We start from the raw sequence: 57,671 nt of genomic DNA on the forward strand, positions 1-57,671 counted from the left end.
TCGTTTCTAAGGCAGCTGGCGATGATGTAAACATTATCTTCGGTACTTCAATTAATCCAAACTTAGGTGATGAAGTTGTTGTAACAGTTATTGCTACTGGTATTGATTCTGAAGCCGAAGAAGCTGCATCAAAGCAGTTACCAGGACGCAGTCACCAAATTAAGGCTCAACCTAAGAAGGCTGCTGAACCAGAAGCTAATAAGACAGTTCAACCTGAAACTGAAACTCAACCAGTTGATCGACCACAAACTGTTCACCCAGCTTCTGAAACAGAAGAAAAGCATGAAGCTCCAAAGCAAACTATGGTAGATCCTACTAGTGTTTGGGGTTTGAACGATAATCAAGATAATCAAAGAAGAAATGCCAAGCCTGCTGAACCAATGAAGGATCAAGAAAGTTTTGATGCTTTTGGTAATGATGGTCAAGACAGTATTTCTCAAATTGAAACTAGTGCTCAAGATGACGATGATGATAACAGTGATATCCCATTCTTTAAGCATCGTGGCGAAAACTAGTAGTCGGAGGTAAATAACGATGGCTTTTGATAAATTAGGCAGATTCTTTGGAATTTCAAATGATGATGAATTGGAAAATGATGAAGAATATGTTGCTCAGAGTAACGAAAACAACGAAGATGTACCTCTAAATTCTGTAAGCCGTGATAATGTAGTATCAATTAAATCCGGTTTAAATTCATCTAAGAGCAAAATCGTATTGTACGAACCTAGAGTTTATTCAGATGCTAAAGATGTTGCACAAAACTTGCTTAACAATAAAGCAGTGGTGATCAATTTTAGTAGAATGGAAGACGACTCAGCTCGTAGAATCGTTGATTTCATTACAGGCACGGTTTATGCCTTGAATGGTGAAATCCAACGCATCGGTGATCGAATCTTTTTGGCTACGCCACCAAAGTTTGTCACTGATGGAAAAATTAGTGATTTAGTGGATAAGAAAGATAATTTAAGTTAATGTTCAACGTAATACATACAATTTATTTAATTCTTACTTGGATATTATGGCTCTACAGTCTTTTTATCGTAATCGACGCAATTATGAGTTGGTTGCCAATGTTGCGCAACTCAGCTGTGGGGCGCTTCTTAGATAAAGTTGTTAATCCATATCTAGACTTATTTAGAAGAGGTCCACTTGCTAGATTAGCTTATTCAACGGGGATTGATGTTTCTCCAATAATTGCGTTATTCATTTTGTATTTCGTACAAAATTATGTCTTGATTTGGATTTTTAATCTTTTATTGAGGCTAGTAGGTTAATGGAACGTAGACAAGCAAGTAAGTTTTACCCACATTTTAATCAAGAAGAAAGACCAGTAATTGACTATTTTACTGGTCTTTTTAATCAGTTGATTTTTAAACATGAATCAATTTTAACGGATTTTCTAGATCCAGCTAAAAGAGATATTTTGAAAACAATTGTTGGTAATGATGCCTTTATCCAAGAGTATGGTGGTTATTCTGACGCAGAAAAGAAGAGGGTATTTTTAAGCGAGGAATGGGTTAATCTTCGTCCAGACGATTACCAAATTCAGCCCTATGAAATAGATTACCCTCAGAAATTTATTCAAATTAATCACAGTGCCATCTTAGGTACTTTAGCTAATTCAGGCATTGATACTGATACTTTTGGTGATATCATTACTGATGGAAATGGCAAGTGGCAGTTTTTTGCTAAAAAAGAACTAGCTGATTTCTTTGAAGAACAAATCGATCGAATAGGAAGAGCACAAGTAAAATTAAAACCAATTACGTTTAAAGAGGTTTTAGTGCCCGAAGATGATTCTAGTGAAAAAACTGAAATTGTTGCTTCTATGAGAATCGATGCTGTTTTGTCTGGGATCAGCAAACAAAGCCGCGGCCAAATCCAAAAGATGATTAATAGTCAATTAGTCAAATTAAATTGGCATGACGTAATAGATTCTAATATAATGGTAAAAGAAAATGATGTCTTAAGCCTAAGACATTTTGGTCGAATTTTAATTGAGGATGTTTCGGCTACAAGAAAAGGTAAGTATAAGGTGGTGCTCAAACTTTGGCAGACAAAAAAACGCAATTGACTCCAATGGATATTCATAATAAGGAGTTTAAGTCTAGGGGGCGTAATGGTTATGATCGCTACGAAGTAGACAGCTTCTTAGATGAAATCGTTGATAATTATGGGGATGCGCTTGATCAAATCGTTGATTTAAAGAATGAGGTTGTATCTTTAAACTCTAAGATAAAAGATCTACAAGCTCAAGTTGATGAATACAATGACAAGAAGAAATCAATCAATAAGTCTCTTATTTCTGCTCAACAAAATGCAGATGAAATGAAAGAAAGAGCAGAGGCAGAAGCTAGACGCATTGTTGAAGATGCTAAAAAGCAAGCTGAGACTGATACAAATTATCAAAAGCAACAACAAGAAGTTATTTCAAGCGATTATAAGCGCTTGAAAGAGCAAATTGGTGAATTCCGTAATCGGATGCAATCAATGTTACAAGATGAAATTGATAATTTGAGTGATGAACGTTGGCAACATGCATTGGATGAATATTTCCATACACAACGTTTCTATCCAGGTGGCGGTGCTGAACCTCTTCCAGCTGGTCCAGAATCACAAGAAGAAGAGTTTGCTCGTGAAGCCGCATTAGACGATGATGACGACGAAGATATTGACAACTACGATGAAAATGACGTAAACTCTTCTCAAGACCCTGATGATTTGAGTTTAGAAACGCCAGATGATCCTGACGACGATGACAATGATTCAGCTCCTAAGCCAATGACAGGGGACAGTCCGAGTCATGAGACAGTTAATATTAAGCCCGACGATGCAGCAAGCAAGTTAGGTTCAACGATTGTATTTCCGGACGATTATAAAAAATAGCTAATTAGATTGACAGTAAAACTTGATGGCAAATCAGCGAGTTAGTGGTGGTGCGAGACTAACATAAGAGCCGGATAGTTGATCAGCTGCCTATTGATCTAAACGTATTTTGCACGTTACGCAAAATTAAGTGGAACTCATTTTGAGTTCAATTTAGGTGGTACCACGGTTAACCTCGTCCTAATTTGGGACGAGGTTTTCTTTTTTAGAAAGGATTAATGTTAATGAGAATTAAGGATACGCTTAATTTAGGTAAAACTAAATTTAAGATGCGTGGTAATTTACCCGTTCGTGAAGCTCAATGGCAAAAAGAATGGGAAGAAAATGATTTATATGAACAAAGATTAAAGTTAAACGAAGGTCACCCTCGTTTCGATTTACATGATGGCCCTCCATTTGCTAACGGTAATATTCACATGGGCCACGCTTTGAACAAGATTTCAAAGGATATCATTGTTCGTTACAAGAACATGAATGGTTATTATGCACCATACGTTCCAGGTTGGGATACTCATGGTCTTCCAGTTGAACAACAATTGGCCAAAAAAGGTGTAGATCGTAAGACAATGGATCGTGCTAAGTATCGTGAACTTTGTCGTCAATATGCTGAAGAACAAATTCAAAAGCAAATGACTGACTTTAAGCGTTTGGGAGTAATGGCAGATTGGGATCACCCATACATTACTTTGCAACACGATTTCGAAGCACAAGAAATTCGTGTCTTCGGTGAAATGTACAAGAAGGGTTACATTTACAAGGGTAAGAAGCCAGTTTACTGGTCATGGTCAAGTGAATCAACTTTGGCAGAAGCAGAAGTTGAATACAAGGACGTTGAAGCAAACTCAATTTTTGTTGCTTTCCCAGTTACTGACGGTAAGGGTATTATCGACCCTAAGGATACTTACTTCGTAATTTGGACTACTACTCCTTGGACTATTCCAGCTAACGAAGCTATTTGTGTTAACCCTAAATTTGATTACTCAGTTGTTCAAGTAGGCGACAAGAGATACGTTGTAGCTAGTGGCTTACTTGACAAGGTTGCTGAAGAAATCGGTTGGGATGACTACAAGGTCGTTCAAACTGTAAAGGGTGCCGACATGGAATACATGAAGGCTAAGCACCCAATCTACGATAAGGAAAGTCTTGTAATTGAAGGTTTCCACGTAACTTTGGATGATGGTACTGGTTTAGTTCATACTGCACCTGGTTTTGGTGAAGATGACTTTAACGTGGGTCAAAAGTACAATTTACCAATCTTCAGCCCAGTAGATGCACATGGTTGCTACACTGATGAAGTACCTGAACTTAAGGGCATGTTCTACCAAGACGTAGATAAATTGATGATCCAAAAGCTTAAGGACGCTGGTGCACTTCTTAAACTTAAGGTCTTCACTCACTCATACCCACACGATTGGCGTACTAAGAAACCAGTTATCTTTAGAGCAACTACACAATGGTTTGCTTCAATTGCTCCATTTAGAGATCAAATTCTTGATCAAATTGATAAGGCTGAATTCATCCCTTCATGGGGTAAGACACGTCTGTACAACATGATTAAGGACCGTGGTGACTGGGTAATTTCACGTCAACGTGCTTGGGGTGTGCCACTTCCAATCTTCTACGCTGAAGATGGTACTCCAGTTGTTACTCCAGAAACTATTGAACATATTGCCAAGATCTTTGAAAAAGAAGGATCAAACGCTTGGTACACTCACACTGCTAAGGAATTATTGCCAGACGGCTTTACTTCAGAACACTCACCAAATGGTGAATTTACTAAGGAAAAGGATATCCTTGATGTTTGGTTTGACTCTGGTTCATCATGGTCAGGCGTAATGGAAAAACGTGATGGCTTGCACTTCCCAGCAGACCTTTATCTTGAAGGTAGTGACCAATACCGTGGTTGGTTCAACTCAAGTTTGATTACTTCAGTTGCTGTAACTGGTAAGGCTCCTTACAAAGAAGTATTGTCACAAGGTTTCGTATTGGATGACAAGGGTCACAAGATGTCCAAGTCACTTGGCAATGTCATTTCACCAAACGACGTAATTAAACGTATGGGTGCCGAAATCATCAGACTTTGGGTTGCTCAAGCTGACACTACTTCTGACGTTGCAGTTTCAATGGGTATTTTGCAACAATCAGCAGAAAGCTACAGAAAGATCAGAAACACTTTCCGTTACATGCTTGCTAACACAAGTGATTTTGATCCAAAGGAAAGCCGTATTGCTTATGATGATCTTCGTTCAGTTGACCAATACATGGAAGTTAAATTGAATGACTTAGTAAAGGGCTGCTTGGCAGCATATGACAAGTTTGACTTTACTACAGTATTCAAGAAGGTCTTCAACTTCATTTCAAACGACCTTTCAGCATTCTACCTTGATTTTGCCAAGGATGTTCTTTATATCGAAGGTCAAGACAGTCATGCACGTCGTTCAATGCAAACTGTTATCTACGATGCAGCAGTTAAGTTGGACAAGGTTTTAACTCCAATTTTGCCACACACTATGGAAGAAATTTGGGGCTTCTTGAAGGAACCAGAAGACTACGTACAACTTGCTAATATGCCTAAGGTTGAAGGTTATGCAAATCATGATGAACTCCTTGAAAACTGGGGTAAATTCATGAACCTTCGCAATGATGTATTAAAGGCATTGGAAGATGCAAGAAACAAGAAGTTGATTGGTAAATCATTCGAAGCAGCTGTAACTATTTATCCAGATAAGGAAACTAAGGCTATGCTTGATGATTTAGATGCTGACTTCAGACAAATCTTGATCGTATCTAAGTTAACCATCGCTGATGGTGAAGCACCTGAAGATGCTGAAAAATTGAATAATGCAAGTATTGTAGTTGAACATGCTGAAGGCGAAGTTTGTCCTCGTTGTAGAATGATCAGAACTGATATTGGTGAAGATCCTAAGTTGCCAAAACTTTGTGGTCGTTGTGCTAAGATTGTAGAAGCTGATTATCCAGAAGCTGTTCAAGAAGGATTAGAAGAATAATGCGTTTAGGTACTGTTAAACAATTCGATGATGGCAGCAGCTACGGCTTTATTGAAGATGACAAGAATCATAAATCATATTTTGTCTTTTATAAGGCCATTAAAGAAGAAGGCTATAAAACCTTAAAAGTAGGCGATAGAGTTAAGTATCAATTAGCTCAAGGTAAAAACGGCCTGCAATGCGTTAATGTTTATTTAGCCTAAAAGGAGACACGAGACTTAGTGGATTTAAAAGAAACAGAAATCTCATCGCAGCAAATTTTTCAAGGACGAATCTTAGATTTATCAGTTCGCACAATTAAGCTACCTGATGGCGAAACTGCAACAAGAGAAATAATTAAACACCGTCCAGCATCTGGCGTGATCGCAATTAACGATGAACAAAAGATGCTTTTGGTAAAGCAATGGCGTGAAGCAATTAAACAAATTACGCTCGAAATTCCAGCAGGTTTAATTGATCCTACAGATGCCAGTCCTCTTGATGCAATGAAACGTGAATTAAATGAAGAAGGCGGCTATAAGGCAGATTATTGGGAAAAGGTAAGTGAATTTTACTCAAGCCCAGGCTTCTGTGATGAAAAGATGTATCTTTTCTACTGTGATACTTTGACTAAGCTTACTGACAAACGTTCATTGGATGAAGATGAATTCTTGACCGCTGATTGGTACAGCTTAGACGAATTGAAGAATTTGTTATCTGAAGGAAAAATCGTTGATGCCAAGACTATTTATGCAATTACTGTTTGGGAAAACATGTTGTTGCGTAATACTCAAAGCGAGAATAAAGAATAATGACAGAGAAACGTTCTGATTATCGTAAACGGCAGAAAAAAGGTTTAATAGATAAAGTCAAGTCAGCTTTTTCAAATAATGATTCAGAAGAAGTTGATGTTAATCCCGATTTCACCAAGGATAAAAACGAGGTTGAAAATCTACGTCGTCCCTTGACTAGGGATGGACAAGAGTTTTATCAACGCGATGAAACTATTGATAAAGAGACAGTACGTGAAAATAAGTCTTTAAAACTGAAAAAAAGATTGAATCGTGCTATTCTGTTAGTAATCGTATTGATAGTTTTAGTGCTACTTGCGCTATTTCATTTATAATTTGGAAATGAGGAATAAGATGAAGATTGCAATTATCGTCCCAATGGCTGAAGAAGCTGAATTTTATCGTAATCATTTCCATTCAGAAAATAAAGAAATGTTCGGATCTACTGAATTCGAACATTTTTCTGTTAATGGCAATGATGTATATTTAGGTTTGAGTGGTATTGGTAAAGTCCAAGCAGCCATGAATCTTTCTAGTTTGTTAACTAGTGTTGATATTGATGTAATATTTATGACTGGTTCAGCTGGTGCCCTTAAAGAAGATGTTCATCAAGAAGATCTTGTTTTGCCTAATGCATTTGCATATTATGATGCGCATAATACCGCAGCTGGTGACTATGTAGAAGGTCAAATTCCACAACAACCAGCTCGATTTGTACTTGATTCACCAGAACGTGCAGCATTTGCAAATTACTTGAAAAAGCAAAATGTTGCCTTTCGCGAAGGCTTAGTAGTAACTGGTGACTCATTTATTGCATCAAGTAAGCAAAAAGAAGAAATTAAAAAGAACTTCCCAGACGCTTTATGTGTTGAAATGGAAGGTGCGGCCTTTGCACAAGTTGTTCATGCCTTTAATAAGCCATTGGTTGCTATGCGTGCAATTTCCGATAATGGTGATGGATCAGCTAACGAAGATTTTGATACTTTCGTCAAGAAAGTGGGAGCTAAGGCCGCTAAGTTAATTAGTGATTATGTAGAAAAGATGAATTAGAGTATGCGTGAAATTTATTTAGATAATGCCGCCACAACCCCTATGTCTCCTAAGGTAATTAATGTTATTACTGATGAAATGAAGAATGATTTTGGTAATGCATCAAGTACTTATGAATTGGGACGTAAGGCCAGAAACGTGATTGACAAGGCTCGTCACCAAATTGCGGAAAGCATTAATGCTAAAGACGGAGAAATTATTTTTACTTCAGGTGGTTCCGAAAGTAATAACACTGCAATTTTTGGAACAGCTTATAGTCGTAAAAATATTGGTAAAAAAATCATTACCACTAAAATTGAACACCCATCAGTTCTAAATCCGATGAAACGTCTTGAGCAAGAAGGCTACAACATTGTCTATTTAGATGTTGATGAAACTGGTCATATTTCTTTGGATCAACTAAAAAAGGAATTGACTCCAGATACGATTCTAGTTTCAACTATGGCTGTTAATAACGAAGTTGGTTCAATTATGCCTTTAAAGGAAATTGGCGAATTGGTTAAAGACAGCAATGCTTACTTCCATGTTGATAATGTCCAAGGAATGGGCACAATTGATATCGATGTTAAGGCCATGCATATTGATTTATTATCAGTATCGGCTCATAAAATTAATGGACCTAAGTTTTTAGGTTTCTTGTACGAAAATGCCGATATTAATATTCCTAATTTAGTTCTAGGCGGCGAACAGGAAACTAAACGTCGTGCGGGAACAGAAAATGTGCCTGGAATTGCTGGTTTTGGTGAAGCTGTTAAGGAATTATCAGAAATTGGTCATGAGAGCCTGCAAGAAAAATATGCTCATTTTCAAGATATTATTTTAAAGGCCTTGGACGATAATGACATTGACTATGGAATCAATGGTGGATATGGAGCCGGCTATTCTCATCACGTATTGAATTTGTGGCTTAAGGGAGTTTCTACCACCTCGATGCAAACCAATCTTGATTTGAATGGCTACGCTGTTTCAGGTGGTTCTGCATGTACCGCGGGCTCATTGGAGCCTTCACATGTTTTAATTGCATGTTTTGGTGCAGATTCTCCACGCATAAATGAATCGATTAGAATCTCATTTGGGCGTTATAATACAGAGGAAGAAGTTAAATCTTTTGCGCAAGAATTAGTAAAAATTGCTAAAAGAATTCAATCAAAAAATAAATAGTTGCTTTTACAAAGAAAGCAACTTATTATAAATAAGTGAGGAAAATTATGGCAAATACAGTTGTGATTAATGGTGATAAACGTAAATTTACTTTAAGTTCTGATTTGAAGCTTTATGCTTTAATTGATGCAGGCTTTGTAAAGACACCAAAGGGTAACTTCAATTATGAACATCCCCTTTACAATGATTCACCTTATAATGCACCTACTAAGTTGAAGATGACTATTAATAAGGATTTGTCACATTTAACTATGGTCGTTACTGATCGCAGTGGTTTGCAAAAAGTTAATATTTTTAAGAATAAGCAATTAGCGCCTACTGTTGAACTTTTAAACTACATTTTAAAAGATCTTGAAGAGCGTAATATTTTGCTAGAGGTAAAGGATTGATTGAATAATGGTTGACAATAGTAAGATTAGAGTAGTTGTTGGTATGAGTGGCGGTGTTGATTCATCAGTTTCAGCACTTTTACTCAATCAACAAGGCTACGACGTTGTCGGCGTATTTATGAAGAACTGGGATGACACCGATGATGCGGGTGTTTGTACCGCTACAGAAGACTACGAAGATGTAAAAAAGGTAGCTGACAAGATCGGTATTCCTTATTATTCAATTAATTTTGAAAAGGAATATTGGCACCGTGTGTTCGAGTACTTCTTAAATGAATACAAGAAGGGCAGAACTCCTAACCCAGATGTAATGTGCAACAGCCAGATTAAGTTCAAGTCATTCTTGGAATTCGCAATGGATTTGGATGCAGATTATATTGCAATGGGTCACTACGCAAAGACCGTGAAGGATGCAAATGGCGTAACTCACATGATGCGTCCAAAGGACGGTAACAAGGATCAGACCTACTTCTTGAGTCAATTAAATCAAGATCAAATTAAAAAGGTCATCTTCCCATTAGCTAACTTAACTAAGCCTCAAGTAAGAGAGATTGCTTTGGCAAATGGTTTAGCTACAGCTAAGAAGAAGGATTCTACTGGTATTTGCTTTATCGGTGAAAGAAACTTTAGAAAGTTCTTGAGCGAATTTTTGCCAGCTAAGTCAGGTAAAATGGTTACCCCAGACGGTAAAGTTGTCGGTGAACACGCTGGCTTAATGTACTACACTATTGGTCAAAGACAAGGTTTGGGCTTAGGTTCAACCAAGGAATCAACTGATCCATGGTTTGTAGTTGGTAAGGACTTAAAGAAGAATGAATTGATCGTTGAACAAGGTTACGACAGTCCACTTCTTTATGCTAGTCGCTTGAAGGCAAGTGATATGTCATTCTTTACTGGCAAGCCAGATCATGATTTCGAAATGCATTGCAGTGCCAAGTTCCGTTATCGTCAATGTGATATTGGTGTTACCGTTAAGTATCATGCTGCTGACAATACTGCAGATGTTTACTTTGATGAACCAGCACGTGCTGTTACTCCTGGACAAGCACTTGTTTTATACAATGGTGAAGAATGTTTGGGTGGCGGCAACATTGATGCAGCTTACCAAGAAGATAAGCAACTTCAATTAGTTTAAGAGAAAGCTAAAAAGGATGTTCGTGTTTTCGAACATCCTTTTGTTTTGTGCTAAACTATTACTAATAACTACAGATTTTCGGGGGAATTTAAAATATGCAAATTTATTTTGTGCGTCATGGTAAAACTGAGTGGAATTTAGCCAGTCGTTTTCAAGGTGGACATGGTGATTCACCTTTGCTTCCACAAAGTAAAAAAGATATTCAAAAATTAGGTAAATATTTACGCGGAACAAAGTTTAGAGGCATTTTTGCTAGTCCGCTTGATCGTGCTTTTAATACAGCCCAAGGAATTGACGATGCAATGAATGCTAATTTACCAGTTACAATTGATGAGCGCCTGCGTGAATTTAACCTAGGTGATATGGAAGGGATGAAGTTCGCTGATGCGGAAAAGAAATATCCTAAGCAAATGGATAATTTTTGGCATCACCCAGATCAATATGATCCTACTGAATTACACGGAGAAAACTATCCTCATGTAATTGCTCGTGGTAAGTCTTTTGCTGAAGAAATGGCTAAGAGATTTCCTAACGATGACGACAAAGTTTTAGCTGTTAGTCATGGTGCTGCTTTATCCGCAATTATGGGTGGCCTTTTGGGTTATCCTTTGAAGGATATTCGTAAAAATGGTGGTTTAAGTAATACTAGTTTAACGATTTTGGAAACCAACGATGGCGGTAAGACATTTAAGCCTGTTGTTTGGAACGAAACTAGCTACTTAGGCAGAAAATTATCTAAAACGGATTCTTTATAATGAACAATAAAATTGAGAAGCTATATAACGAAGGCAAAGTAGATCAGGCGATTCATTTATTGATCAAAAAAATAGATGAAAAACCGCAAAAAGTTGAAAATTATTTACAGCTTTCAACTTATTTAATTGAGCAAGGCAGTGCCGATCAGGCACAAAAACTGCTTGAACAAGCACAGCATCTGGTTAAGAAACCACGTGAATTAAGCTACAACCTAGCTGTTTGCTACTATATGCAAGGTGATTTTGATAAAGCGCTGAATTTACTAGATCAAATTCCTAATGATGATTTAACTCTTTACCAAAAGGCCTTAACTTACTTGAAACTAGGTCAAAGTCAAAAGGCTTTAGCTTATGCTTTAACGATTAAAAAGATCGATGAACGCGTGCAAGAATTGCTAGGCGATATTTGGTTAAGCATGGGTGAAGCTAAACAAGCCGAGCAAATGTATTTAGCTATTCCAGAAGATAAAAGAACAGCTAAGGTCTATTTTTTGCTAGGTGTAACGACATTAGAAAAAGATCGTGATCAGGCAGAAAAATATTTTGATCAGGCTAAACAAATGGATATCAAGTATTATCACCATGCAATGAATCAATATGCTTCAATTATGAAAATGCTAAATGATAAGGAAAAGAAAAAATAATGGTCGAATTTACCGGTAAGGTTAACGGGATCGTTTTCGAGAACGACAAGGATTTATACAAAATTTTAGATGTTGAAATTATTGGCTCACTAGAAAACTATTCACGCGATGAAATAAAAGTGACCGGTAATTTTGGCGATATTCAAATTTCAGCTAGTTATCGTTTTGAAGGCAAACTTGTGATGCATGAAAAGTTTGGTTTGCAATTTAGAGCTACTAGCTATAAGCAGGTTTTGCCGCATGAAGAGGGTTCATTAACTAAATATTTGAGTTCTGATAAATTCCCAGGCATAGGAAAAAAGGCTGCCAACACGATTATCAATGAGCTAGGCTTAAATGCTTTGGATATTTTAAAAGAAAAACCTGCTAAGATTGATACTTTATCTTTAACTAGAAAACAAAAAGATAGCTTGCTTTCTGGGCTGAATTCAATGGATTCTTATTCAGAAATTGTCTTGAAATTAGCACAGTACGGGATCAATCGTCGAATTGCAGCTAATATTTATCAGTTATATCATGGCGACAGTCTAAAGAAACTGCAAACAGATCCTTATGCAGTGATCAATGATGTAACTGGTTTTGGTTTTAAATCAGCCGATATGTTGGGTAAACAGTTAGAAATTAAGGATGATGATCCCCGCAGAATCAACGGTGCGATTTATCAGGTGTTGATTGACGCTTTAAGTGGTAGCGGCGATACTTATGTACCGCTTAAGGAACTTCTGACAGAAGCAAGCAAACTATTGCAAATTGATAAATTTGATCCTATTGCTAATTGTGTCCTTGGTTTGCAACAAGATGGCAAGATCGTAGTCAATGATGATGTAGCGGCTTTACAAAGCATCTACCAAACGGAAGTTGATATTGCTCACTCGATGAAATATTTGGTTGAATCCAGACAGGATCAAGAAGATGAACAATATAGCGAGAAAGAGATGAACGCAGCCATTAAGGATGCAGAAAAAGAATTGAAAATTAAATATGACGAAACGCAAAAATTAGCTATCAAAAATGCGTTGAATCATCCTATTTCAATTTTGACTGGTGGCCCTGGTACAGGTAAAACTACGATTATCAACGGAATTTTACTAGCTTTGAGAAAGCTGGCTGAAATCCCAGCTTCTGCTTTGTACAGTGAAGATCCACCATTCCTTTTGGCTGCACCTACTGGCCGTGCGGCTAAGAGAATGAGTGAGATTACTGGTATCGGTGCTAAAACGATTCACAGAATGCTGGGATTAGGTATTGGGGATGCAGGCACTGGTGAACTAAATGAATTAAACGGTGAAATATTAATTATTGACGAGATGTCGATGGTTGATATGTTCTTGTTTAAACAGCTTTTGTCCAGTATTAATCAAATTCGCCATATTGTCTTTGTCGGTGATAAGGATCAGCTTCCATCAGTTGGTGCGGGTAATGTTTTCAGTGATTTGATTAAGTCGCAAGCATTTCCAACAACGATTTTGAAAGAAATCCATCGACAAGGTGACGATTCAACGATTATTTCGCTTGCCCATGCGGTCAATGAAGGTGTGAATGAAGGTGCTTTATTTAAGAAGACAAAGAACTATTCATTTATCAGCTGTCGACCAGATTTGGTGGGGGATGCAGTTGGTCAAATTGTTGAACTTGCTTTAAAGCGTGGTTTTGCTAAAGATGATATTCAAGTTTTAGGTGCAATGTATCATGGCAATGGCGGAGTAGATAACTTAAACGATATTATTCAAGAAATCATGAATCCGCCTAAGGCTAAAAGTAAGTCACTGGAAGCTCATAACGAAACTTTCCGGATTGGCGACAGAATTTTGCAATTGCAGAATAATCCTGAAAAAGACATTTATAATGGCCAAATCGGTAAAATTAGCAGTATCGATGAAGAGAACTCCAAAGAATGCATGGTTGCCAAGTTTGATGATCGTGAAGTTACTTTTGGGCGAAAAGATTTAAATGATTTAACTAGGGCCTATGCGATTACAATTCACAAATCTCAAGGTTCAGAATTTCCATTAGTAGTTCTCAACCTAACGATGCAGAACTATGTGATGCTGAAACGAAACCTTTTGTATACTGCAATTACCCGTGCTGAAAAGAATTTGGTGTTAGTAGGAGATCCTAGAGCTTTTGAAGCTGCCTTTAAAACACCAGGCAATGACCGTAAAACTGGTTTAGCTTCCAAATTACGTAAACAATTAGGCATTACGGTTAAACCGGAAAATGTTCAGGAACCAGAGTCAAAGCCAAAAGAAAAAACAAAACCTAAGCAACCGGAGGATTATATTCTAACTCCTGAAAAAATTTATTCAGGTGAAATTGATCCAATGATCGGTATGGAAGATATTCATTTATAAACCTAAAAGAGTCTTATGATCTAGGTATCATAAGGCTTTTTGAATATACAAAAGCATGATATAATTAGGATACTTAAACGCATGTTCTAAGGAATAAAAAATGAATTAATATGGAGATTACAATTATTACGCTGACAGTAGGTCTGATCACCTATTGTTTTTTTCGGTCAATAAAAGCTAAGAGCAGAGTGAAAAAAGTGGAACTCAGTGATACAGATAAAGAAGAACTTAATAAATTAGAAAAGATTGCAGGAAAACAATTGCCATATCGTTTTCCAAATAAGCGGGGATTAACTTTTCAGATTGTTGAATTTATTCGTCCCGGATTTATTAAACGGAGAATATTTGATCGCAACGGTCATTGCTTATTCTTGATTAAGTATAATTTAGATCGAACGATTGCGGAATTTATCGAATTTGGTGTTACAGATGGTCACTATTTTAGAAAGACCGTTTGGAATGAAAAAGATGAGAAAAACGAATTTTATCAATATCAAAAGCAACAGATTACCGATTTCGCTAAAATAAAAACGAAGCTGCAATATTATCGTTCTATGGTGCAAGAGAAAAAAGCAGAAGTTCTACCGCTTGAAAATGACATGAAGCAATATGCTAACGAAACCGAAAACCACGCTTATTATCAAAAAGAATGGGTAAAACGAGATAAAGTTACGGATACTGCAGCTATTCATTCGTTAGAAAAAGCGGAGAAACTAGATTTCACTAAAAAACGTGATCTGAGACGGGCATTACAGTTGCGTAATGTTTTGCGAATTAGTGCGATTAATTCTGGTTTTAAAACATACAACAAGAATGTTACCAATTTTCAAAAAAGAATGACCGATTTGCATTTAGGAAAAATCAAGTATCTTCATCCAATGGATGTTTTATCTGATCATGATTTGCGGCATGCTAGTAATCTTTTAGCCGGAGCTGCTGCAGAAGAATTAGTCAATAAAAGAATTAAAGAAGTTCAGTTTGGCAAAATTTTAATTCATAATTTGATTTTGCCATATCCGTATGAAAAGCAAACTAAACTGGGCAACAACCAAATTGATCACTTGGTTATTGCATCTAGCGGTATTTTTTGTTTTGAAACTAAGGCTAGAACGAGTAAGAACCATTCTTACGATATGCTTAAGGATTATAGTGAAATAGCTGATCAAGTAGCTAAACATAAAGAAAGCATCAAGTATGTTCTAGAAAAAAGCAACAATCCAGCAATCATTAATTTGTTAAAACGAATTCCTAGTATAGATCAGTTGATTCGTAATGTAGTTGTGGTAGTTAGTCGTACTGAAGAAAAATTTACTCTAGAAAAAATCGAAAGATACGAGCGAGTAGGAATTGAAGTTTGTCAATTAGATGATATTCAATCTTTATTAGTCAAAGCACCGGCAGGCATTGGATTGCAGCCAGAAGAAGTCTCCGCAGTAGGGGAAGAAATGACTAATAATAAGGCACTAGAAGAGGAAAAGACTTTTAGTGAAAACATTTTATTATTTGAAGATGACATGAAACTGGATGAAAAAGCTGTTGATGAGCAGCTTTACCATGCTAACCAAGTAATTAAACATATTGAGCATATCAAAAATTTATTAGCAGATTACTTATCAGGTGCACGTGAATGGCGTCAGTTGTATCAACAATACCGCTATTGGAAGAAATTTTATGATCAAGTACGTAGCTTTGTAGATGCGGAAACGTATTATAAACAGCATCAGATGGATAAAGAAATTTTAGACAAAATATAAAAGCCAAAGGAGAAATCCAATGTCATTAAGTTAAAACATTGACGAAGATGGGACCTTAAGAACCGAATCATTTTGATTCGGTTCTTTTTCTACGTAAAATAAAAAGTGAGCAGAGTCTAATTTACTCTTCTGCTCACTTTCGTCATATTATCCGGTCTTTCATAGAAAGCTGTGACTCTTATGAAATCCCTTCACTCAAATATTCTAAAACTGATGGATAATATTATCAATAAAATCGCCACTAATATTCATGCTTTCTCTGTTTCAGATCAGGCCTTTACCCGTTGTCGTAAGCTCAATGTCGTTGATTTGATTAGGCTGATTCTAAACATGGGAGCCGGCAGTTTGAACTCGGAAATTTTTCATGCTTTTCCTAACATAAATTCCAGAATGACCGCTTCGGCTTTCGAACAACAAAAGGCTAAATTAAAACCCGAATGTTTTAAAGAAATCATGGCTGAGCTTAGTCAGGCAAACAATGCACCACAATTACTAGATGACAAATACTTAGTTGTAGCGATTGATGGTTCCGATTTTGATCAGCCTTTTAATCCAAAATCAAAGAATATTTTTCAAGGCAAAGATGGTAGAAAATATTGTCAGATCCATGTAAATGCTCTTTATGATGTTTTGAATAAATTATATTTGGATATGGTCATTCAGCCCAGACAAAAAATGGATGAGCGTGAAGCGGCACTAACAATGTTAAAGAATCTAGATAAACAAGAAAAAGATTTTTTAGTTTTAATGGATCGTGGCTATAGTAGTTTTAATTTGATTGAAACCTGTAATCGGCTAAAGCATTGTCACTATGTTATTCGAACAAAAGCTGGGAATGGCGCTATTAAAGAAATTACCACATTGTCAGGCCATGAATATGATAGTGAGCTTTCCTGTAAAGTAACTGCATCGCATCGCTACTATATAACTCACAAAGATACGGAAAAGTTTCTTCACCTGGTATTCCATAAAAAACATCATTACAAGGCTGTACGCTCAAAAAATACCAAAGATTCACGCTGGGACCATGAAGATATATGCAATGTTAAATTTCGAATTTGTAAGTTTAGAATTAATCCACCAGGTTCAGACGATGAGTGGGAAGTTCTGATCACCAATTTAGACCGGGACAAATACCCACTAGCTAGAATGAAAGAGATCTATCATCTTCGCTGGGGAATAGAAACTTCTTTTAGGGAGCTTAAATATGACTTAAGCGGCGTCCAGTTTCATTCTAAAAAAGATCAATTTGTTTATATGGAGATATACGCCCATTTTGCAATGTATGATGCAGTGAGCTTATCAGTAGCCGCCAGCTCAAAGCCATATGTTAAAAGCAAATATCAATATCAAATAGATTTTAAAATGGCCTGCTGTATTTGGCGACGATACTTTATGATAAGCGATAATTCAGATATAAGCTTTGCACAATTAGTGCTTGATATGGCATCTTATATAACTCCAATTCGACCGGGAAGAAAAGATAAACGTAATTTAAAAGCAAAATTAGTTATCAGTTTTCCTTATCGTTTGGTAGCTTAGATTAATTAAAAAGTGGCTATCCTAGGATGGCTTATTTGTGCTATCAAAAAAAGACATTTACCGAGAAAAGTAATTCGATAAATGTCTCAAAAAATATTGTCAGATTTGTCAATGTCTTAACTTAATGACATTGAGGAGAAATCCTTTGGCTTATTTTAATAGATTGAAATGATCGATTTTGAATTTAACTTTAAATCCTTGAGTATTTACATCTTCACCATCAATTTGAGCAAATTCAGGCTTTATAGTTTCAACTTGAATTTCTTGGGCTTCCACATAATGAAATTGCGGCGCATTCACGTGTGAACCATCTTTTAATAGCTTGCTGAAGAGAAAAATGAATTTACTTAAACTAGGTTTTTCAACGATAACAGTATCCAAATGGTGACTATAAACATCAGCTTTAGGCAAAATAGCAAAGCCACCACCAAAATAAGGGTGATTGGTAGTAGTAACAAAATAAGCATCGCTGTAACGCCAAGTTTTGTCTTTGGTTTTTACAGTTACAGTAAATGTGTCTTGTTGCGCCAATCCCTTGACGACATTAAGACCATAGATCAGATTGCCCAAATTGAGTCGGTTAAGCTTATCCTTTAATTTTTCATGGTTGCTTTGATAAACAATAAAAGCATCGAAGCCAATCCCAAAATTATTGACAAAGTAGCCGGTATTTTCTCCTGGTATGTTTGCAGAAAAATAGCCGCAATCTACTTGTTCTGGGGCTGGATCATTGAGCAAATTATGGACTAATTGTCGAGGATCAGCTGTTAGTCCAGCACCACGAGCAAAATCGTTACCTGTTCCAGCTGGCAAATAAGTAATAGGGGTATCAGGATAGTTGGATGCTTTAATGCCATTTAGTACTTCATTAAATGAACCATCCCCGCCTACTACAATCAGAATATTATTTTCGCTTGGATTTGTATTGGCATAGTTTTTAGCTAAAGTAGTCAATTCCTTGGGAAAACGACTTTTTTGCCAGGTAAAAGGTATATTTAATTCGTTTAACACTTGTTGCAATGCGATGTTAGCTTTCTTTGCATTACCATTTCCAGCTGTTTCATTGACTAATAAATGTACTTTTATTTTTTTGCTCATAATTAAATTCTATAGTTCTAAAATAAAAGGCTCCCGAAGGAGCCTTATTAGCTATTTCTTTTCGATGATGATTGGTAAAATCATTGGCCGTCTTTCAGTCTTAGAATAAAGGAAGTCAGATAAGTTTTCGGTAATTGCCTTTTTAATTTCGCTTTCCTTAGGTTCATCTGATTTTGCCATTTCATTTCTAAGAACATGGTAGACATGTTTTTGAGCTTGACTGATTAATTCAGTTGATTCTCTCATATAAACGAAACCACGACTTAAAATATCAGGTCCGGCAAGAACGCGTTTATGCTTGTAGTCAACTGTAGCTACAGCTACTACTAAACCTTCTTCTGAAAGAATTTGACGGTCGTGAACTACGACATTGCCAACATCTGCTGTACCGGATGTATCAACATAAACATCACCGGCAGGGATGCGACCAGCAATTCTTGCACCGTTTGGACCAAAGCAGACAACTTCACCGTTAGACAGAACGAATGTATTTTCTGCAGGAACACCAGCTTCTTGAGCAAGTTGGGTGTGAATTACCTGCATTCTGTATTCGCCGTGAACAGGAATCATGTACTTAGGTTTGGTTAAACGAACCATCATCTTAAGTTCTTCTTGACCACCGTGTCCAGAAGTGTGGACGTTGTTTACACGTCCGTGAATTACATTGGCTCCGCCTTCCATTAATTTGTTAATTAAGTGGTTAACGCTCAACGTATTACCTGGAATTGGGTTAGAAGAGAAGATTACTGTATCACCAGGTTGCAAAGTGATTTGTCTGTGAGTACCGTTAGCAATTCTAGATAAAGCTGCTAAAGGTTCACCCTGTGAACCAGTACATAAGATCATCACTTTGTCAGGTGGTAATTTGTTAATTTCATCAGCATCAACAATTAAATCCTTAGGTACATGCAAGTAGCCTAAATCAATACCATTGTCGACACCATTTTCCATGCTTCGCCCGAAGATAGCCACCTTTCTGCCGGTATCAATTGCTGCTTGAATTGCAGTAGATACACGGTAAAGGTTAGAAGCGAAAGTGGCAAAGATGATTCTGCCATGAATACCAGTAATGATATTATGAAGCGATTGTGCAACGAATCTTTCAGACTTCGTAAATTGCGTAACTTCAGCGTTAGTTGAGTCTGAAAGAAGGGCAAGCACACCTTCGTTTCCTAATTTAGCCATCTTTTGGAAATCTGGAGCTGGCTGATTCATTACAGGAGTCAAGTCAAACTTGAAGTCACCGGTAAAGACAACAGCACCAAGTGGTGTATGAACAGCGATTCCCAAAGTATCAGGAATTGAGTGAGTTGTTCTAAAGAATGAAACGGAAAGTTTCTTGAACTTCAAAACAGTGTCTTCATGCTCTTCATGTAGTTCGGTCGTCTTTAAAATTCCATGTTCTTCCAACTTACCTTTAATTAAGGATAGGGCAAATGGAGTTGCATAAACTGGAATTTCAGGGATCTTTTCCAATAAGAATGGAATACCACCAATGTGGTCTTCGTGTCCGTGACTAACTACTAGCGCCTTGATTTTCTTACGATTTTTAACTAGGTAGGAGTAATCTGAGATTACGTAGTTGATACCTAATAAATCATCTTCGGGGAATTTAATACCACAGTCCATGATGATAATTTCATCCTGGTACTGCACACAATACATATTCTTGCCAATTTCATGCAAACCCCCGATTGCATAAACGGCTACTTCATTATTTTTAATTCGCACTCTTTATTACTTCTTGTCGAACGTCGTTAACTTGAAGTCAGCGTGTTCTTTTTCGTAAGCTAAAGAATTACCTGTTAATTCTTGGATGAGTTCAATGTTATAGGGGGTGTTGTCCTCAACCATGCTTCTTGCTTCGACCATGTTGTCAGCCTCCATGTAAAGAGTCTTAGTAGTTTCTCTACGAGGATTGACAATCTTGTCTTTTTGATACAAAACTTTGTAAATCATAAATGATTCTCCTTATTAATGTATAAACGTTCAATTTTGAGTAAAAAATACTCAATAGCTATTAAAAATTCTATCATATTTATAAAACTAAGTATATAAATATGTTTGAATCGATTTAGAGTGATAATTTTTTAGTAATATTATTGACGTAAAATAACGTAGGTTGTACCATGAACGTGTAGTAAATGATTAATAAACTCATTTGCTCGCTGTAAGAAGTCTCTTCAATCTTCTTAATTCCCAATGTATGAGCCACTGGTTTAGTCGCCCAGTGGTTTTTTGTATCAAAAAAGGCCTGCAATTGCAGGTCTTTTTGCGTTTAAATAACGATTAAGAAATCACTACTGTATCTTCTTTAAGGTCATATGGGTTTTGCTTGTTGATTCTGTCGTAGAACAAGTGGCCGTTTAAGTGATCGATTTCGTGAGAAGATACGATAGCTGGGTAATCCTTTAAACGGATAGTCTTTTCTTCACCGTCAACAGTGTAGTAGTGAATAGTCAACTTGTCTGGACGAGGAACGTAGCCGTTGATTACTTCATCAACACTTAAGCAACCCTCACCTTCGCTTAAGCAAGCTTGGCGAACAGATTCAGAAATAATTTCAGGGTTAACGTAAATTTCTTTGAAAATAATTTTACCTTCGTCGTCAGGAACTAAAAGTGCAGCCATTTGAACACTTTCGCCGACTTGAGGAGCTGCTAAACCAACACCTGCTCTAAGTTGGTGCTTTTCAGCAATCTTTGGATCTTGTGAGTTGACCAAGTATTCCATCATATCGTCTGCTAATTTTTGGTAGTGATCGCTAAGTGGAAAAGTAAGTGGCTTAGCGACTTTGCGCAAGACAGGATCGCCGTCGCGCACAATGTCTTTCATTAAAATCAAAATAATTACTCCTTTTTAAAAAATAAGATCTAACTATATTTTTACCATAATTCAGAGGATTTTGCTTGATTAAAGATAAAATAAATGAAAAGTTAAATGAGTGTTAAGCGTTGACCGGCGTGCAGTTAGGTGGTAAAATTCACTAACGTAACTATACAGATCAAAAAAAGAAGCACTTCGATAAAGCGCAGAAGCGTTACCGAAACTGTGGCCTAGTCACAGTTTTTTTATTGAAGAGTGGGGAGGAAATACTTTTGTCAGAAAAAAGAAGAGACGATCTTAGAAATATCGCTATTATTGCCCATGTTGACCATGGTAAAACTACTTTGGTCAACCAATTATTGAAGCAATCCGATACTTTACCAGAACACATGAATCTTGAAGATCGTGCTATGGACTCAAACGCCATTGAACGTGAACGTGGTATTACTATTTTGTCAAAGAACACTGCTGTTCGTTACAAGGATACTACTATTAATATCTTGGATACGCCAGGACACGCTGACTTCGGTGGTGAAGTAGAACGTGTTATGCACATGGTAGACGGAGCATTGCTTTTGGTTGATGCTTACGAAGGTCCAATGCCACAAACTCGTTTCGTATTGAAGAAGGCTTTGGAAGCTGGTGTAAAGCCAATTGTTGTTTTAAACAAGATTGATCGTCCAGGCGCTCGTCCTAAGAAAGTTTTGGATGACGTACTTGAACTCTTCATTGAATTAGGTGCTAACGATGAACAACTTGACTTCCCAGTTGTTTACGCATCAGCTTTGAATGGTACTTCATCATATGATCCAGATCCAAGTACTCAAAAGGAAACTATGGATCCTATCTTTGATACCATTCTTAAGTACATTCCTGCTCCAATCGACAACTCAGATGAACCACTTCAATTCCAAATCACTATGCTTGATTGGGATGACTACGTTGGTCGTATTGGTGTAGGTAGAATTTACCGTGGTAAGGTTAAGGTTGGCGACAACATCACTGTTATGAAGCGTGATGGTTCAACTCAAAACTTCCGCGTTACTAAGTTGTTTGGTTACTTCGGTTTGAAGCGTAACGAAATTAAAGAAGCTAAGGCCGGCGATATCGTTGCCATCAGTGGTATTAATGATATTTACGTTGGTGAAACTATTGCTTCGGCAGATCACCCAGAAGCTTTGCCACTTCTTAAGATCGATCCACCAACACTTCAAATGGACTTCGTTGCCAACGACTCACCATTTGCTGGTCGTGAAGGTGACCAAGTAACTCCTAAGAAGCTTGAAGACCGTTTAATTCGTCAAACTCGTACTGATGTTTCTTTGAAGGTTGAACCTACTGATCAATTAAACGCTTGGACTGTTTCAGGTCGTGGTGAACTTCACCTTTCAATTTTGGTTGAAGAACTTCGTCGTGAAGGTTTCGAATTACAACTTTCACGTCCTAAGGTTATTTACCGTGAAATTGATGGTACTATGTGTGAACCATTCGAATCTGTTCAAGTTGATACTCCAGATGAATACGTTGGTTCAGTTATTGACTCCCTTTCACAAAGAAAAGGTGAAATGCAAAACATGGAGTCAACTGGTAACGGCCAAACCCGTCTTGAATTCTTAGTTCCATCACGTGGTTTGATTGGTTACAATAACGAATTCATGTCACAAACTGGTGGTTACGGTATCATGAACCACACCTTCGCAGCTTACAAGCCAGTTGTTAAGAACTGGAACCCAGGCCGTCGTAATGGTGCTTTGGTATCAATCAACCAAGGTCAATCAACTACTTACTCACTTCAATCAGTTGAACAACGTGGTGAATTATTCATCGGTGCCGGTGTTGAAGTTTACGAAGGTATGATTGTTGGTCAATCAAGTCGTGAACGTGATATTGCCGTTAACGTAACTAAGGGTAAGAACTTGACTAACACTCGTGCTGCTGGTAAGGACCACGCTGCTGCAATCAAGACTCCAAAGACTTTGACTCTTGAAGAAGCCATTGAGTTCTTGAACGATGACGAATACTGTGAAGTAACTCCAGAATCAATTCGTTTACGTAAGAAGATCTTAAACACTTCGGAACGTCAAAAGGCTGACAAGAAGCGTAACCGTACTAAATAATTATTTTTACATAATTGCTAAAAAGTCATTGCTTAATAGAAGCGATGACTTTTTTGTTTTATAATTAAAAAGTAATTTCACATAAAGGGGCAACGCTCGTGCGTCGAAAATTAAATTATCTTAATTACCGAATTTTTATCCCTTACTTAATTTTGGTAGTAATCGGAGTAATTTTGGTATATTCAGCTAGTTCTGATATTTTATTAGTTAATGGTTTTAAACCAGATGTTTATGGAATAAGACAGGCAATTTATGCTGTAGCTGCATTCTTCGGCTTTGGTGTACCGTTTTTTGCAGTAAAACTAAAAGTCATCAAAAATCCAAAATTTGTGGCAGGCTTTCTAATACTTTGTATTCTGATGCTTTTTTGGTTGGTAATATTGAAGTTTGCCCATGTTAGCTCAGCGGAAGTTAATGGGGCCGTGGGTTGGATCAACTTAGGTTTTATTAATTTGCAGCCACTGGAAGTAACAAAATTGGCATTGGTTATCTATTTAGCCTATGTTTTGGACCGAAGAGATGGGAAGTTTGTAAGAGGAAAAATTAAAGGCAATCTTTCTCATCCTGCCATTTTGTCAGCATTCTTGATGTGCTTGGTAATTGTGGAACCTGACTTTGGTGGTACAGCTATTTTGTTCATGATCACTTTGGTTATGTTCTCAGTTTCAGGTGTACCAACCAGATTAGCTTTAACTTGGTTAGTTGGTATTGCAATCCTTGTCGGCATAGTATTTATTATTCTCGTTACTTGGAATCCAAAATTCTTGCAGGAAAGTTATCAATTCCAACGACTAATGTCATTTTTGCATCCCTTCCAGCTTGAAAGAAAAGGTGGAGCCCAGCTAGTTAACTCATATTATGCAATTCATAATGGTGGTTTATTTGGCGTAGGACTAGGAAACAGTATGCAAAAACGCGGCTATTTGCCAGAACCTTATACTGACTTCATTTTGTCAATTACCGCTGAAGAACTTGGTGTCGTTGTTACGATTCTTTTGGTAGGACTTTTATTCTACTTAATGTGGGAAATCATGGAAGTGGGCATCAATGCTAGTTCACAATTTAACGCTCTGATCTGCTTTGGTGTTGCCACAATTCTATTCACAGAAGCCTTATTCAATATTGGTGCGGTATTGGGCTTATTGCCAATTACTGGGGTAACGCTGCCGTTTATTTCATATGGTGGTTCATCAATGATCGTTTTGACAGCTGCAGTTGGTTTAGTCCTGAATGTCTCCGCAAACGAAAAAATGTTACAAGAAAAGGATGAAACGGTCGCATGAGTATAAATAAAGAAATCGAAGGTACGCATTTAATTAAACGCGTTGCACTGATTATTTATTTAAAATCAGTAAGTGATCAATACAAATTACGGCGCTATGGTGACATTGTTTATTTCTCTAAAAAAATGAAATATTGTATGCTTTATGTTAACCGTAGAGAAGCTAAAGAAATGCAAAGGCAAATTGCTAGTCTTGATTTTGTTACTTATGTAGAAATATCAGCTGAAGATGAAGTTAATCTGAATAGCGAACACATTGAAAAGCAGATAACCGAGATGGCTAAAGCAGCTGAGGAAAAACTGCAGTTAGAACAAGAAAAAAATGAGGATCAGATGCAATGAGAATTATTTCAGGAAAATATGCTAAGAGAAATTTATTTACTTTAAAGAGTAATCGTACGCGACCAACTAGCGATAAAGTAAAAGAATCCTTGTTTAATTCATTGGGACAATTTTTCAATGGCGGCAATGTACTTGATTTATACGCTGGTAGTGGTGCTTTAGGAATTGAAGCTGTATCAAGAGGTTGTGATCACGCTAGCTTAGTAGATATTAACCATGCAGCATGTTCAATCATTAAAAAGAACGTCGCATTAACTAAGGAAGAAAATCGCTTTGATATTTACAATATGCGTAGTTCAGCAGCCTTAAAGCTGTTTGCGGAAAAAGAACTAAAATTTGATTTAGTATTTTTGGATCCTCCTTATGCAAAAGAAAAAATTGCTAAGGATATGTTGCAGATGAATAAATTAGGCTTGCTAAATGATGATGCAATTGTCGTTGCTGAAACTGATGATCACACCGAATTAGGACCAATTGAGGGCTTCTCTTTAGTTAAGGAGCATCATTTAGGCAAAACAATTGTAAGAATTTATCGAAAGGATAAATAATGACTGTCGCACTTTTTCCAGGAAGCTTTGATCCAATTACCAATGGTCATGTAGAAACCGCTAAGAAGGCCGCTCAGATCTTCGACAAGGTATACGTTGTAGCGATGACCAATACGTCTAAACATTATTTATTTACGGCAAAAGAACGGGCTGATTTTATTAGGGATGCACTAAAGAATATTCCTAATATTGAGGTGCTAGATAAACCAGATATGTTAACCGTTAATTTGGCACATGAATTACATGCTAGGGCCATCGTTCGCGGCGTCCGCAATAGTGCTGATTTTCGTTATGAGCAAGAAATTGCTGGCATTAATAAAAGACTAGCTCCTGATATTAATACAGTTTTGCTGTTTAGCAGTCCAGAAAATTCTTTTGTAGCTTCAAGCATGATTAAGGAATTGGCTCGTTTTGACGAAGACGTGCACCAGTTTTTGCCGGAGAAGGCTGCTAAAGCACTAAGGAAGAAATTAAATCATGAACAATCAAAATAAATCTCATCGATTACGCAATTGGCTAATTACAATTATTGCAATCATAGCCGTTGCGTTTTTGGCCTTTTGGCCAACTGATTATTATATTGAGTCACCGGGTGAGGCGGTTCCTGTAGGACAATTTATTAAATCACCCAATAAGAAACCCAATAACTTTTATCTGGTAACGGTAAGCGTTACTAGCCGGCCGGCTTCGATTTTGCAATATTTGTGGAGTTATACTAGACCGTATAATGATCGTGTGCCTAGCAAAGAGCTGTTAGGCGGTCAGACAAGCGCTCAATATAATGAATTGCAAAATTGGTATATGGAAACTAGCCAACAAAATGCAATATATTATGCGGCTAAAAAAGCTGGTAAAAAGCATAGCTTAAAATATCTTGGCGTTTACGTAATGGAGGTACAAAAGGGTTCTAGCTTTAAGAACAAACTCCAAATTGGCGATACGGTTTTAGGTGCCAATGGTCATCGTTTCCATTCAACTGAAGAAATGATGACGTATTTACGTAAACAAAAGATAGGTAGCCCTGTGACAATCTCTGTTCTAAGAGGTAAAAAGAAAAAGCAGTTTACCGGTAAGATTGTCAAAGTTAAAGGGACTAATAAACCTGGCATCGGTATTCAATTGGTAGAACACGTAGAAGTTAAAACTAAGCCTAAACTATCAATCAATGCTGGTGAGATAGGTGGTCCATCTGCTGGCTTAATGTTCACACTAGAAAGTTATGAAGTCTTTACCAAGCAGAATTTAAGTCATGGTCACAAGATTGCCGGAACAGGTACAATTGCACCAAATGGTAAGGTTGGTATCATTGGCGGCGTTGACAAGAAAGTCGTTGCCGCTAGTCGAGAAGGTGCAGAAGTCTTCTTTGCTCCAACAGACTCAACTGATGTTAAGAAGAGTCAGACGAATTATGCGGTAGCCAAACGAACTGCCAAGAAAATTCATACTAAAATGAAAATTGTTCCTGTCGCTAATTTTGATGATGCACTCAACTATTTAAAGAAACATTATTAGAAAAAGATAAAAAATAAAAGTCCAGAAAAAATTCTGGGCTTTTTTTGCGTAATAAATAGTAGAGGTGAATTATATGAATTTTGAAAAAATAAAGGAATTTGCAATCGAAAAGAAGGTGTATTTGATTGCAGTAGGAATTATTTTAGTGGGCTTTTTTTATTTTAAAAAAGGGGATAGTACTGATAAAAATACTGAAACAGAGAATACACAATTGATGCAGAAAAATAGCAGTTCTTCATCTAGTACTGATGTAGCGAATATGGCAAGCAGTTCTTCTGCTAGTGAATCAAAAACTGTAACTTGCGATATTTCAGGAGCAGTAAAACATGAAGGAGTCTATACATTAAAAAATGGTGCCAGATTGCAGGAGCTAATTGAAGCTGCGGGCGGGACGACTAGTAGAGCCCAATTAAAGGCAATCAATCGCGCTGTCTTGTTAAAAGACCAGGATAAAATTCATATCCCTTATAAAGGTGAGAAAGTAGAAAATGCGGCTACGGCTGGTACTGAGAGTCAAGCAAGTGCTACTAGTGGTGATTCAAGCTCATCACAGCAAGGAAGTGGTGAAAAAGTTAATTTAAATACAGCTAATGCGGCCGATCTGCAAAAATTAACGGGAATTGGTGAAAAGAAAGCAGAACAAATTATTGCCTATCGTGAACAAAAGGGGTCTTTTAAAAAGATCGAAGATTTAATGCAGGTATCTGGAATAGGAGAAAAGACCTTTGCAAGTCTCAAAGACCAATTGGCTGTTTAGAAATGATGCAGGCTTTTATCTGATTTTGGCTTTGCTTTTAGTAGCAATCTCTTTTTGGTTATTCGCCAGTGATTCATTAGTTCAAAAAATTGTTTGTCTTTTGTTTAGCCTATATTTTCTATTTTTATTAATCAAAAAATATAGTGCTAATATGCAGATCATAGTTCTGATTCTATTGTCTTTTAGCTTGATTGCATTCTTGAATAAAAAAACTACAAATTTTAATTTGAATAGCCAAAGTCAGCTAACAATTTATCCTGATCAGGTTCGCGTTAAGGATGATTTTCTGTCAGGTACTGGTCATTTTAAAGGTGGAGATATTTTAATTGCTGGCAAAATTAACGATGAACAAAAAAGACTATTAAAAACCGGACAACCAATTTTAATGAGTCAGATTGAAGGTAAGTGCGAACCGATTGAGCCGGCTACGAATATTGGTGAGTTTAATTATCAGAATTATTATGCAGCGAAAAAGATTTTTCAAAGAGTTAAATTTACTAGCATGCAAATGAGTGTTCTTCGTCCTGACTTAATAGGAAAACTACATCAAATGCGCTATCGTCTGCAGAAATATTTTAAAACGATGCCGCAGTTGCTCGGCTTTTTTGCCAGTGAATTGATTTTGGGTGAAAACAATGCGCAAGAGAATCAAGAAATTTTGAATAATTATCGCGATTTAGGTGTTATTCACTTGTTAAGTATCTCGGGTTTGCATGTTGGTATCTATGTCTTGATCATCAGTACGATTTGTTACAGTTTAAAGATGACCGATGAAGAAACATTTTTGTTTTGCGTAATAATTCTATTATTGGGAATCTTTTTAAGTAGTGGTCAAGCTGGTTCTGTCCGTGCAAGCTTAACTTATTTTTTAGGTAGAGTTAGCAAGTACAAAGGATTGCACATCACACAAGTTGATTTATTAGGCCTAACTTGTATTATTCATCTGCTATTTGTACCGCGATTATTTATGGCTGCCGGTGCGCTGTTAAGTTATATTTTGGCGTTGGGGTTGCAATTGACTGATTCATTTAACGGGCTGAAGCAATCGATTTTGCTTAATTTATTATTGACGCCGCTTTTGCTTTTATTCTTTTATCAGATCAACTTTTTGACCGTTTTATTCAATATGCTGGTTGTACCATATTTCAACTGGGTTGTTATGTCGTTAGCATTCATTAACGTCTTAACTTTTGGTTTCACTAAACGGCTAGCACCATTTTTTGAAAAGATATTGGAATTAGGCGAGCAACTCATTGAACGACTTTCGCAAACTAAATTGGGCTTGCTTGATTTTGGTCAAATTAATTGGTGGCAATGTTTGCTTTTGCTGATAGTGTCAATTGCCTTAATTATCGCTTTAAGAGAAAAGCCAGAGTGGCGTTTTAATTGTAAAAAGATCGGCCTAACTTTAACTGTTTTTTATGCAGTTTTCTTCAGCATGATTCATTTTCCATTGCGCGGGCAGGTAACGTTCATTGATGTAGGGCAGGGTGACAGTATTTTGGTTACTACACCTTTTCCACGCAGAGCCTACATAATTGATACAGGAGGCAAGCTTAATTTTAGTGGTAAAAAAGTAACACCGCAGATCAATCGAATTACGATCCCGTTTTTAAAAAGTCAGGGAATTAATAGTCTGGATGGCGTGTTTGTATCTCACCAAGATGCCGATCACGTGGGAGATTTAGGACCATTATTGGAACAAATTAAGGTAAAGAAATTGTTTATGGCACAAGGTTTGCTTAAGAATCCTTCTTTTCAAAAAAGAATTGATGGCAGAATTAAAAATACTAAATTAGTGGAACTGCTAGCGGGGATGCAGGTGAAGGAACCACAGATTACGTTCAATGTCGTTTATCCTTATCAAGCAGGTGAAGGTAAAAATGAGGATTCATTGAGTTTGCTTTTTAGATTAGCTAATAAAAACTGGCTTTTTACAGGAGATTTGGGTCAAGATGGAGAAAGTGAAATAATGCAAAAGATGACTCTTAATGTAGATTATTTCAAGTTAGGGCACCATGGCAGTAAGACATCCTCTAAGCCGGAGTTTTTGCAGGCGATTCATCCTAAGAAGGTCTTTATCTCAGCCGGGCGCAATAATCGTTTTGGTCATCCGCATCAGGAAACCTTGACGACACTGGCCAACCAACAAATACCGTGGGTTTCAACTCAAGACTGTGGTATGATTAGCTGGTATTATGGTGGAATGAAAGAACTAGAATTTAATTGCTTTTTGAAGCGGGGTAAAAAATGACCTTACTTTCCTTATTTAAAAATACAAATAATAATAATCCGCATACTTTAATTTGGAGTGAAGATGATTTTGTCAATGACTATCTCGCTAAGTCTTATGCTAAAGAGGATCAATTTAAAGACTGCGAACACGTAATTATCGACTGCGAAACGGATGGGCTAGACGAACTGATTGCTAGTTTGACTGAATCAAGTTTGTTTAGTGAACAAAAACTGATTATGGTTAAAAATCCATTCTTTTTGACAGCCAAAGTACCTAAAAAGTATCAAAAGCAAATCAATGACTTGATAAAGATTTTTGAGAATTTGTCAGATTTAGAAGATACGATCGTAATTGTAGCTTCATATGAAAAACTGGATCGACGTAAAAAACTCACCAAGACTGTTTTAAAACAATTCAACGTAGTAGAACCTAAAATCCGTTCTTATGAAGTAGGTGCAATTACTAAAGCACTGATTAAAGCAGAAGGTTACACAATTACGCAATCTGCTTTGCAGCTTCTGATTGAGCGCAGCGACCAAGTGATGGATACTGTGCTGAGCAATTATCAAAAATTGAAGATGACAGCTACTGATAACAAGATTACTGAAAAGTCCGTCATGCAAAATGTTGATTTGTCACTGGCACAAAATATTTTTGCAATTTTGGAATCAGCTCTTAATCGAAATTATCAAGAAGCAGTTGATCGATTGGAGAATCAATTACGAGAAGGAACGTCTCCAATTCAATTGCTGGCTGTCTTTGAAAATCAGCTTGAACTGTTGTTAGTAGTTAAAATTTTAGCTCAAAGAGGTCGCAGTGAGCCACAAATAGTTAAAGATTTAGGCGTTCACCCATATCGAGTTAAGTTGGCTTTGAAAAATAGGGTGAAGATTAGTAAATTAGAAAAATTGTTGCGGGATGCTATTGATTTGGAATTCAATTATAAGAATGGTACTTATCACGAAGATAATTTCTTGAAACTATTCGTTTTAAACGTGTAGAAAACAAAAAAAGAGAAAAGATCATAATTTCAATGTCATTAAGTTAAGACATTGACAAATTATCGACTCAATTTTTAAGATCATTCATTTGCGATTTATCGCATTTGAATGATCTTTTTTTATGTCAAACAAGCCCAAATCTTGTTTAGAAATTAGGCTACACGATATAAATAATATACAGCTGATTTTGGTTTGAAATTTCTTTTGTCTTTTCGTCCTGGTCTGATTGGAATTGTGTAATGACCAATTTGAATAAGAATCTTTTTAAAGATTTTAGTTGAAGAAGAAATTATATACATAGCTTGGATGATAAAGCATGACTGTTTGAAATTAAGCGCATATTGATACTTGCAGTTTTTTTGTGGTATATATGCTTGAGCATCAATTTGACTGACTGCGTTAAACATAATCATGTGGGCATAGATTTCCATTTCGATAAATTTATCCTGCTTGGAGTGAAACTGTACGCTTCCCAAAGCATATTTCAATTTTTTGAATGAAGTTTCAATACCCCAGCGCAAATGGTAGATTTCTTTGATCCTTTTTAAGGGATAATCGGCTCTATTTAGATTGGTTAGAACAACTTCCCATTCTTCTTTGCCTGATTTAGGATCATTAATTCTAAATTTACAAGTGCGAAATTTTATTGTACATAACTCTCCAAAGTCCCAGCTGCCATCTTTGGTATTTTTAGACCGATATTTGATATATTGACGATAATGATGGTTAACAAGATGAACGTTTTCTGTGGCTTTATGGATTTCATAATAATAATTAGAGGTAGTCACCCAGCAAGCTATATCCTTATCACACTCTTGATTAGGCAACTCAGCTATTTCCTTAAATGCGCCATATCCCGTTTTAGTACGTATGACATAATAACAGTTAGGCAGGCGATTACAATTTTCAATCATGTTAAAGCCGGTATAACCTCGATCCATAGTAACTATATATGGTCCGCAATTTAGCTTTTTAAGCATTTGAACGGCGGCTTTACGTTCATCCATCTTTGACTTAGGCTGAAAGATGCAGTCTTGATAAGTATTATTTAACAGGTCATAGAGTGCATTAACATGAATTTGGCAATATGGCTTTCCTTTATGATTGAGATTTCCAACAATATTCTCTGATTTAGGATTCCAGATTTGATTAAAATCAGACCCATCGATGGCAAATATACGATATTTATGATCAAATAACTGGATATTAAACAAATTCTGATTAAATACGGTTAGAATATGCTTAAAACATGCGGGTGAAAGCTGACCTTTGCGTTGGACATAAGCGGAAGTACTGACTACTTTATCGTTATTTTTAATAGCTTTTTGGCCAAAAGCTCTAAACAACTCACTGGTCAAATCTTTTCCTTGCATATTAATAGTAGTTTTAATGACTGTAGCTGCATCTAAAGACCGCTTCCTAGTGAAGGCATGAGGATCATCGATAAAATCATGAATATGCTTTCCAGTATCATTGATAATTTGATCAAGACGATCTAAAATATTTTTATGAAGGGCTTTCATAATTAACACCAGCTTTCTGGCAATAGTTTTGAAGGTTTAATAATTTAATCAGAGGGCGAAAAGGTAGGGTTCTTTTCGCCTTTATTTTATGCAAAAAAAGAACCAAATCATAATGATTCGGTTCTACAGAGATTAGATTCAATTTGTCAATGTCTTAACTTAATGACATTGATCATAATTTATGACCTTCTCTCTTTTTTGATTAGTAATAAGTATTAATTACTTGTTTGCTAATTTGTTTAAACGACTCTTGTCACGAGCAGCCTTGTTCTTGTGGATTAAGCCTTTTGAAGCAGCCTTGTCCAAAGCGCGAACAGCTTCTAAATGCAACTTGGAGACGTCTTCTTTACTATCAGTTTCAACAGCGTTCTTGAATTTCTTAACAGCAGTTCTTAACTTGCTTAATTCAGAAGCGTTACGTTCTTTAGCAGCGTTTTGCGTCTTAACACGTTTAATAGCTGATTTGATTTGTGGCATGAAATTCACCTCCAATGATTTAGAAATTTACTTCATACATTATACTTAAGAAGCATCTTTGATGCAAGGTAATTTATGCTTGCTTTTTGAAAAAATAATGTGTATCATAATTTTCGTGAACCATTAACGCTGTTTATTTGCTCACGCCGACGATAAACGTTGTTAGTGGCAATTATTTATATGAAAGGTGAAATTTTTTATGGCAATTTCAAAGACTGAAAAAGACAACATTATTAAAGAATACGCAACTCACGAAGGTGACACTGGTTCTGTTGAAGTACAAGTTGCTCTCTTAACTGCAGACATCAACAACTTGACTGAACACATGAAGAACCACAAGCACGACCACCACTCATACGTTGGTTTGCTTAAGAAGATTGGTCACCGTCGTAACTTACTTCGTTACTTAGAAGATAACGACATTAACCGTTACCGTGAATTGATCAAGAAGTTAGGTCTTCGTCGTTAATTCTAACGATAAAAGAAGAAGTCAGCCACTTGGCTGGCTTTTTTTGTTTCCTTGTTTATGCTAAAATTGAAACAGATTATTTTTACGTTGTGATCAATTGATCCATAAGAAAATTGAATATTTAAATAGAAAAGGAAATATAATGGCTAATCAACTTAAGATTATGATCTTGAGCGGTGTGCGTGAACAGGGAAAAGACATGTTTGCCGTTCAAGTTAATGATGAAATTTTTGTCCTTGATGCCGGATTAAAGTACCCTGATAGTTCTTTATTTGGTATCGATGTCGTAATTCCTGATATGGATTTCTTTGAACAATATGGAGATCGAGTAGCAGGTATTTTTATTACACACGGACATGCTGACTCAATTGGTGCTTTGCCTTACATCTTGAGAGAGTATGATATTCCAGTGTTTGGTTCACAATTAAGTATCGAACTTGCCAAGATTGAAGTTCAACGTGAGAACAAGCACCGCAAGAATAGTTTGTTCCATGTAATAGATGCTGATACTGAAATTGAATTTAAGAATGCAAGTATCTCTTTCTTCCATACTACACACTCAATTCCAGATTCACTTGGTATTGATGTACATACTCCAGAAGGCGAAATCGTTTATACTGGTGACTTTAAGTTCGATCCAACAGCAGCTAAGAATTATCATACTGATATGGATCGCTTGGCAGAGATTGAACACAGAGTCGTACTCGCACTTTTAAGTGATTCTTCTAATGCAGAAGCATCATTCCCTAATGCTTCTGAACAAGATATTGGTAATTTTGTTACTAACGTATTTAGAAACGCTAAGGGCAGAATTATCGTTGCTGCCAAGGCTTCAAACTTGAATCGTGTACAAGAAGTTTTAAATGCGGCTAAGGCAACAGGCAAGCGAGTATTGCTTACTGGTCGTGACCTAGCTAAGATTGTAAGAACTTCAATGAAATTAGGCTATTTGGACGTACCAGATGGCCTCTTGATGCGTGTTAAGGATTTAAAGACTGTTCCTAATAATAAGACTGTAATTTTGGAAACTGGTCGAATGGGTGAACCATTGAATTCTTTGCAAAAGATGGCTAAAAAGCGTCACAGTATGATCACTATTAATAAGGGCGACTTAGTCTTCATTGCAACTACACCATCTCACTCTGTTGAAACGATGGTAGCCGAAACCAGTGACTTGGTTTACAAGGCTGGTGGTACCGTCATTCAACTTGGCCGCAACATTCATACCAGTGGTCACGCTACTGGTCGTGATATTCAATTGTTGATTGATACTTTGAAGCCAAAATTCTTGATCCCAGTAATTGGTGAATATCGTTTGCTTGAAATCGTGCGTGACTTAGCTGTTAAGGCTGGCATGAATTCAAAGGATATTTACATTACCAAAAATGGTGATTGCTTGGACTACGACTTTAAGAAAAAGCGTTTCTATCTTTCTGATCCAGTTCCAGGCGAAGACACGATGATTGACGGTTCAGGCGTTGGTGATGTTGGTAACATCGTTTTGCGTGACCGTGAAGTTTTGTCAGACGATGGTATCTTTATTGCAGTTGTAACTATCGATCGTAAGAAGAAAAAGATTATTGCGGAACCTAAGGTTACTAGCCGTGGATTTGTTTATATCAAGGCTAACCGTCAATTGATGAACGACTCAATTGAAGTAATCAAGAAGGCAATCAACAATAACTTTGAACATAAGAAGTTTGATTGGACAGAGTTAAAGCAAGACATTCGTGGCGATTTGGAGAAGTTTTTATACAAGAGAACTAACCGTCGTCCAGTAATTTTGCCAGTTGTCATGGAAGTAAACCAAAACCGTCATCGTGCTATGCAAAAACACAATGAAAAGACGCAAAATGACAACAAGACCAATAATACTGCCAAGAAGTCAAACTCTAAACGTCAAACAAATAATAAAAAGAAAGAAAATACTAAGAGCAAGGAAAAATAAGATCTATGACGTCAATTAGTCAAAAAAACTTATTGAAGCTTGCTGAAGAAAATAAGCGCAAGGGCGATATTGAAGCTGCTATTCAGAATTTAGAAGAAGCATTGCGAGGAGAACATTCTCTAGATGTAATTCTTCAGCTTTGTGAGCTATATTGCGCTAATAAACAAGAAGATCAGGCATACGCTTTAATTAAAGAAGAGCCTGATCTTTTTTCAGATCAGCGAGTTTATCAAACCTATTGTAAAATTCTGCAAAAAAATCATTTTTTAATAGAAGCTTTGCAGCTGAAACATATTACGGGATTGGATTTGCCAGTTAAGGTAGAGCCGGTTTCTGAAGAAGATCAGCGACAGATTATGCAAAAGTTTAAACAGAAAAAGCAGGTTAGTCAGGCTGATTTTCAAAGTTTGCATAAATTGAATTTAATCAATTTTAAGGCTTTTACTCAAAGCGTTCTTTTAGATCCAACACCAGATTTTGCCGTACGATTGGCACTGTGTGAAGATTTAGTACGATTGGGTTTAAAGGATTCATTTAAAATTTGGGTTGTCGATAATTTAGAAGAATTTGTTCCTGCAGAGACGCTTTTATTAGAGAAGGAACCAGCATATCGAGAAATAATTACTGCAGTCGGTTCGCACTTTGCGCATAATCCAAGTCAATTACCATTAATGATTGGAGAAACTAATTTGGTTGTTGGTAGTTTATATCCTAAAGTGAAGAAATATGTCGATGAACCAGATAGCTTTGCTAGTGATTTGGTATCTTTTTTGCAAACTAAAGAGGGCCGCAGTCACCAAAAATTGTTTAATAAGATTTATCAGCACTTACCTAAATAAAAATAAGCAAAAAAGGTTTACTTTTTTGAACTATTTAGTATAATTAGCAAAGGATATTTTCGTTAGGCAAGTTAGCTTAAGCTTTTTTACTAGGCATTTGCCGAAGAAAGTAGTACAATATTCAACAGAGAATTATCCGTTAACTTATCTCAACGGACTTCTTGCAAATTTACAGGAGGGTCATTTTAATGGCAGAAAAAGAACATTACGTTAGAACTAAGCCACACGTAAACATTGGTACTATCGGTCACGTTGACCACGGTAAGACCACTTTAACTGCGGCTATTACTACTGTTTTAGCTGAAAAAGGTTTGGCTAAGGCTGAAGATTACTCACAAATCGATGCTGCACCAGAAGAAAAGGAACGTGGTATCACTATTAACACCGCCCACGTAGAATACGAAACTGAAAATCGTCACTACGCTCACATGGACGCTCCGGGCCACGCCGACTACATCAAGAACATGATTACCGGTGCTGCACAAATGGATGGTGCTATCTTAGTTGTTGCTGCAACTGATGGTCCTATGCCACAAACTCGTGAACACATTTTGCTTGCTCGTCAAGTTGGTGTTAACTACATCGTAGTATTCTTGAACAAGTGCGATTTGGTTGACGACCCAGAATTGATCGACTTAGTTGAAATGGAAGTTCGTGACTTGTTAACTGAATACGATTACCCTGGTGACGATATTCCAGTTGTTCGTGGCTCAGCTTTGAAGGCTTTGCAAGGCGACAAGGAAGCTCAAGAACAAATCTTGAAGTTGATGGACATCGTTGATGAATACATCCCAACTCCAGAACGTCAAACTGACAAGCCATTCTTAATGCCAGTTGAAGACGTATTCACTATCACTGGTCGTGGTACTGTTGCTTCAGGTCGTATCGACCGTGGTACTGTTAAGATCGGTGACGAAGTTGAAATCGTTGGTTTGGTAGACAAGGTTCTTAAGTCAGTTGTTACTGGTTTGGAAATGTTCCACAAGACTTTGGACTTAGGTGAAGCCGGCGATAACGTTGGTGTATTGCTTCGTGGTATCGACCGTGACCAAGTTGTTCGTGGTCAAGTATTGGCTGCTCCAGGCTCAATCCAAACCCACAAGAAGTTTAAGGGTCAAGTTTATGTTTTGAAGAAGGACGAAGGTGGTCGTCACACCCCATTCTTCTCAGACTACCGTCCACAATTCTACTTCCACACCACTGATATTACTGGTGAAATCGAGTTGCCAGAAGGTACTGAAATGGTTATGCCTGGTGATAACACTGAATTCACTGTTACCTTAATTAAGCCAGCTGCTATCGAAAAGGGTACTAAGTTCACCATCCGTGAAGGTGGTCGTACCGTTGGTGCCGGTCAGGTTACTGAAATCCTTGACTAATTTCTAACGATATAGTAAAAAAAGATGCACTTCTTCACTGGAGCGCATCTTTTTTTCTTTTAGATATTTGTTTTTTGTGCTAGTTTAAGGTAAGATAACTTAGTATGCAAGAAGCAAACTCAAACTTGACATTGGAGGTATTTTATTAATGTCTGTAAAATGGGAAAAAACCGGTAAGACAACCGGTGAACTTACTTTTGATATTTCACAAGATGAAATTAAATTAGGTTTAGACCAAGCATTTAGAAGAGTAAAGAAAAACTTGCGTGTTCCTGGCTTTAGAAAGGGCCACGTTTCTCGTGTGATTTTTGATCAATACTACGGTGAAGAAGCATTATATGAAGATGCTTTAAACATCGTATTACCAAATGCATATTCTGCTGCTGTTAAGGAAGCAGGTATTGCTGCAGTTGGTCAACCACAAATTACTCCTGTATCAATGGACAAGGGTAAGGACTGGACTATGAAGGCTACTGTTACTGTAGAACCAGAAGTTAAGTTAGGCGACTACAAGGGTATTGAAGTTCCTAAGCAAAACACTCGTGTTTACCAAAAGGACGTTGATGTTGAACTTGACAAGCGTCGTGAACAAAACGCTGAACTTGTTCTTAAGAAGGGTAAGTCAGAAAAAGGCGATACTGTAACTATCGACTACAAGGGTACTATTGATGGTAAGGAATTTGAAGGCGGCTCAGCTGAAAACTACTCACTTGAATTAGGTTCAGGTGCATTTATCCCAGGCTTTGAAGATCAACTTATTGGTCACGAAGCAGGCGACGACGTTGATGTTGTTGTAACCTTCCCTAAGGATTACGGCGCAAAGGACTTAGCAGGTAAGGAAGCTCACTTCGCAACTAAGATCCACGAAGTTAAGTCAAAGCAACTTCCTAAGTTAGACGACGAATTTGCTAAGGACGTTGATGACTCTGTAGATACTCTTGACGAATTAAAGGACAAGATCAAGAAGGACTTGAAGGCACAAAAGGAAGAAGCTGCTAAGGACGCAATCCAAGAAGCTGCTATCGAAGGTGCTGTAAAGAACGCTACTGTTGATGAAATTCCTGACGCAATGATCCAAGAAGATGTTGATACTCAATTGAACCAATACTTGGGCAACATGCAACGTCAAGGTATCGATCCTCAAACTTACTACAAGTTGACTAACACCAACGAACAACAATTACGTTCACAATTTGCTAAGAACGCTGCTGAAAGAGTTAAGACTAACTTAGTTCTTGAAGCTATTGTTGATGCAGAAGACCTTAAGGCAACTAAGGACGAAATTGATAAGGAAATCAAGGACCTTTCTTCTGAATACAACATGGATGAAAAGACTGTACGTAACACCTTAACTGATGATATGTTAAGTCACGACATCACTGTACGTAAGGCTATGGATCTTATTACTGATAATGCTAAGCAAGTTGCTAAGGCAAAGCTTGAAGCAAAAGACTTAGATGATAATAAGGAAGACAAATAATAAAATTTATTGCTGATTCCTCAAAAAAAGGCGGCTTTAGGCCGCTTTTTTTGATTTTTAAGCCTAATATTTATCAATCTTAGTTAAAGTATGATAATCTAATTTTTGGTAGATATAGGAGGAAAAGTTAATGGCAAATCAGTTTACAGAACAAGAAGAGATTAAATGCGCTTTTTGTGGTAAAACTCAAGACCAAGTCAAGAAAATGATTGCTGGCAACGGCGTTTATATTTGTAACGAATGTGTTGACTTGGCTAAAAAAATTATTGACGATGAATTACGAGCAGATTCTCTTAAGACAGCTCGTGAATTACCTAAACCAGTTGAAATTAAGAAGCAACTTGATCAATATGTAATTGGTCAAGATCGTGCTAAAAAAGTGTTGTCAGTTGCTGTATATAATCACTACAAGCGAATCAGTCAAATGGATGTCGATTCATCAACTGAATTACAAAAGTCTAACATTGCAATGATTGGACCTACCGGTTCAGGTAAAACTTATTTGGCACAAACTCTTGCACGAATTTTGAATGTGCCTTTTGCAATTGCCGATGCAACTACTTTAACTGAAGCGGGTTATGTTGGTGAAGACGTAGAAAACATCTTGCTAAAATTGCTTCAAAACGCAGATTACGATATTGAACGTGCTCAACGCGGTATCATTTATATCGACGAAATTGATAAGATTTCTAAGAAGTCAGAAAATGTTTCAATCACTCGTGATGTATCAGGTGAAGGTGTACAACAATCTCTTTTGAAGATTTTGGAAGGTACTATCGCATCTGTTCCACCACAGGGTGGTCGTAAGCACCCACAACAAGAAATGATTAAGATGGATACTACTAATATTCTGTTTATTGTTGGTGGTGCCTTTGACGGAATTGAACAAATCGTAAAGAATCGTCTTGGCAAGAAGACAATCGGCTTTGGTGCTGAAAACGAAGCTGACAAGGTAGATGCTGATGATTGGACTCGCCATTTGACTACAGCTGATTTGGTTAAGTTTGGTATGATTCCAGAATTTATCGGTAGAATTCCTATCATTACTACTTTGGACAAGCTTAACAGTGAAGACTTAGTAAGAGTATTGACTGAACCAAAGAACGCCTTGGTAAAGCAATATAAGAAGCTTCTTTCACTTGATGGCGTTGACCTTAAGTTTACTGATGGTGCTTTAAAGTCAATTGCTGATTTGGCTATTCAAAGAAATATGGGTGCTCGTGGTTTGAGAACAATTATTGAAAACTCAATCATGGATATCATGTATGAAACTCCAAGTGAAGAAGACATCGAATCAGTTGAAGTTACAAAAGACGTAATAACTAAACATGCTAAACCACGCGTTGTTCGTAAAAATTCAGACGACGTCGAAAGTTCTCAGGTAAGTGCCAATGATAATTAAAAGCAGCAGTTATGCAGTTAGCGCTGTAAAGGAAAGCCAATATCCTAAGGACGATTTGCCTGAGATCGCGTTAGCGGGCCGCTCAAACGTAGGAAAATCTAGCTTGATTAATACCCTGCTTAAGCGTAAAAACTTGGCTAGAACGTCTTCACAGCCTGGTAAGACCCAAACTCTTAACTTCTATCTAGTAAATGATGAATTTTACTTAGTGGATGTTCCAGGATATGGCTATGCTAAAGTTTCCCAAAAAAGACGACAAGAATTTGGCGAAATGATCCAAGACTATTTGGAGACAAGACCTAATCTAAAAGGGTTGATCATCTTGATCGATAGTCGTCATGAACCGACTAAGGATGATATTGCGATGTATGAATATGCCCAATATCTAAATATCCCAATTCTAGTTGTCTGCACGAAAATGGACAAAATCAAGAAGAGCCAAACCAATAAAGTGATGTCAGGTTTGAAAAAGAACTTAGATCTTAATTATGATCACGTAACAGTCTTAACTTTTAGTTCATTCACCAAATTACATGTAGCTGAATTAGGGGATTGGATTGAAGACAAGATCAATCAATAAAAGCGTTGCTCAAAAGAGCAATGCTTTTTTTGTATCATGAGACAAATATTAGAATGAATGCGGTTAAAAAGATCAATGATAAAATAAGGAGGTAAACAGAAAGTAGAGGTTTTATTGTTTTGGATGATGAAAATACACAGACGAAAAAGACAATAACCACTATGAGCCTGGTTTTGATGATCATTACGACGGTTTATGGTTTTGGTAATGTCTCTGTTTCGTACCGGCAAATGACATATGCCGGAATTATTTGGTTTATTTTGGCCGGAATTTGTTTCTTTTTCCCGGCTGGATTAATGATGGCGGAATATGGTTCTGCTTTTCATGATGCCAAAGGGGGTATTTATTCTTGGTTAGCAGGCTCAATTGGCGAAAAATGGGCCTTTATTGGGACTTTCGTTTGGCTTGCTAACTGGGTACTATGGTTGGTTTCAAGCGCATCTAGACTATGGATTTCGATTTCTGCGCTTGTTTTTGGTAAAGATACCACTCAAAGTTGGGATCTATTTGGCTTACATGGCACCCAACTGATTGGTGTTTTGGCCATTTTATTCATGATTTTGTCTACTTATCTTTCTTCAAGAGGGATGACTGGAATTAAGCTCATGTCCTCAATTGGTGGGTGGTTCATGATTGGAATGAACTTGGTCTTCATTATTTCTAGTTTGATAGTAATTATTATGAACCACGGACAATTAGCACAACCAATCAATGGCTGGCAAAGCTTTATTGTCTCACCTAACAAGGACTTCCAAACTCCGATCACAATTATTTCCTTTGTTGTCTATGCCGTCTTTGCATATGGTGGTATGGAGACTGTCGGTGGTGTGATCGATAGTATGAAGCATCCAGAAAAGGACTTCCCAAAGGGTTTAATTATTGGTAGTTTATTTACGATTATTTCTTATGTTTTGATGATCTTTATGACTGGTTTTTCAGTCAACTATCAAAAAGATATCGTTGAAACAGGAGCCAATACCGGTAATATCACTTACGTGGTTTATGGAACCTTGGGTAAAGCGGTTGGTCATGCTTTGAATCTTGACCCTCATACTAGCTTGATGATTGGTAAAGTCTTCACTAGAGCTATTGCTTTATCTGGTTTAATGGGCATGATGGGTGCCTTCTTCGTATTGCTTTACTCACCAGTTAAATCATTTATTATGGGTTCAGACCCAAGACTCTGGCCTAAGGCTGCTACCAAATTAAACAAGCATGGTATTCCAGCTAATGCAATGTGGGCACAAACAATTTTTGTATGTTTGCTGATCGCAGTGGTTTCCTTTGGTGGTAGTGCAGCAACCAGTTTCTATCAGATTTTGACGGATATGGGGAATGTCGCAGCCACAGCACCATATATTTTCTTAATTGGTGCATTCCCATTCTTCCTTAAAAAGGATTATCCACGTAAATTTAGAGTATTTACAAACTATAAATGGACTGTAGCTTTGGTCGTCTTTGTTGAGCTTATTGTCTGCACGGGTATTCTCTTTACTGTTTTGCAGCCGGTTCTTGAACACAGATATGCTACAGCATTCTGGACTGCTTTTGGTCCAATCTTCTTTGGTTTGGTAGCTTACATTTTCTACTGCGTTTCTAAAAAGAGACATGGACTAAAAGATTTGGATTAAATTTAAGCAAAATAAAAAGCCTGCTTTTGCAGGCTTTTTTCTACGCTAAAGTGGTGATGTCATTATATTTCGGCAAACTGTCTACAAAGTGTTCGTAGGCTTGTTGCTCATTAGTCTCTGAAATTTGCACATTCTCTAAATTGTTACAATGCAAATCGTTTTCAGAAATGGTGATTTGGTGAGTAAAGGTGGCATTGCCAGTTAATTCAATCCAGTATTCATTATTATCGTAATGAACTTTAGTCTTAACCATGCCGCCAGGGTTGAAGACATCAATTTGTGAATCAGTATCAACCATTTCAGGATGAGTTAACCAAAGGGCTAATGAAGTAGCCGACATACCGGTACCACATGCATTGGTAAAGCCAACGCCTCTTTCATAGGTACGAACAAACAGTTTGTTTTTGTCTAAAATTTGGGCAAAGTTAACATTAACGCCATCAGTGAAATAAGGATTTTCACTATTTAATCTTTTACCGACGATTCCCAAAATTGGGCCAGAAATTTGTTCTTGGTTAACAAAACTAATTAGGTGAGGGTTAGGTACGGCAATAGAAGTAAAGCGCAGACCAGGATAAAGTTCCGGTACAAAATTATCAATTATGCGGTCATGTCCTAAATTAGTGAAGGGCAAGGCCTCTTTGTTAAATCTGACTGGCGAGATTTCAACTGAATAAGCTGGTACGTCTTTAGCAAAGTCATTTTCTTTATGAACACGCAAGCTAGCATTCATTGTATCGACTAAGAAGTGATCTTGTTGGTATTTTTCACTCAAATAACGAGCCACAGTTCTAAGACCGTTACCACACATTGAAGCTTCGCTACCGTCTTCGTTGATAACCCGCATCTGTGCTAAAGCGCCTTTACGGACGGGTTTATTAATAGCTAAGACGCCGTCTGCACCATTTAAAATACCAGTTTGAGCATTGGTGATTTTTTTAGTAAAGTCTCTTAATTCTTCGTCAGTTAGTGGCTTATCTAATTCGGTTTGGTCCAGAATAAAGAAATGATTTTGAGAGCCATGTACTTTTAATAACTTAACCATGTTGCACCTTCTTAATTAAAAAATTGCTGATAAATAATTTTAACTGCTTCATCGGCTTTTTCTTTTTTGGTACCGATCATCATTGAGATTTGGGATGCACCTTGATTGATCATGCATGGAGAAATTCCTTGTTCATCTAAAGAGTCTAGAATTTGACGGCTTACGCCATGCGTTTTTTTCATCCCTTCGCCGACAATCATGATGATAGCATAATCGTCAATCCATTCGAGTTGATCAGGATTGATCGTTGCTTGAATTTCGTTGCAAATTTGATCGATTAATTGATCATTTAAAAAGTCGTTGTTGAAAATAATGGTAATGTCATCAATTCCGGATGGCATGTGTTCATAAGGAACGTTGTGATTGTATAAAATTTGCAAAATGCGCAGGGTAAAACCAGCTTCCTTGTTAAGCAAATACTTGTGCAAATATAAAGCAGAGAAATGCTTTTGACTAGTTACACCAGTAATGGTGTTGTCAGGTTCAAAGTCTTTTTCAGGTACAATCATTGTTCCTGGATTTTCTGGTTCATGTGTATTTTTTACGTTGATAGGAATTTGCCCTTGAATTGCAGGAATCAAGGCCTCGTCGTGGAAGACGGAGAAGCCAGCGTAAGACAATTCACGCATTTCACGGTAGGTCATCTTTTTAATTGACTCTGGCTGGTCAACGATATTAGGATTTGCAGCGAAAATTCCGTTAACATCAGTAAAGTTTTCGTATAAATTGGCGTGAAAACCGCGAGCTAAAATTGCTCCTGTAATGTCAGAACCACCACGAGAAAATGTGGCAATATGGCCTGATGGAGTAATACCGAAGAAACCAGGGAAGATAATGCGTTCATCCTTAGCAATTTTTACTTGGTCAAGATTCAAATAGCTTTCTGGATTAACTAAGGCATCGTTAGGTTCACCAGTAACGATCAAACCTGCTTCAGTTGGATCAAGGAATCTACTTTTAATATTTTTATGCTGCAAAATTAGCGCGATTAAGCGTGCATTAAGACGTTCACCGTGTGCTTTAAATGCAGCCATTAAATAGTCGGAATTAGGATAGGTTTGCTCAGGTAAAGCTACTAAAATATCTTTAATTACTTGCAACTTTTGATCGCTTAGACCAAAGTAATGTCCAATTTCTTGATAACGAGCGAAAATTTGCTTAACGATTTCAGTTGTATCTTGTTTATTTAAGACTTCGTTTGCATATTTAATTAAAAGATCGGTGACTTTGATATCGTCACTTTCTCGTTTTCCTGGTGCGGAAACTACGATAACTTGTCTTTGAGGATCACTTAAAATAATATTTAATGCTTGCTCAACACTAGAGCCGCTGGCTAAAGAACTGCCTCCAAATTTTACGACTTTCATAAAATTAACTCCTTAGTAATGATTTTCAGAAATCATTAATTTGAAATAATAAAGTTAGACTAATTTTTAGTTGAATTTTAGCATTATTTTTTTATCATGCAACTAAATAGCGATAATATCAAGTGCAAAAATAACGTGAATAATAATGTAAATATAAATTAAATTAAATTTTTATAATAAAACTGTTGACTGAAATTTCATAAAACTGTAGACTACACTTAAATCATAGAGGTGCAGCTGACAAGAGTAGCAATTATGAGTTAGGCACAATGAAGATTAATTGTGAAAGGGAAAGTTGCCGAAGCTTATTCAAGCCAAAGAATTAAGCTGGGTCGCAATCGAAGAGGTTGCGAACTGTCGCGAATTAATCGCGGAGCGCTATCGACCATTAGATTAAGCAAAAACTAATCCATTGTTTGTTTGGCGCAGACAATGGATTTTTTGATTAGCGTTTCGGCAAAATAAGAATGGAGCAGAAACATGAATCCTCAAATTTTAGCAAATCAGATCAATGAAAAAGGACATTTAACTATTGGTGGTGTCGATACGGTCGAGTTAGCTCAAAAGTACGGTACGCCACTAGTAGTGTATGATGTTGAACAGATTCGCAATCAAATCAGAGCTTTTAAAAAGGTATTTGAAAAAGAAAAAGTTGCTTACGCAGTTAGTTACGCCAGCAAAGCTTTTGCTTGTATTGCGATGTATCAAGTAGCTAATGAAGAGGGAGCATATACTGATGTCGTTTCAGCAGGAGAACTTTATACTGCATTAAAGGCTAATTTCCCTACAAAACGAATTAGTTTTCATGGCAACAATAAATCATTGTTTGAAATTGAAATGGCCGTTAAAAATCATGTAGGCAAAATTATTATTGATAACTTCCATGAGATTAAATTATTGGACAAAGTGCTTCGTGAACAAGATGCCAAAATTAACGTGATGTTGAGAATCACACCAGGCATCTCAGCTCATACGCATGAATACGATCAAACTGGTCAGGTGGATAGCAAGTTCGGCTTTGATCTTGAATCAGGCCAAGCCGATTTGGCTCTAGAACAGGTTTTAGCTAATTCCAGAATGAATATGGTTGGTATTCATGCTCATATTGGATCACAAATTTTTGAATTAAATGGCTTTGAGATGGCTGCTAAAAAATTGATGGAAGTAGCTGAAAATTGGCGTAGCCAATACGGCTATACAGCCAAGGTGATCAATGTGGGCGGCGGATTTGGCATTAAATATACCGCTGAAGATAATCCATTAAAACCTGAAGAATTCGTTCAAGCAATCGTTGAAACGATCAAAAAAGAAGCTAAGGAAGCTGCATTTCCAGTACCAGAAATTGATATTGAACCAGGTCGTTCAATAGTTGGCCCTGCTGGCTATAACTTGTACACGACAGGCAGTCGCAAGGTAGTTCCAGGTTATCGTCCATATGTCACTGTTGATGGCGGAATGGGAGACAACATTCGTCCAGCATTATATGGTGCAAAATACGAAACAGTTTTGGCCACAGATCCGAAAGCTCCACTTACTGAGCATGTCAGAATTGCTGGTAAATATTGTGAGAGTGGCGATATTTTAGCAGAGGATCAAGCACTTCCAGCTACCAAATCAGGTTCATTGTTGGCCATGCTTGATACTGGAGCATATGGTTATTCAATGGCTTCAAACTATAATCGTAATCCTCGTCCAGCAGTTGTCTTTGTCGAAAATTGCAAGGCAAAACTAGTTATCAAAAGAGAAAGCTTAGAAGACTTAGTCCACTTAGATCAATCATATGAAGATTAATAAAAATAAATAATAGGAAGGTAAAAGCATGTCAGAATTAGACGCAAAAAGCATTATTGAATACATTGGCAATGCACCAAAGAAGACGCCGGTAAAAGTTTTTATTAAAGGCGAGATTGATCAACTTGATTTCCCTGAAGAAATTGAGAACTTTACCGAAAAAGATTTTGGTGTGATTTTTGGCGACTGGAAAGACGTTGAACCATTTTTAAAGGAAAATAAAGCCCTGATTACTGATTATCACATCGAAAATGAAGCTAGAAATTCAGCTGTTCCATTAGTTGATTTAAAGAAGTTTGATGCTCGAATTGAACCGGGTGCAATCATTCGTGATCGAGTAGCAATTGGTAAAAATGCCGTAATTATGATGGGGGCCATTATTAACATCGGTGCAGAAATCGGTGATGATACGATGATCGATATGGGTACCGTCTTAGGTGGTCGTGCCATTGTTGGTAAACATTGTCATATTGGAGCTGGTAGTGTTTTGGCTGGTGTCATCGAACCTGCTTCAGCTAAACCAGTTGTAATTGAAGATAATGTAGTTATGGGAGCCAATGCCGTAGTAATCGAAGGAGTTCATGTCGGTGAAGGTGCCGTAATTGCGGCTGGTGCTGTGGTTACTAAGGATGTTGCTCCACATACGATGGTAGCTGGTGTTCCTGCTAGAGTGATTAAGAAAGTTGACGAAAAGACCGAGAGTAAGACTGGTCTTGAGGATGATCTAAGAAAGATTTAACATGGCAGTTTTAACTGAAGATGAATTAATTAAAATAAGAAGACATTTGCATGAAATTCCTGAACTTGCCTTACAGGAAAAAGAAACTCATGCATATTTATTGGAAGTAATTCAAAATTTTAAACAAGATTATTTAACGATCAAAACACCGGAAAGCTTACCAACAGCGTTATTGGTTTTAGTCAAAGGCAAGGATCCTAAACGAACAATTGGTTATCGAACAGATATCGATGCTTTGCCAGTTACTGAAAAAACAGGTTTGCCATTTTCTTCAAAAACTCCTGGCATAATGCATGCCTGTGGTCATGATATTCATATGAGTGTAGCAATAGGGCTGCTGAGCTACTTTAGTGAACAGCAACCAAAAGATAACCTGCTGTTTTTCTTCCAACCGGCTGAAGAAAGTGAAAGTGGTGGCAAGCAGGCCTATGAAAAGGGTATTTTCCAAGGGAAATTTAAACCCGATGAATTTTATGGCTTACACGATAATCCAGCCCTGCCAGCTGGGAGCATTGGCTGCCGAATGGGTACTTTGTTTGCAGGAACTACCGAGATCAACATCGATCTTTTTGGTAAAGGCGGTCACGCTGCCTTCCCTCAAAACGCTAATGACACAGTTGTTGCGGCAGCTAGTTTGATTATGCAGATCCAAACGATTATTTCACGCAGTATTGATCCAATTCAAAGTGGCGTAATTACGTTAGGTAAAGTTGAAGCAGGTACAATTAGAAATGTGATTGCTGGTCACACGAGAATTGAAGGAACCCTGCGGGGCTTAACGCAAGAAATGATCTTAAAAATTGATCAAAGACTGCGCGACCTATGTGAAGGAATTGCTCGTAGCTACAATATGCAAGTTAAATTAAACTTAAATCAAGGAGGCTACTGGCCTGTTGAAAATGATCCAAAATTAACGCAAAACTTTATTTCTTATATAAAAGAAAATAAGGATGTTAATTACATTGAGACCGAACCCAAAATGACTGGAGAAGACTTCGGCTTCTTGCTTGCCAAGTTTCCAGGAACGATGTTTTGGCTAGGCGTGGGTGATCCTGATTCGGAGCTTCATTCAGCTACGCTTAATCCGGATGAAAAGAGCATTCAGCGCGGCGTTGATGCAATTAAGGGATTTTTAATTAGTAGAATGGAGAAATAAGATGGCTACATTAATTGATTCTGATTTATTAACGGCGATTGCAACGCCCTTTGATGAAAATAATGAAATTGACTTTGACGTTTTAGAAAAATTAGTCAATCGTTTAATCAATTTGGGATGTAATGGCTTTGTTGTGGGAGGAACAACTGGAGAAACTCCTACTCTTAGTCATGATGAAAAAATATTTTTGTACAAACATTTTGGTCAAATTGTTAATGGCCGTGTACCTGTTATTGCTGGTACAGGAAGCAATAACACGGAAGAAACGATTAAATTTACTAATGAAGTGGCAAAAATCGATGGCATTGATTATGCCTTAGTGGTTGTGCCACCTTACAATAAACCCAACCAACGTAGCATGATTGCTCACTTTACTGCTGTTAATGACAAGACGCAAATGCCAATCATTATTTACAACATTCCAGGCAGAACTGGCGTCAAGATGGAAAAAGAGACCATCATTCAATTGTCGCATTTGAAAAATATTAAAGGAATCAAACAATGTGCCTCTTTGGAAGAATTAGAATACATCATTGATCATAAAGATGATGATTTCCAAGTCTTTACAGGAGAAGATACTCAGGCTTTAACCGCACGTCTTCTAGGTGCTAACGGCGTTATTTCAGTTGCAAGTCACATTTATACTAAGGAAATGCGTCAAATGTACAACTCCTTATATGAAGGAAATTATCCAAAGGCCGCAAAAATTCAGCGTTGGTTAACACCAAAGATGCAAGCATTATTTATGTATCCATCACCTGCACCAGTTAAGGCTGTACTTAGTGCTCAAGGCTTTGATATGGGTGGCTGCCGCTTGCCACTAGTAAGTTTAAATGATGATGAAAAAACGAGTTTGGCAAAGCATTTAGGCTTAGCTGATAATGCTTTAATGCAAAAGTTACCACTTGATTTAGGAAAGGAACTAGAAGATGACTAAAAAAGTATTAGTTGCTGGTTTTACTGGTGCGATGGGACAAAAAGCCGTCAATTTGGTGAATAGCTTAGATAACTTTGAATTAGTTGCGGGGATGTCACCCACAGCTACAAACGATCCGCAAAAATACAATTTACCAGCAGGGGCTAAAATTTATCAAAGTTTAGCTGAAATTCCTGATCTAGCAGCAGATATTTGGATTGATTTTACTACGCCTAAAGCCGTATATGACAATGTTAAATTTGCTTTAGAGCATCATATTTCTCCAGTAGTTGGTACAACTGGAATGAGCGATGAGCAAGAAGCAGAATTAATTAAAATTTCGCAAAAAGAAAAAGTAGGTGGCTTGATTGCACCAAACTTCGGCATGTCAGCCGTACTTTTAATGAAATTTGCTAAAGAAGCGGCTAAATATTTCCCTGATGCTGAAATTATTGAAATGCACCATGCAGATAAAAAAGATGCTCCATCAGGAACTGCTTTAGCTACTGCCAAGATGATTGCGGAAAATAGACCGGAACATGAAACGGCCCCAGATGAAGTAGAAACTTTAGAAAATGTCCGTGGTGGAGATTATCAAGGGATTAAGATTCACTCAGTTCGTTTGCCGGGCTATATTGCACATGAACAAGTTTTGTTTGGTGGACCTGGTGAAGCCTTGACTATCAGACAAGATTCTTTTGACCGTGAAAGTTTTATGGGCGGCGTTAAAGTAGCCTTAGAAAAAGTTGATCAACTCGATGAGTTGGTAGTTGGACTAGAAAACATTTTATAAAAGGAGAAACCTATGCCAGAATTAGCTAATGATTTAGGATTAAGCAAAAAGATTGCTAACGTAAAAGCTTCAGGAATTAGAATCTTCGACAATAAAGTTTCAACTATTCCTGGCATTATCAAGTTGACCTTAGGTGAACCGGATATGAATACTCCAGAGCATGTCAAACAGGCAGCAATCAAGAGTATTGCAGATAACGATTCTCACTATGCTCCACAAAAAGGAAAGCTTGAATTAAGAAAAGCCATCAGTAAATATTTGAAAAAAGCAACTGGCATTGATTATGATCCAGAAACAGAAATTGTAGTAACAGTTGGAGCAACGGAAGCGATTAATGCTACTTTATATGCGATTACCAATCCAGGTGATAAGATTGCTATTCCTACGCCGGTTTTCTCATTGTATTGGCCTGTAGCTACGCTGGCTGATGCCGATTATATTTTGATGAATACGGCAAAGGGTGGTTTTAAGTTAACGCCACAAAAATTAAAGGAAACGATTAAAGAAAATCCGACAATTAAGGCTGTGATTTTGAATTATCCAACCAACCCAACTGGAGTTGAATATAGCGAAGATGAAATCAGAGCTTTAGCTAAGGTAATTGAAGAAAATCATTTGTATGTTATTACAGATGAAATTTACAGTACTTTGACTTACGGTGTAAAACACTTTTCAATTGCCAGCTTAATTCCAGAAAGAGCAATTTATATCTCTGGTTTATCTAAATCACATGCGATGACTGGTTATCGTTTAGGCTATGTTGCCGGACCTGCAAAAATTATGGCAGAAATTGGTAAAGTTCATGGCCTTATGGTCACGACTACGACAGATTCATCACAAGCTGCCGCAATTGAAGCACTTGGGCATGGGTTAGATGATCCAGAACAATATCGTGTGGTTTATCAAAAACGACGCGATTATGTTTTAAAGAAATTAGCCGAGATGGGGATGCAAGCAGTTAAACCTGATGGTGCTTTCTACATCTTTGCTAAAATTCCCGCTAAATATGGTCAAGATGATATGCAATTTGCGTTGGATCTAGCTTTTAAAGAAAAGGTAGGCATCACTCCAGGCAGCGCATTTGGCCCTGGTGGTGAAGGTTATGTCAGATTATCTTATGCATCAAGTGATGAAAACTTGCATGAAGCAATGAAGCGAATGAAGAAATTTTTACAAGAGGACGAATAATGGTTAAGGAATATAATGTTGCAATTTTAGGTGCTACTGGTGCTGTTGGTAGAAGAATGATTGATCAATTAGCTAAGTCAACCATTCCAGTAAAAAGCGTCAAGTTATTAGCTTCTAGTCGTTCAGCAGGTACTGTTTTAAAATTTAGAAATCAAGATTTAACCGTTGAAGAAACTACGCCTGATTCTTTTGATGGTATCGATTTAGTTTTATCTTCAGCAGGTGGCTCCGTTTCTAAGAAGTTTTTACCAGAAGCTGTTAAAAGAGGTGCAGTTTGTGTCGACAATACTAGTGCCTTCAGAATGGAAGAAGACGTGCCATTAGTTGTGCCAGAAGTTAACCCTGAGGCATTGAAGACTCATCATGGCATTATTGCCAATCCAAACTGTTCTACAATTCAAATGGTGATGGCTCTTGAACCAATCAGAAGAAAATTTGGTTTAAAGCAAATTATTGTTTCAACTTATCAAGCTGCTTCTGGTGCTGGTCAAGCTGCCATTAATGAATTAAAGAAGGAAGCGCAAGATTACTTAGATGGCAAGGATATGCAAAAAGACGCCCAAATTTTACCAACTAAGGGTGACAAGAAGCATTATCCATTGGCATTTAACTTATTGCCACAAATCGATGTCTTAGAAGACAGTGGCTATTCACATGAAGAGTGGAAGATGATTCACGAAACTAAGAAAATTATGTTAGGCGATATGAATGCTAAGGACATCAAGGTAACCGCCACTTGTGTTAGAGTTCCTGTACCAATTGCCCACGGCGAAAGTGTTTACTTCACTGTTGAAGATGAAAGTGCTACTGCGCAAGATATCATGGATGCTGTCGCAAACTTCCCAGGTGTGGTTTTACAAGATGATATTAAGCATCAAATTTACCCACAACCAATTAACGCAGAAGGCAAGCGCGAGACTTTTGTAGGTCGTATTCGTCCAGATTATGAAAACAAAGGCGCATTTAACATGTGGGTCGTAGCAGATAACCTGCTTAAGGGTGCTGCTTGGAATACCGTTGAAAATGCGGAATACTTGGTTAAGATGAACTTGATTTAATTGAAAATATGAAAAAAGCACTTAGGTGCTTTTTTTCTTTGTGGTAAAATAGTCCAGGATTTAAGACAAAGAGGGTACTTTATTTTGAAACATAAGAAACAATTCTGGTTATTTTTAACCGCATTAGTCATTGTCTTTTGCGGTTTATTTAATACACAATCGATAAAGGCGGCTTATAGTAATAAGCAATTGCGTAGCTATGCCCAGAAAACAATGAAGAAAAATCATTTACGTGGTTCAATCGTCATCGTAAAAAATGATCATCGTCAGACTGTTAATATGGGATACGGCTATTATAAGCGTCATCTAAAAAATGGCAGCAGCAAGTTGGTTTATCCAGTTGGCTCACTACAAAAAATGGTTACAGCGGCCATGATTACACAACTTATTTATAAAGGTAAGTTTTCACAGAACACCAAGATTTCTCGTTGGTATCCATTATTAAAAAATTCTTCTAAGATTACAGTAGGTCAATTAATGACCCATACTTCAGGCATTAATGTGAGTGGTACAGAATCAAGTTACGGCGTCAGATTCTCTGAAAATGGCGCAATTAATTGGACCGTTGCCAGAGCAAATTTGTCAGGTAATACTGGATTAAATAGTTTTAACTATAATAATGCTAATTATGTTTTATTAGCGGGAATTATTCGTAAGGTTACTGGTAAATCATATGCGGCTAACCTAAAGAGCAGAATCATTAAGCCATTGCACTTATGCCATACTTATATTTATAAGAGCATTCCACGTTCAAAGACTGATGCCATTTCATATTTGTATCGCAATGGTAAAAACTATCGTAGTGCAGCCTACGCAAATGCCAATGTAGTGTCTCAGCTTCCTGGTGCTGGCAATATGTTCTCTACTGCAGGCAATTATTACAAGATTCAACAAGGGATGTATAACGGCAAGATCTTATCAGCTAACCAATTTAGTTACATGGCACATTTAGACTCTAAGGTAAATACCTATTCAGGTGGTTTTTATCTTAAGAAGGGTGGCACCTTAAAATTGGCATATGGTAACTTTGGCGATACGCACTTTGTTAACTGGATGCAATTGACCAAGGACAATAAGAACGGGATTGTGATGTTCTTGAATCAACCATATGGCAGCAAGAATCATATTAAGAGTGTTGGCTATGGTATTTTAAAGCACATCAAGTCTGGTACTTTTATTAAAAGATAGCACTCAAAAAGCTCAGTTAATTTGAACTGAGCTCTTTTTGATTATTTCTTAAATTGATTCTTTACATATTCTGCGTAAAGTGGAGTAGATTTGATTAATTCTTCATGCTTTCCTGATCCAGAGACGGTGCCATGGTCGATGAAATAGATCGTATCAGCATCAACGATTGTACTTAAACGGTGGGCGATAACTAAAGTGGTTCTGTCTTTCATCAGACTACTTAAGGCTTTTTGCACCATTGCTTCGGATTCTGAGTCAAGGCTGGCGGTTGCTTCATCAAGCATTAAGATCTTGGGATTGCGCAAGAAGGCACGGGCGATTACAATTCGCTGTCTTTGACCGCCAGAAAGCTTAATTCCGCGTTCACCAATTTGAGTGTCTAATTGATCATCCATTTCTTGAACAAATTTTTTGGCATAGGCCATATCAAGTGTCTGCCATAATTAATCGTCGCTAACTTCACGTTCTAACCCGTAAAGCAAGTTTTCACGAATAGTACCCGGCATGACAGCGGAATTTTGACCAACTAATCCAATTTGTTTACGCCAATTTTCCAAACTGATTTCATCAATATTTTCTCCGCCAATCGTAATCTTACCAGCAGTTGGTTTGTAAAAACGTTCAATTAATGAAAAAATAGTAGATTTGCCGCCTCCTGAAGGGCCGGCAAAGGCAACGACCGTGTTAGGTTTGGCTTGAACATTGATATCATGCAGGATTGGCTTGCCATCTTTGTAGGAAAAATCGACGTGTTCGAATTTAAGTTCTTTGTTGGTGATATCTACATTTTGCTCATCTTGAGCAATTTCTTCAGGTTCATTGAGCATTTCATTGATCCGCTGAGTTGAACAACTTGTCTTAGATAATTCGTTGAAGAATTGGCTGATGATAATTACTGGACTAATGATTTGGAAGAGGTTCATTAAAAATGAAACTAAAGTGTCCATCGTAAGTGAGCCATTCATTACTCGGATTGCACCGTAGCCGAGAATTCCCAAGAATAAAAGCATCATCATATTAATAATTGGCTGGGTTAAAGAATTAATGAATGCTTCTTTGACACCAATACCGTAGAGGCTAGAAATCCGATTGCTTCCAACGTTTAACTCTTTTGGTTCACCGTTGGAAGACTTAACTAATCTAATTTCGCTTAAAACACTGGTAGAATCGCTTGAAAAGTTGGCTAGTTCGTCCTGGCGCTTACGGCCGATTTTACGTGATTGTTGCATGATTGGGAGTAGAGCCACAACTACCAGTGGAACGGCGATAAACATAATCAAGGTCATTTGCCAATCCATCGCCATCATAATTACTAATGCACCGAAAAATTGTAGTAGAGAAGTGACAGCATTAGGTAAAGTATTGGCTAGCAGATTTTTAACTTGAGACGTATCATTGACTAAACGTGAACTAATTTCACCTGTCTTGGTATTGTCAAAGTGTTTTACCGGCAAATGAAGCATTTTTTGCCAGAGCGTTTTTCTCAGTTTGGCAACTACATCTTCACCAAAAATGCCGAGGATTAAACCAGAAAGGGCACCAACGATTAGGCCACCGATAAAAATAATGGCAGTAATGACCACCAGATTGGTGCTAATGTGTTTAAAATTATTGATTAATCGTTGCGCAAGCTGTGGCACAAAAAGGCTGGCTCCAGTTGAGATAAAGCCAAGAATGATTCCCAACACAAGTTGCCAATATTTAGGATGAATTTGGTTGATCAGACTGAAGAAGTCTTTAAAGCTGAAATTATTTTGTTTTCTATCCATAACAACCTCCTAGTCAAATGGGTGATGGAATAGACCACCAAATGGCATTTCACGACTGTGACGCATCATTTTTTTGAAATCTTCACTGTCCATTTTGTTACGCATGTTGAGCATCCGCTCGTGAAATTCGTCAAAACGTGCTTCATCTTCGGGACTAGCAATAGTTTTAATTTGTTGATCACAGGCTTTACGCAAGCGATCGATATAACTTGCGAATTGCTTTAGTTCTTCATTAGAAAACTCGTCAAGTACATCTAAACAATCATGTTGTACGGGCTTTATTTCTTTACCTTTTTCAGTAAGACTAATTAGCATGACGCGCCGATCTTTAGGGGATGGGGTACGTACAATGTAGCCTTCTTTTTCTAGCTTTTGCAACGTTTCATTTAAAGATTGCTGTCTGATGCCTAAAATATAACTTAAATCCTTAGCTGTTATCTCGGATTTGAGTCTAAGCATCGCCAGAATCCGTCCTTGACCACGGCTAGTGTCTTGCAAAGGACTAACATTTTTGTGAGATAGCATGTGAAATTTTCTAATGGAATAGAGTAATTCCATAAATTTCTCGTTAAATTCTCTTTTTTCTTGATCCATATTTAACTCCTGTATTTATATCAGGTACCTGTTAATAATTTGTGCAATGTTAATTATCTAAAAATACTATGCTAAATAATTGAAATATGGTAAATTGATACAAAATTAAATTGGAGTTGAGAGAATGGAATCATTACTATAGATTGACCCTAACATCTTTTTTCCTTGTTTTTTCGGCTTTTTATTCGTTTGTTTTGAGAACCAGTTTAAGAAAATCTCTTTGAAATGGTGTGTAGTGGGCTTATTAGCAACTATCATATTGGCTTTGCTTTTTCCTTTAATAGGCTTGAAGCGGTATCTTATTTGGATTTTGACTTTCTCGCAAATGCTGATCTGGGCTTTAACTTATGTTCTTATGGCTAAAAAGATAAATAAAACTGTGGCCTTTTTCTTAGCCTTACTTATAGGATTTATCTGGGCCTTAGCTTTAGCTAGTTTAGTAGGAGTTATTTATAATATTTGATCAATAAAAAAAAGAAGAGTTATTAAACTCTTCTTTTTGTCTATCTATGACTTTTTGGCATCTTAGGCCGCTGGCTGAATAACTCACCAATCAGCTTAAAGAAGCCATATATAATTAACAAAATACCAATGGCAATGATTGACTTGCGATCGAATGCTCTTGGATTTACAATAACGACAATCCCCAAAGCAAAGGCAATGATCGCTTCAATGCCTACTATGATTTTACGAAATACTCCAGGTATCCGCCGCAAAATGATGCTTCTGAGTCGAACGTAGGAGTAGATGATCAAAAATAGTCCTAAGAAATAGTGTGCTAAAAAGATTAAAAGGCGATTGTTCGAAATTAGTGCCGTTGAAAGCGCAAATACAACTAAGTAAGAGATAATAAAGAAATTCTTCTGTCTATCTTTTAACTGAGACTTAGCAGTATTCAATATCTGATGCACGCTGAAGCCAATACCAGTGAAGGCAACCAGCGCACCAAATGCTCGTACAGCGTATTGTGGCAAAGTCAAACTGATAATACCAAGGATAACTAAGATCCAACCAACAATAGTATCAGTAGAAAAGAGCGTATTAATAATTTGTCGACTCTTAATTGTTTGCCAAATCGATGAAAATAGTGATCCAAATACGAATCTGGTTCGTCTAGATGAGTCAGTTAAGGAAATCAAAATCGCACCGAATCCACCGAAGCCGTTGTTGGCCAA

Annotated in this window: 53 protein-coding genes, 1 pseudogene and 1 riboswitch (2 of these 55 running past the window's edge); of the genes and pseudogenes, 43 read left to right on the top strand and 11 right to left on the bottom strand. The window is 37.2% G+C overall.

Annotated elements, in window-relative coordinates:
* The 18 genes from ftsZ to LA20531_RS09855 all read left to right on the top strand — a co-directional run.
* A protein-coding gene (gene ftsZ / locus LA20531_RS09770) for a cell division protein FtsZ (protein ID WP_056939667.1) crosses the window boundary here: on the top strand, nt 1–515 show its end. Its footprint begins 844 nt before the window's first position; only the last 515 of its 1,359 coding nucleotides appear in the window; its start codon lies off the left edge, out of view; the stop codon is at nt 513–515.
* 19 nt (nt 516–534) lie between these two features.
* Nucleotides 535–972 carry a cell division protein SepF gene (locus LA20531_RS09775; protein WP_056939666.1) on the top strand — a complete coding sequence of 146 codons (438 nt, stop codon included), beginning with the start codon at nt 535–537 and terminating at the stop codon, nt 970–972.
* Nucleotides 972–1,274: a YggT family protein gene (locus tag LA20531_RS09780; protein WP_056939665.1), complete on the top strand. Its 303-nt coding sequence runs from the start codon at nt 972–974 to the stop codon at nt 1,272–1,274. The genes LA20531_RS09775 and LA20531_RS09780 overlap by 1 nt, the downstream gene beginning before the upstream one ends.
* The gene (locus LA20531_RS09785) at nt 1,274–2,074 is read left to right on the top strand and encodes a YlmH family RNA-binding protein (RefSeq protein WP_056939664.1); all 801 of its coding nucleotides are present in this window, start codon (nt 1,274–1,276) and stop codon (nt 2,072–2,074) included. Before LA20531_RS09780 ends, LA20531_RS09785 begins: the two co-directional genes overlap by 1 nt.
* Nucleotides 2,050–2,886: a DivIVA domain-containing protein gene (locus LA20531_RS09790; protein WP_056939663.1), complete on the top strand. Its 837-nt coding sequence runs from the start codon at nt 2,050–2,052 to the stop codon at nt 2,884–2,886. The genes LA20531_RS09785 and LA20531_RS09790 overlap by 25 nt, the downstream gene beginning before the upstream one ends.
* A 224-nt stretch (nt 2,887–3,110) precedes the next feature.
* A complete protein-coding gene (ileS, locus tag LA20531_RS09795) occupies nt 3,111–5,894 on the top strand; it encodes an isoleucine--tRNA ligase (protein WP_056939722.1) in 2,784 nt (927 codons plus the stop codon).
* Entirely contained in the window at nt 5,894–6,097 is a 204-nt protein-coding gene (locus LA20531_RS09800) for a cold-shock protein (protein WP_013437635.1), read from the top strand. Before ileS ends, LA20531_RS09800 begins: the two co-directional genes overlap by 1 nt.
* Before the next feature lie 18 nt (nt 6,098–6,115).
* The gene (locus LA20531_RS09805; RefSeq protein WP_056939662.1) at nt 6,116–6,685 is read left to right on the top strand and encodes an NUDIX hydrolase; all 570 of its coding nucleotides are present in this window, start codon (nt 6,116–6,118) and stop codon (nt 6,683–6,685) included.
* The gene (locus LA20531_RS09810) at nt 6,685–6,999 is read left to right on the top strand and encodes a hypothetical protein (protein WP_056939661.1); all 315 of its coding nucleotides are present in this window, start codon (nt 6,685–6,687) and stop codon (nt 6,997–6,999) included. Before LA20531_RS09805 ends, LA20531_RS09810 begins: the two co-directional genes overlap by 1 nt.
* 19 nt (nt 7,000–7,018) lie before the next feature.
* On the top strand, nt 7,019–7,714 hold the full coding sequence (locus LA20531_RS09815) for a 5'-methylthioadenosine/adenosylhomocysteine nucleosidase (protein WP_056939660.1): 696 nt from the start codon (nt 7,019–7,021) through the stop codon (nt 7,712–7,714).
* A gap of 3 nt (nt 7,715–7,717) precedes the next feature.
* On the top strand, nt 7,718–8,875 hold the full coding sequence (locus LA20531_RS09820; RefSeq protein WP_056939659.1) for a cysteine desulfurase family protein: 1,158 nt from the start codon (nt 7,718–7,720) through the stop codon (nt 8,873–8,875).
* A gap of 47 nt (nt 8,876–8,922) precedes the next feature.
* Entirely contained in the window at nt 8,923–9,264 is a 342-nt protein-coding gene (locus LA20531_RS09825) for a DUF1831 domain-containing protein (RefSeq protein ID WP_013437640.1), read from the top strand.
* Between the two features lie 7 nt (nt 9,265–9,271).
* Nucleotides 9,272–10,399 (top strand): tRNA 2-thiouridine(34) synthase MnmA, encoded by a 1,128-nt coding sequence (gene mnmA, locus LA20531_RS09830; RefSeq protein WP_056939658.1) that lies wholly within the window; start codon nt 9,272–9,274, stop codon nt 10,397–10,399.
* Between the two features lie 95 nt (nt 10,400–10,494).
* A complete protein-coding gene (locus tag LA20531_RS09835; RefSeq protein WP_056939657.1) occupies nt 10,495–11,154 on the top strand; it encodes a histidine phosphatase family protein in 660 nt (219 codons plus the stop codon).
* Nucleotides 11,154–11,798, top strand: coding sequence for a tetratricopeptide repeat protein (locus tag LA20531_RS09840; protein WP_056939656.1), 645 nt, complete (start codon nt 11,154–11,156; stop codon nt 11,796–11,798). The genes LA20531_RS09835 and LA20531_RS09840 overlap by 1 nt, the downstream gene beginning before the upstream one ends.
* Complete coding sequence (recD2, locus tag LA20531_RS09845; RefSeq protein WP_056939655.1) at nt 11,798–14,149, top strand: SF1B family DNA helicase RecD2; 2,352 nt, start codon at nt 11,798–11,800, stop codon at nt 14,147–14,149. The genes LA20531_RS09840 and recD2 overlap by 1 nt, the downstream gene beginning before the upstream one ends.
* 197 nt (nt 14,150–14,346) lie before the next feature.
* On the top strand, nt 14,347–15,903 hold the full coding sequence (locus tag LA20531_RS09850) for a nuclease-related domain-containing protein (protein ID WP_056939654.1): 1,557 nt from the start codon (nt 14,347–14,349) through the stop codon (nt 15,901–15,903).
* A 180-nt stretch (nt 15,904–16,083) separates the two neighbouring features.
* On the top strand, nt 16,084–17,445 hold the full coding sequence (locus tag LA20531_RS09855; RefSeq protein WP_099202214.1) for an IS4 family transposase: 1,362 nt from the start codon (nt 16,084–16,086) through the stop codon (nt 17,443–17,445).
* Nucleotides 17,446–17,595: 150 nt separating this feature from the next.
* Here the strand turns inward: LA20531_RS09855 and LA20531_RS09860 are convergent, their stop codons facing one another.
* From LA20531_RS09860 to def, 4 genes are all read right to left on the bottom strand, one after another.
* On the bottom strand, nt 17,596–18,543 hold the full coding sequence (locus tag LA20531_RS09860) for a diacylglycerol/lipid kinase family protein (RefSeq protein ID WP_056940551.1): 948 nt from the start codon (nt 18,541–18,543) through the stop codon (nt 17,596–17,598).
* A 51-nt stretch (nt 18,544–18,594) separates the two neighbouring features.
* Nucleotides 18,595–20,274 (bottom strand): ribonuclease J1, encoded by a 1,680-nt coding sequence (gene rnjA, locus LA20531_RS09865; protein WP_056940550.1) that lies wholly within the window; start codon nt 20,272–20,274, stop codon nt 18,595–18,597.
* A 6-nt stretch (nt 20,275–20,280) separates the two neighbouring features.
* Nucleotides 20,281–20,502: a DNA-dependent RNA polymerase subunit epsilon gene (locus LA20531_RS09870; protein ID WP_013437648.1), complete on the bottom strand. Its 222-nt coding sequence runs from the start codon at nt 20,500–20,502 to the stop codon at nt 20,281–20,283.
* A gap of 330 nt (nt 20,503–20,832) precedes the next feature.
* A complete protein-coding gene (gene def / locus LA20531_RS09880) occupies nt 20,833–21,387 on the bottom strand; it encodes a peptide deformylase (protein WP_056940549.1) in 555 nt (184 codons plus the stop codon).
* Between the two features lie 254 nt (nt 21,388–21,641).
* Between def and typA the strand changes: the two genes are divergently transcribed.
* From typA to holA, 9 genes are all read left to right on the top strand, one after another.
* Nucleotides 21,642–23,486 (top strand): translational GTPase TypA, encoded by a 1,845-nt coding sequence (gene typA, locus LA20531_RS09885; protein WP_013641748.1) that lies wholly within the window; start codon nt 21,642–21,644, stop codon nt 23,484–23,486.
* A gap of 98 nt (nt 23,487–23,584) precedes the next feature.
* Nucleotides 23,585–24,769 carry an FtsW/RodA/SpoVE family cell cycle protein gene (locus tag LA20531_RS09890; protein ID WP_056940548.1) on the top strand — a complete coding sequence of 395 codons (1,185 nt, stop codon included), beginning with the start codon at nt 23,585–23,587 and terminating at the stop codon, nt 24,767–24,769.
* Complete coding sequence (locus LA20531_RS09895) at nt 24,766–25,110, top strand: YlbG family protein (protein WP_013437652.1); 345 nt, start codon at nt 24,766–24,768, stop codon at nt 25,108–25,110. Before LA20531_RS09890 ends, LA20531_RS09895 begins: the two co-directional genes overlap by 4 nt.
* Nucleotides 25,107–25,658 carry a 16S rRNA (guanine(966)-N(2))-methyltransferase RsmD gene (gene rsmD / locus LA20531_RS09900; RefSeq protein WP_013437653.1) on the top strand — a complete coding sequence of 184 codons (552 nt, stop codon included), beginning with the start codon at nt 25,107–25,109 and terminating at the stop codon, nt 25,656–25,658. Before LA20531_RS09895 ends, rsmD begins: the two co-directional genes overlap by 4 nt.
* Nucleotides 25,658–26,152 (top strand): pantetheine-phosphate adenylyltransferase, encoded by a 495-nt coding sequence (gene coaD, locus LA20531_RS09905; RefSeq protein ID WP_056940547.1) that lies wholly within the window; start codon nt 25,658–25,660, stop codon nt 26,150–26,152. Before rsmD ends, coaD begins: the two co-directional genes overlap by 1 nt.
* The gene (locus tag LA20531_RS09910) at nt 26,136–27,170 is read left to right on the top strand and encodes a SepM family pheromone-processing serine protease (RefSeq protein ID WP_056940546.1); all 1,035 of its coding nucleotides are present in this window, start codon (nt 26,136–26,138) and stop codon (nt 27,168–27,170) included. The genes coaD and LA20531_RS09910 overlap by 17 nt, the downstream gene beginning before the upstream one ends.
* A 73-nt stretch (nt 27,171–27,243) precedes the next feature.
* Nucleotides 27,244–27,927: a helix-hairpin-helix domain-containing protein gene (locus LA20531_RS09915; RefSeq protein WP_056940545.1), complete on the top strand. Its 684-nt coding sequence runs from the start codon at nt 27,244–27,246 to the stop codon at nt 27,925–27,927.
* A complete protein-coding gene (locus LA20531_RS09920) occupies nt 27,896–30,181 on the top strand; it encodes a DNA internalization-related competence protein ComEC/Rec2 (RefSeq protein ID WP_056940544.1) in 2,286 nt (761 codons plus the stop codon). Before LA20531_RS09915 ends, LA20531_RS09920 begins: the two co-directional genes overlap by 32 nt.
* Nucleotides 30,178–31,164 carry a DNA polymerase III subunit delta gene (gene holA / locus LA20531_RS09925; RefSeq protein ID WP_013437658.1) on the top strand — a complete coding sequence of 329 codons (987 nt, stop codon included), beginning with the start codon at nt 30,178–30,180 and terminating at the stop codon, nt 31,162–31,164. Before LA20531_RS09920 ends, holA begins: the two co-directional genes overlap by 4 nt.
* 152 nt (nt 31,165–31,316) lie before the next feature.
* On the opposite strand, the gene LA20531_RS09930 is transcribed toward holA, so the two are convergent.
* Both LA20531_RS09930 and rpsT read right to left on the bottom strand, forming a co-directional pair.
* Complete coding sequence (locus tag LA20531_RS09930; protein WP_099202292.1) at nt 31,317–32,687, bottom strand: IS4 family transposase; 1,371 nt, start codon at nt 32,685–32,687, stop codon at nt 31,317–31,319.
* Nucleotides 32,688–32,906: 219 nt separating this feature from the next.
* Nucleotides 32,907–33,164 carry a 30S ribosomal protein S20 gene (gene rpsT / locus LA20531_RS09935; RefSeq protein ID WP_013437660.1) on the bottom strand — a complete coding sequence of 86 codons (258 nt, stop codon included), beginning with the start codon at nt 33,162–33,164 and terminating at the stop codon, nt 32,907–32,909.
* 199 nt (nt 33,165–33,363) lie between these two features.
* Here rpsT and rpsO point away from each other — a divergent pair, with 199 nt between their 5' ends.
* The 8 genes from rpsO (at nt 33,364) to yjeM (ending at nt 42,892) form a co-directional block, all read left to right on the top strand.
* A complete protein-coding gene (gene rpsO / locus LA20531_RS09940) occupies nt 33,364–33,633 on the top strand; it encodes a 30S ribosomal protein S15 (RefSeq protein WP_013437661.1) in 270 nt (89 codons plus the stop codon).
* Between the two features lie 142 nt (nt 33,634–33,775).
* Entirely contained in the window at nt 33,776–35,581 is a 1,806-nt protein-coding gene (locus LA20531_RS09945) for a ribonuclease J (RefSeq protein WP_056940314.1), read from the top strand.
* Between the two features lie 5 nt (nt 35,582–35,586).
* Complete coding sequence (locus LA20531_RS09950) at nt 35,587–36,420, top strand: tetratricopeptide repeat protein (protein WP_056940315.1); 834 nt, start codon at nt 35,587–35,589, stop codon at nt 36,418–36,420.
* Nucleotides 36,421–36,608: 188 nt separating this feature from the next.
* Nucleotides 36,609–37,799 (top strand): elongation factor Tu, encoded by a 1,191-nt coding sequence (gene tuf / locus LA20531_RS09955; protein WP_014565740.1) that lies wholly within the window; start codon nt 36,609–36,611, stop codon nt 37,797–37,799.
* Between the two features lie 148 nt (nt 37,800–37,947).
* Nucleotides 37,948–39,279 (top strand): trigger factor, encoded by a 1,332-nt coding sequence (gene tig / locus LA20531_RS09960; protein ID WP_056940316.1) that lies wholly within the window; start codon nt 37,948–37,950, stop codon nt 39,277–39,279.
* A gap of 130 nt (nt 39,280–39,409) precedes the next feature.
* Nucleotides 39,410–40,681, top strand: a complete 1,272-nt coding sequence (clpX, locus tag LA20531_RS09965) for an ATP-dependent Clp protease ATP-binding subunit ClpX (protein ID WP_056940317.1) — start codon at nt 39,410–39,412, stop codon at nt 40,679–40,681.
* Nucleotides 40,671–41,261 (top strand): ribosome biogenesis GTP-binding protein YihA/YsxC, encoded by a 591-nt coding sequence (gene yihA / locus LA20531_RS09970; RefSeq protein WP_056940318.1) that lies wholly within the window; start codon nt 40,671–40,673, stop codon nt 41,259–41,261. The genes clpX and yihA overlap by 11 nt, the downstream gene beginning before the upstream one ends.
* Before the next feature lie 119 nt (nt 41,262–41,380).
* Complete coding sequence (yjeM, locus tag LA20531_RS09975) at nt 41,381–42,892, top strand: glutamate/gamma-aminobutyrate family transporter YjeM (protein ID WP_056940319.1); 1,512 nt, start codon at nt 41,381–41,383, stop codon at nt 42,890–42,892.
* A 40-nt stretch (nt 42,893–42,932) separates the two neighbouring features.
* Here the strand turns inward: yjeM and dapF are convergent, their stop codons facing one another.
* A complete protein-coding gene (gene dapF, locus LA20531_RS09980) occupies nt 42,933–43,937 on the bottom strand; it encodes a diaminopimelate epimerase (protein WP_056940320.1) in 1,005 nt (334 codons plus the stop codon).
* An 11-nt stretch (nt 43,938–43,948) separates the two neighbouring features.
* A complete protein-coding gene (locus tag LA20531_RS09985; protein WP_056940321.1) occupies nt 43,949–45,304 on the bottom strand; it encodes an aspartate kinase in 1,356 nt (451 codons plus the stop codon).
* A 218-nt stretch (nt 45,305–45,522) separates the two neighbouring features.
* A riboswitch (Lysine riboswitch) is annotated at nt 45,523–45,693 on the top strand.
* Between the two features lie 91 nt (nt 45,694–45,784).
* On the opposite strand from LA20531_RS09985, the gene lysA reads away from it, so the two are divergent.
* From lysA to LA20531_RS10025, 8 genes are all read left to right on the top strand, one after another.
* Complete coding sequence (gene lysA / locus LA20531_RS09990; RefSeq protein WP_056940322.1) at nt 45,785–47,095, top strand: diaminopimelate decarboxylase; 1,311 nt, start codon at nt 45,785–45,787, stop codon at nt 47,093–47,095.
* 28 nt (nt 47,096–47,123) lie between these two features.
* On the top strand, nt 47,124–47,834 hold the full coding sequence (gene dapD, locus LA20531_RS09995) for a 2,3,4,5-tetrahydropyridine-2,6-dicarboxylate N-acetyltransferase (RefSeq protein WP_013641760.1): 711 nt from the start codon (nt 47,124–47,126) through the stop codon (nt 47,832–47,834).
* A gap of 1 nt (nt 47,835) precedes the next feature.
* Nucleotides 47,836–48,990 carry an N-acetyldiaminopimelate deacetylase gene (locus LA20531_RS10000; RefSeq protein ID WP_056940323.1) on the top strand — a complete coding sequence of 385 codons (1,155 nt, stop codon included), beginning with the start codon at nt 47,836–47,838 and terminating at the stop codon, nt 48,988–48,990.
* Nucleotide 48,991: 1 nt separating this feature from the next.
* Complete coding sequence (gene dapA / locus LA20531_RS10005) at nt 48,992–49,927, top strand: 4-hydroxy-tetrahydrodipicolinate synthase (RefSeq protein ID WP_056940324.1); 936 nt, start codon at nt 48,992–48,994, stop codon at nt 49,925–49,927.
* Nucleotides 49,920–50,699 (top strand): 4-hydroxy-tetrahydrodipicolinate reductase, encoded by a 780-nt coding sequence (gene dapB / locus LA20531_RS10010; protein WP_013437675.1) that lies wholly within the window; start codon nt 49,920–49,922, stop codon nt 50,697–50,699. Before dapA ends, dapB begins: the two co-directional genes overlap by 8 nt.
* 12 nt (nt 50,700–50,711) lie before the next feature.
* Complete coding sequence (locus tag LA20531_RS10015) at nt 50,712–51,887, top strand: aminotransferase class I/II-fold pyridoxal phosphate-dependent enzyme (RefSeq protein ID WP_056940325.1); 1,176 nt, start codon at nt 50,712–50,714, stop codon at nt 51,885–51,887.
* A complete protein-coding gene (locus LA20531_RS10020; RefSeq protein WP_013641764.1) occupies nt 51,887–52,945 on the top strand; it encodes an aspartate-semialdehyde dehydrogenase in 1,059 nt (352 codons plus the stop codon). Before LA20531_RS10015 ends, LA20531_RS10020 begins: the two co-directional genes overlap by 1 nt.
* Before the next feature lie 129 nt (nt 52,946–53,074).
* Entirely contained in the window at nt 53,075–54,133 is a 1,059-nt protein-coding gene (locus tag LA20531_RS10025) for a serine hydrolase domain-containing protein (protein WP_375711698.1), read from the top strand.
* Between the two features lie 41 nt (nt 54,134–54,174).
* On the opposite strand, the pseudogene LA20531_RS10030 reads toward LA20531_RS10025, so the two are convergent.
* The 3 genes and pseudogenes from LA20531_RS10030 to LA20531_RS10045 all read right to left on the bottom strand — a co-directional run.
* Nucleotides 54,175–55,902: pseudogene (locus tag LA20531_RS10030) on the bottom strand (ABC transporter ATP-binding protein).
* 9 nt (nt 55,903–55,911) lie between these two features.
* Nucleotides 55,912–56,496 carry a MarR family winged helix-turn-helix transcriptional regulator gene (locus LA20531_RS10035; protein ID WP_056940327.1) on the bottom strand — a complete coding sequence of 195 codons (585 nt, stop codon included), beginning with the start codon at nt 56,494–56,496 and terminating at the stop codon, nt 55,912–55,914.
* Between the two features lie 503 nt (nt 56,497–56,999).
* On the bottom strand, nt 57,000–57,671 hold the 3' end of the coding sequence (locus tag LA20531_RS10045) for an Mbeg1-like protein (RefSeq protein WP_056940329.1). It continues 939 nt past the right edge of the window; the window shows 672 of its 1,611 coding nt (coding positions 940–1,611); its start codon lies off the right edge, out of view; the stop codon is at nt 57,000–57,002.

Source organism: Lactobacillus amylovorus DSM 20531, from assembly GCF_002706375.1.
GTDB lineage: Bacteria > Bacillota > Bacilli > Lactobacillales > Lactobacillaceae > Lactobacillus > Lactobacillus amylovorus.

Bases quoted from the DNA above. Each gene is read 5' to 3' on its own strand.
- LA20531_RS09775 (WP_056939666.1), top strand. From the start codon at position 535: ATGGCTTTTGATAAATTAGGCAGATTCTTTGGAATTTCAAATGATGAT.
- LA20531_RS09780 (WP_056939665.1), top strand. From the start codon at position 972: ATGTTCAACGTAATACATACAATTTATTTAATTCTTACTTGGATATTA.
- LA20531_RS09785 (WP_056939664.1), top strand. From the start codon at position 1,274: ATGGAACGTAGACAAGCAAGTAAGTTTTACCCACATTTTAATCAAGAA.
- ileS (WP_056939722.1), top strand. From the start codon at position 3,111: ATGAGAATTAAGGATACGCTTAATTTAGGTAAAACTAAATTTAAGATG.
- LA20531_RS09800 (WP_013437635.1), top strand. From the start codon at position 5,894: ATGCGTTTAGGTACTGTTAAACAATTCGATGATGGCAGCAGCTACGGC.
- LA20531_RS09810 (WP_056939661.1), top strand. From the start codon at position 6,685: ATGACAGAGAAACGTTCTGATTATCGTAAACGGCAGAAAAAAGGTTTA.
- LA20531_RS09815 (WP_056939660.1), top strand. From the start codon at position 7,019: ATGAAGATTGCAATTATCGTCCCAATGGCTGAAGAAGCTGAATTTTAT.
- LA20531_RS09820 (WP_056939659.1), top strand. From the start codon at position 7,718: ATGCGTGAAATTTATTTAGATAATGCCGCCACAACCCCTATGTCTCCT.
- LA20531_RS09825 (WP_013437640.1), top strand. From the start codon at position 8,923: ATGGCAAATACAGTTGTGATTAATGGTGATAAACGTAAATTTACTTTA.
- mnmA (WP_056939658.1), top strand. From the start codon at position 9,272: ATGGTTGACAATAGTAAGATTAGAGTAGTTGTTGGTATGAGTGGCGGT.
- LA20531_RS09835 (WP_056939657.1), top strand. From the start codon at position 10,495: ATGCAAATTTATTTTGTGCGTCATGGTAAAACTGAGTGGAATTTAGCC.
- LA20531_RS09840 (WP_056939656.1), top strand. From the start codon at position 11,154: ATGAACAATAAAATTGAGAAGCTATATAACGAAGGCAAAGTAGATCAG.
- recD2 (WP_056939655.1), top strand. From the start codon at position 11,798: ATGGTCGAATTTACCGGTAAGGTTAACGGGATCGTTTTCGAGAACGAC.
- LA20531_RS09855 (WP_099202214.1), top strand. From the start codon at position 16,084: ATGAAATCCCTTCACTCAAATATTCTAAAACTGATGGATAATATTATC.
- LA20531_RS09860 (WP_056940551.1), bottom strand. From the start codon at position 18,543: ATGAGCAAAAAAATAAAAGTACATTTATTAGTCAATGAAACAGCTGGA.
- LA20531_RS09870 (WP_013437648.1), bottom strand. From the start codon at position 20,502: ATGATTTACAAAGTTTTGTATCAAAAAGACAAGATTGTCAATCCTCGT.
- LA20531_RS09895 (WP_013437652.1), top strand. From the start codon at position 24,766: ATGAGTATAAATAAAGAAATCGAAGGTACGCATTTAATTAAACGCGTT.
- rsmD (WP_013437653.1), top strand. From the start codon at position 25,107: ATGAGAATTATTTCAGGAAAATATGCTAAGAGAAATTTATTTACTTTA.
- coaD (WP_056940547.1), top strand. From the start codon at position 25,658: ATGACTGTCGCACTTTTTCCAGGAAGCTTTGATCCAATTACCAATGGT.
- LA20531_RS09910 (WP_056940546.1), top strand. From the start codon at position 26,136: ATGAACAATCAAAATAAATCTCATCGATTACGCAATTGGCTAATTACA.
- LA20531_RS09915 (WP_056940545.1), top strand. From the start codon at position 27,244: ATGAATTTTGAAAAAATAAAGGAATTTGCAATCGAAAAGAAGGTGTAT.
- holA (WP_013437658.1), top strand. From the start codon at position 30,178: ATGACCTTACTTTCCTTATTTAAAAATACAAATAATAATAATCCGCAT.
- LA20531_RS09930 (WP_099202292.1), bottom strand. From the start codon at position 32,687: ATGAAAGCCCTTCATAAAAATATTTTAGATCGTCTTGATCAAATTATC.
- rpsT (WP_013437660.1), bottom strand. From the start codon at position 33,164: ATGCCACAAATCAAATCAGCTATTAAACGTGTTAAGACGCAAAACGCT.
- rpsO (WP_013437661.1), top strand. From the start codon at position 33,364: ATGGCAATTTCAAAGACTGAAAAAGACAACATTATTAAAGAATACGCA.
- LA20531_RS09945 (WP_056940314.1), top strand. From the start codon at position 33,776: ATGGCTAATCAACTTAAGATTATGATCTTGAGCGGTGTGCGTGAACAG.
- LA20531_RS09950 (WP_056940315.1), top strand. From the start codon at position 35,587: ATGACGTCAATTAGTCAAAAAAACTTATTGAAGCTTGCTGAAGAAAAT.
- tuf (WP_014565740.1), top strand. From the start codon at position 36,609: ATGGCAGAAAAAGAACATTACGTTAGAACTAAGCCACACGTAAACATT.
- tig (WP_056940316.1), top strand. From the start codon at position 37,948: ATGTCTGTAAAATGGGAAAAAACCGGTAAGACAACCGGTGAACTTACT.
- clpX (WP_056940317.1), top strand. From the start codon at position 39,410: ATGGCAAATCAGTTTACAGAACAAGAAGAGATTAAATGCGCTTTTTGT.
- yihA (WP_056940318.1), top strand. From the start codon at position 40,671: ATGATAATTAAAAGCAGCAGTTATGCAGTTAGCGCTGTAAAGGAAAGC.
- dapF (WP_056940320.1), bottom strand. From the start codon at position 43,937: ATGGTTAAGTTATTAAAAGTACATGGCTCTCAAAATCATTTCTTTATT.
- LA20531_RS09985 (WP_056940321.1), bottom strand. From the start codon at position 45,304: ATGAAAGTCGTAAAATTTGGAGGCAGTTCTTTAGCCAGCGGCTCTAGT.
- lysA (WP_056940322.1), top strand. From the start codon at position 45,785: ATGAATCCTCAAATTTTAGCAAATCAGATCAATGAAAAAGGACATTTA.
- dapD (WP_013641760.1), top strand. From the start codon at position 47,124: ATGTCAGAATTAGACGCAAAAAGCATTATTGAATACATTGGCAATGCA.
- LA20531_RS10000 (WP_056940323.1), top strand. From the start codon at position 47,836: ATGGCAGTTTTAACTGAAGATGAATTAATTAAAATAAGAAGACATTTG.
- dapA (WP_056940324.1), top strand. From the start codon at position 48,992: ATGGCTACATTAATTGATTCTGATTTATTAACGGCGATTGCAACGCCC.
- dapB (WP_013437675.1), top strand. From the start codon at position 49,920: ATGACTAAAAAAGTATTAGTTGCTGGTTTTACTGGTGCGATGGGACAA.
- LA20531_RS10015 (WP_056940325.1), top strand. From the start codon at position 50,712: ATGCCAGAATTAGCTAATGATTTAGGATTAAGCAAAAAGATTGCTAAC.
- LA20531_RS10020 (WP_013641764.1), top strand. From the start codon at position 51,887: ATGGTTAAGGAATATAATGTTGCAATTTTAGGTGCTACTGGTGCTGTT.
- LA20531_RS10035 (WP_056940327.1), bottom strand. From the start codon at position 56,496: ATGGATCAAGAAAAAAGAGAATTTAACGAGAAATTTATGGAATTACTC.